At 73.1% G+C, this 45,447-nt stretch carries 41 protein-coding genes and 1 rRNA gene (1 of these 42 running past the window's edge); 33 read left to right on the top strand and 9 right to left on the bottom strand.

What is annotated here, in order from left to right; all coding sequences use genetic code 11:
- The 3 genes from rrf to AB0J88_RS33880 all read left to right on the top strand — a co-directional run.
- Nucleotides 1–94: ribosomal RNA gene (rrf, locus tag AB0J88_RS33890) — 5S ribosomal RNA — on the top strand; the annotation flags it as partial.
- Between the two features lie 1,578 nt (nt 95–1,672).
- Entirely contained in the window at nt 1,673–2,725 is a 1,053-nt protein-coding gene (locus tag AB0J88_RS33885) for a hypothetical protein (protein ID WP_364361304.1), read from the top strand.
- Nucleotides 2,722–3,723: an HAD-IIA family hydrolase gene (locus AB0J88_RS33880; RefSeq protein ID WP_364361292.1), complete on the top strand. Its 1,002-nt coding sequence runs from the start codon at nt 2,722–2,724 to the stop codon at nt 3,721–3,723. The genes AB0J88_RS33885 and AB0J88_RS33880 overlap by 4 nt, the downstream gene beginning before the upstream one ends.
- Here the strand turns inward: AB0J88_RS33880 and AB0J88_RS33875 are convergent.
- Nucleotides 3,720–4,055 (bottom strand): alkyl sulfatase C-terminal domain-containing protein, encoded by a 336-nt coding sequence (locus AB0J88_RS33875; protein WP_364361290.1) that lies wholly within the window; start codon nt 4,053–4,055, stop codon nt 3,720–3,722. The two genes, AB0J88_RS33880 and AB0J88_RS33875, sit on opposite strands and share 4 nt — an antisense overlap.
- Nucleotides 4,056–4,190: 135 nt before the next feature.
- Between AB0J88_RS33875 and AB0J88_RS33870 the strand changes: the two genes are divergently transcribed.
- From AB0J88_RS33870 to AB0J88_RS33855, 4 genes are read left to right on the top strand one after another with little or no spacing between them, the layout of a single operon-like run.
- Nucleotides 4,191–4,847: a hypothetical protein gene (locus AB0J88_RS33870; RefSeq protein ID WP_364361288.1), complete on the top strand. Its 657-nt coding sequence runs from the start codon at nt 4,191–4,193 to the stop codon at nt 4,845–4,847.
- Between the two features lie 23 nt (nt 4,848–4,870).
- A complete protein-coding gene (locus AB0J88_RS33865) occupies nt 4,871–5,068 on the top strand; it encodes a hypothetical protein (RefSeq protein ID WP_364361302.1) in 198 nt (65 codons plus the stop codon).
- A 12-nt stretch (nt 5,069–5,080) separates the two neighbouring features.
- On the top strand, nt 5,081–5,896 hold the full coding sequence (locus tag AB0J88_RS33860) for a TlyA family RNA methyltransferase (RefSeq protein WP_364361286.1): 816 nt from the start codon (nt 5,081–5,083) through the stop codon (nt 5,894–5,896).
- The gene (locus tag AB0J88_RS33855) at nt 5,893–6,780 is read left to right on the top strand and encodes an NAD kinase (protein WP_364361284.1); all 888 of its coding nucleotides are present in this window, start codon (nt 5,893–5,895) and stop codon (nt 6,778–6,780) included. The genes AB0J88_RS33860 and AB0J88_RS33855 overlap by 4 nt, the downstream gene beginning before the upstream one ends.
- On the opposite strand, the gene AB0J88_RS33850 is transcribed toward AB0J88_RS33855, so the two are convergent.
- Nucleotides 6,777–8,201 (bottom strand): glycosyltransferase, encoded by a 1,425-nt coding sequence (locus tag AB0J88_RS33850; protein ID WP_364361283.1) that lies wholly within the window; start codon nt 8,199–8,201, stop codon nt 6,777–6,779. The two genes, AB0J88_RS33855 and AB0J88_RS33850, sit on opposite strands and share 4 nt — an antisense overlap.
- Nucleotides 8,198–9,238, bottom strand: coding sequence for a glycosyltransferase family 2 protein (locus tag AB0J88_RS33845; protein ID WP_364361281.1), 1,041 nt, complete (start codon nt 9,236–9,238; stop codon nt 8,198–8,200). Before AB0J88_RS33845 ends, AB0J88_RS33850 begins: the two co-directional genes overlap by 4 nt.
- Before the next feature lie 165 nt (nt 9,239–9,403).
- Between AB0J88_RS33845 and recN the strand changes: the two genes are divergently transcribed.
- From recN to AB0J88_RS33735, 22 genes are all read left to right on the top strand, one after another.
- Nucleotides 9,404–11,110 carry a DNA repair protein RecN gene (gene recN / locus AB0J88_RS33840; protein WP_364361279.1) on the top strand — a complete coding sequence of 569 codons (1,707 nt, stop codon included), beginning with the start codon at nt 9,404–9,406 and terminating at the stop codon, nt 11,108–11,110.
- Nucleotides 11,111–11,310: 200 nt separating this feature from the next.
- On the top strand, nt 11,311–12,492 hold the full coding sequence (gene steA / locus AB0J88_RS33835; protein WP_364361277.1) for a putative cytokinetic ring protein SteA: 1,182 nt from the start codon (nt 11,311–11,313) through the stop codon (nt 12,490–12,492).
- A gap of 38 nt (nt 12,493–12,530) precedes the next feature.
- Nucleotides 12,531–13,478, top strand: a complete 948-nt coding sequence (locus AB0J88_RS33830; RefSeq protein ID WP_364361275.1) for a copper transporter — start codon at nt 12,531–12,533, stop codon at nt 13,476–13,478.
- On the top strand, nt 13,475–14,308 hold the full coding sequence (locus AB0J88_RS33825) for a hypothetical protein (RefSeq protein WP_364361273.1): 834 nt from the start codon (nt 13,475–13,477) through the stop codon (nt 14,306–14,308). Before AB0J88_RS33830 ends, AB0J88_RS33825 begins: the two co-directional genes overlap by 4 nt.
- Nucleotides 14,309–14,312: 4 nt before the next feature.
- Nucleotides 14,313–15,929, top strand: coding sequence for a lipid II flippase MurJ (locus AB0J88_RS33820; protein WP_364361271.1), 1,617 nt, complete (start codon nt 14,313–14,315; stop codon nt 15,927–15,929).
- A gap of 202 nt (nt 15,930–16,131) precedes the next feature.
- Complete coding sequence (locus tag AB0J88_RS33815) at nt 16,132–17,244, top strand: glycosyltransferase family 4 protein (RefSeq protein ID WP_364361269.1); 1,113 nt, start codon at nt 16,132–16,134, stop codon at nt 17,242–17,244.
- A complete protein-coding gene (locus tag AB0J88_RS33810; RefSeq protein WP_364361267.1) occupies nt 17,241–19,385 on the top strand; it encodes a hypothetical protein in 2,145 nt (714 codons plus the stop codon). Before AB0J88_RS33815 ends, AB0J88_RS33810 begins: the two co-directional genes overlap by 4 nt.
- A 75-nt stretch (nt 19,386–19,460) precedes the next feature.
- Nucleotides 19,461–21,200: a CTP synthase gene (locus AB0J88_RS33805; protein WP_364361265.1), complete on the top strand. Its 1,740-nt coding sequence runs from the start codon at nt 19,461–19,463 to the stop codon at nt 21,198–21,200.
- Entirely contained in the window at nt 21,191–21,799 is a 609-nt protein-coding gene (locus AB0J88_RS33800; RefSeq protein ID WP_364361300.1) for an NUDIX hydrolase, read from the top strand. The genes AB0J88_RS33805 and AB0J88_RS33800 overlap by 10 nt, the downstream gene beginning before the upstream one ends.
- A 200-nt stretch (nt 21,800–21,999) precedes the next feature.
- Entirely contained in the window at nt 22,000–23,115 is a 1,116-nt protein-coding gene (gene ald / locus AB0J88_RS33795) for an alanine dehydrogenase (protein ID WP_089253215.1), read from the top strand.
- Nucleotides 23,116–23,195: 80 nt separating this feature from the next.
- Entirely contained in the window at nt 23,196–24,110 is a 915-nt protein-coding gene (locus AB0J88_RS33790; RefSeq protein WP_364361298.1) for a site-specific tyrosine recombinase XerD, read from the top strand.
- Between the two features lie 114 nt (nt 24,111–24,224).
- Nucleotides 24,225–25,154: a ParA family protein gene (locus AB0J88_RS33785; protein WP_364361263.1), complete on the top strand. Its 930-nt coding sequence runs from the start codon at nt 24,225–24,227 to the stop codon at nt 25,152–25,154.
- Between the two features lie 148 nt (nt 25,155–25,302).
- Nucleotides 25,303–26,154, top strand: a complete 852-nt coding sequence (locus AB0J88_RS33780; RefSeq protein WP_364361296.1) for a ScpA family protein — start codon at nt 25,303–25,305, stop codon at nt 26,152–26,154.
- The gene (gene scpB, locus AB0J88_RS33775) at nt 26,151–27,125 is read left to right on the top strand and encodes an SMC-Scp complex subunit ScpB (RefSeq protein ID WP_364361261.1); all 975 of its coding nucleotides are present in this window, start codon (nt 26,151–26,153) and stop codon (nt 27,123–27,125) included. The genes AB0J88_RS33780 and scpB overlap by 4 nt, the downstream gene beginning before the upstream one ends.
- Nucleotides 27,112–27,837: a pseudouridine synthase gene (locus AB0J88_RS33770; protein WP_364361259.1), complete on the top strand. Its 726-nt coding sequence runs from the start codon at nt 27,112–27,114 to the stop codon at nt 27,835–27,837. The genes scpB and AB0J88_RS33770 overlap by 14 nt, the downstream gene beginning before the upstream one ends.
- A 45-nt stretch (nt 27,838–27,882) precedes the next feature.
- On the top strand, nt 27,883–28,551 hold the full coding sequence (cmk, locus tag AB0J88_RS33765) for a (d)CMP kinase (RefSeq protein ID WP_364361257.1): 669 nt from the start codon (nt 27,883–27,885) through the stop codon (nt 28,549–28,551).
- Entirely contained in the window at nt 28,548–29,945 is a 1,398-nt protein-coding gene (gene der, locus AB0J88_RS33760) for a ribosome biogenesis GTPase Der (RefSeq protein WP_364361255.1), read from the top strand. The genes cmk and der overlap by 4 nt, the downstream gene beginning before the upstream one ends.
- A gap of 22 nt (nt 29,946–29,967) precedes the next feature.
- On the top strand, nt 29,968–30,381 hold the full coding sequence (locus tag AB0J88_RS33755; RefSeq protein ID WP_364361253.1) for an OsmC family protein: 414 nt from the start codon (nt 29,968–29,970) through the stop codon (nt 30,379–30,381).
- A 25-nt stretch (nt 30,382–30,406) separates the two neighbouring features.
- Nucleotides 30,407–30,934, top strand: coding sequence for an FUSC family protein (locus AB0J88_RS33750; protein WP_364361251.1), 528 nt, complete (start codon nt 30,407–30,409; stop codon nt 30,932–30,934).
- A gap of 70 nt (nt 30,935–31,004) precedes the next feature.
- Nucleotides 31,005–32,585: a Na+/H+ antiporter gene (locus AB0J88_RS33745; RefSeq protein WP_364361249.1), complete on the top strand. Its 1,581-nt coding sequence runs from the start codon at nt 31,005–31,007 to the stop codon at nt 32,583–32,585.
- Between the two features lie 26 nt (nt 32,586–32,611).
- Entirely contained in the window at nt 32,612–33,964 is a 1,353-nt protein-coding gene (locus tag AB0J88_RS33740; protein ID WP_364361247.1) for an FAD-dependent oxidoreductase, read from the top strand.
- Nucleotides 33,965–34,095: 131 nt separating this feature from the next.
- Complete coding sequence (locus AB0J88_RS33735) at nt 34,096–35,307, top strand: alcohol dehydrogenase catalytic domain-containing protein (protein ID WP_364361245.1); 1,212 nt, start codon at nt 34,096–34,098, stop codon at nt 35,305–35,307.
- Between the two features lie 61 nt (nt 35,308–35,368).
- Here AB0J88_RS33735 and AB0J88_RS33730 read toward each other — a convergent pair whose 3' ends face one another.
- The 3 genes from AB0J88_RS33730 to AB0J88_RS33720 all read right to left on the bottom strand — a co-directional run bounded on the left by AB0J88_RS33730 (nt 35,369) and on the right by AB0J88_RS33720 (nt 39,291).
- Complete coding sequence (locus AB0J88_RS33730) at nt 35,369–37,309, bottom strand: hypothetical protein (RefSeq protein ID WP_364361243.1); 1,941 nt, start codon at nt 37,307–37,309, stop codon at nt 35,369–35,371.
- A 149-nt stretch (nt 37,310–37,458) separates the two neighbouring features.
- Nucleotides 37,459–37,599: a hypothetical protein gene (locus tag AB0J88_RS33725; protein ID WP_364361241.1), complete on the bottom strand. Its 141-nt coding sequence runs from the start codon at nt 37,597–37,599 to the stop codon at nt 37,459–37,461.
- Between the two features lie 420 nt (nt 37,600–38,019).
- Nucleotides 38,020–39,291, bottom strand: coding sequence for a DMT family transporter (locus AB0J88_RS33720; RefSeq protein WP_364361239.1), 1,272 nt, complete (start codon nt 39,289–39,291; stop codon nt 38,020–38,022).
- A 203-nt stretch (nt 39,292–39,494) separates the two neighbouring features.
- Here AB0J88_RS33720 and AB0J88_RS33715 point away from each other — a divergent pair, with 203 nt between their 5' ends.
- Entirely contained in the window at nt 39,495–40,040 is a 546-nt protein-coding gene (locus AB0J88_RS33715) for a hypothetical protein (protein ID WP_364361237.1), read from the top strand.
- Between the two features lie 2 nt (nt 40,041–40,042).
- Here AB0J88_RS33715 and AB0J88_RS33710 read toward each other — a convergent pair whose 3' ends face one another.
- Entirely contained in the window at nt 40,043–40,414 is a 372-nt protein-coding gene (locus AB0J88_RS33710; protein WP_364738116.1) for a hypothetical protein, read from the bottom strand.
- Between the two features lie 113 nt (nt 40,415–40,527).
- Nucleotides 40,528–40,713: a hypothetical protein gene (locus tag AB0J88_RS33705; protein WP_364361233.1), complete on the bottom strand. Its 186-nt coding sequence runs from the start codon at nt 40,711–40,713 to the stop codon at nt 40,528–40,530.
- Nucleotides 40,714–40,799: 86 nt separating this feature from the next.
- On the opposite strand from AB0J88_RS33705, the gene AB0J88_RS33700 reads away from it, so the two are divergent.
- From AB0J88_RS33700 to AB0J88_RS33690, 3 genes are read left to right on the top strand one after another with little or no spacing between them, the layout of a single operon-like run.
- Nucleotides 40,800–41,204, top strand: coding sequence for a nitroreductase/quinone reductase family protein (locus AB0J88_RS33700; RefSeq protein WP_364361231.1), 405 nt, complete (start codon nt 40,800–40,802; stop codon nt 41,202–41,204).
- A 54-nt stretch (nt 41,205–41,258) separates the two neighbouring features.
- Nucleotides 41,259–42,929 (top strand): ABC transporter ATP-binding protein, encoded by a 1,671-nt coding sequence (locus tag AB0J88_RS33695; RefSeq protein WP_364361229.1) that lies wholly within the window; start codon nt 41,259–41,261, stop codon nt 42,927–42,929.
- Nucleotides 42,926–44,671, top strand: a complete 1,746-nt coding sequence (locus AB0J88_RS33690) for an ABC transporter ATP-binding protein (protein ID WP_364361227.1) — start codon at nt 42,926–42,928, stop codon at nt 44,669–44,671. The genes AB0J88_RS33695 and AB0J88_RS33690 overlap by 4 nt, the downstream gene beginning before the upstream one ends.
- A gap of 129 nt (nt 44,672–44,800) precedes the next feature.
- Here the strand turns inward: AB0J88_RS33690 and AB0J88_RS33685 are convergent, their stop codons facing one another.
- Nucleotides 44,801–45,447: the 3' portion of an ABC transporter ATP-binding protein gene (locus AB0J88_RS33685; protein ID WP_364361225.1), read on the bottom strand. 127 nt of this gene lie beyond the right edge of the window; the window shows 647 of its 774 coding nt (coding positions 128–774); the start codon falls outside the window, past its right edge; it ends in the stop codon at nt 44,801–44,803.

Here is a 45,447-nt window from a genome sequence, read left to right as displayed (position 1 = left end):
AACGCCCGGTCACATTCCGAACCCGGAAGCTAAGCCCTCCAGCGCCGATGGTACTGCACCCGGGAGGGTGTGGGAGAGTAGGACACCGCCGGACAATCATTCCAGTCAAGGGCCGACCCATAGGGGCGGCCCTTGACTGCATGTGCCGGCCAATCCGGCATCAGGAAGGATGTACCCCGTGAGTGCAGACCAGGGCGGCGACGCCCCTCGCGACCGCCGCGACGACGACCGCGGCGGCGAGGGCCGTTCCCGTGACCACGGCGACCGGGGTAACCGCGACGACCGCGGTTCGCGTCCGCGCCGTGACGGAGACCGGCCGCAGGGTGACCGGGGCGGCTACCGCGGTGGATCCCGCGACGGCGGCTCCGGACGCGGCGGCTACGGCGATCGAGGTGGCTCCGGCGACCGGGGCGCCGGCGGGGGCCGTGGCTACGGCAGCCGTGACGACCGTGGCGGTGACCGTGGTGGCTTCCGCTCGGGTCCTCCGCGAGACGACCGTGGCGGTTTCCGTTCTGGTTCGCGTGACGACCGCGGTGGTGACCGGGGCGGCTACCGCTCTGGCCCGCCGCGTGACGGGGACCGGCCCTACCGCGACCGCGACGACCGTGGCGGCTTCCGCTCGGGTCCGCGTGACGACCGTGGCGGTGACCGCGGTGGCTTCCGGTCCGGACCGCGTGACGACCGCGGTGGCTTCCGCCCCCGCGACGACCGTGGCGGCTTCCGCTCGGGTCCGCGTGACGACCGCGGTGGTGACCGTGGTGGCTACCGGTCTGGCCCGCCGCGTGACGGGGACCGGCCCTACCGCGACCGCGACGACCGTGGCGGCTTCCGGTCCGGTCCGCGTGACGACCGTGGCGGCTTCCGCTCGGGTCCGCGTGACGACCGTGGCGGTGACCGTGGTGGCTTCCGCCCGCGCGACGACCGCGGCGGCGACCGTGGTGGCTTCCGCTCGGGTCCTCCGCGTGACGGTGACCGCGGCGGCTTCCGCCCCCGCGACGACCGGGGTGGCGACCGTCCGTCGTACCGCGACCGCGACGACCGCGGCGGCGACCGTGGCGGGTTCCGTTCCGGCCCGCGTGAGGGCGACCGGGGCGGCTACCGCTCGGGTCCGCCGCGCGAGGGTGACCGGGGTGGCCGTTCCTACGGCGACCGCGACAACCGTGGCTTCCGCCCGCGGGACGACCGTGGTGGCGACCGTCCGTCGTACCGCGACCGTGACGACCGTGGCGGCGACCGCCCGTTCCGTGGCCGCGACGAGGGCTTCCGGCCCGGCCAGCGGGGCGACCGGGACGACCGGGGTGGCTTCCGCTCCGGCCCTGGTCAGCGCGGCGGTGACCGCCCCTCCTACCGGGATCGCGACGACCGTGGCGGCTTCCGCTCGGGTCCGCGCGACGACCGGGGTGGTGACCGGGGTGGCTTCCGCCCCCGCGAGGACCGAGGCGGCTTCCGGGACCGCGACGACCGCGGCTTCCGCAGCGACCGTGGATCCCGCGACGACCGTGGACCCCGCGACGACCGTGGACCCCGGGACGACCGTGGACCGCGCGACGAGGCACGCGACGAGCGGCCGTCGACGGCCGGCCCGTCGATCCCCGAGGACATCACCTCGGCGGACCTCGACAAGGACGTTCGCGCCGAGCTGCTCGGGCTCAACCGCCCGGTGGCCGAGGTCGTGGCCCGGCACCTGGTGGCGACCGGCCGGCTGATCGACGAGGACCCGGAGGAGGCGCTGGCGCACGCGCTGGCCGCCCGCCGGCTCGCCTCGCGGATCGCGGCGGTGCGCGAGGCGGTCGGACTGGCCGCGTACCACGCCGGTGAGTGGCAGACCGCGATCGGTGAGCTGCGTACGTACCACCGGATGACCGGGCGTCAGGACCACCTGGCCGTGCTCGCGGACTGCGAGCGCGCGCTCGGCCGTCCGGAGCGGGCGATCGACCTTTACCGGGGTGCCGACCGGTCCGCGCTGGCCGCGGCCGACGCCGTCGAGCTGCTCATCGTGGCGGCCGGCGCGCGCGGCGACCTCGGCCAGAAGGACGCCGCCGTCGCGATGCTCCAGGTTCGCGAGCTCACCAGCGGTTCGGAGGAGCCGTGGGCCGGGCGCCTGCGGTACGCCTACGCCGACGCGCTGCTGGCCGCCGACCGGCGGGACGAGGCACGCGAGTGGTTCGCCCGTGCCGCCGAAGTCGACCAGGACAGCGAGACCGACGCGGCCGAGCGCCTGCTGGAGCTCGACGGCGTCACGATCGAGGGCGACGAGCAGGACGACGACGAACCCGACGCCGCCCTCGCCGACGACGACGCCGCGGACGAGGACGCGATCCTCGACGACGGCGACGCGGAGGACGCCGCGGACGAGGACGACGAGGACGACGAGGACCAGGACGACGACCTCGAGCTCGACTCAGAAGGCCTCGCCGCCGACGACGCCGCGGTGGACTCCGACGTCGACGTCGACGACGAGGACGAGGACGACGACGACCTCCCCGCGACGGTCGCCGGCGACCAGTCGGTCGGCTCGGTTTCCGGCGGCCTGCCGCAGGAGACAGCGGACGACGACGTGCCGGGCGACGAGGACGAGGACGAGACCGTCGAGGTCGACGCCGAGGGCCAGCCGGACGAGGAGGTCCCCGTCGACGCCGAGATCGACGCGGACCCGGACGCCGACCTCGACGCCGACGACCGCAAGGTCCTTCCCGAGATCGACGACACCGACGACAAGCGATGACCTTGTCGCCGCCGGCGTCGGGCCGGCTCGCGGACGCGTACGACCTCGTGATCTTTGATCTCGACGGGGTCATCTACCTGTCCGACAAGGCCGTGCCCGGCGCGGTGGACGCGGTGCGGCGCCTGCACGAGCAGGGCCGGTCGATCGCGTACGCGACGAACAACGCCAGCCGGCGCGCGCGCGAGGTTGCCGACCTGCTCCGTGGCCTGGGCGTCCCGGCCGAGGCCGAAGAGGTGCTGACCTCGGCCGCGGCCGCCGCCCGGCGCCTGGCGGATCGGCTCGACAGCGGGGCGCGCGTGCTGGTCGTGGGGGCCGAGGCGCTCCGCCAGGAGGTCTTCGACTGTGGCCTGACGCCGGTCAGCAGTGCCGACGACCAGCCGGTGGCGGTGGTACAGGGCTACGGCCGGGAGGTCGGCTGGGTGATCCTGGCCGAGGCCGCCCTGGCCGTACGCGCCGGCGCGCTCTGGATCGCGACCAACACCGACCGCACGCTGCCCAGCCCGCGTGGCCCGCTGCCCGGCAACGGCTCACTGGTGGCCGTGCTGCGCACCGCGCTCGACCGCGAGCCCGACGAGGTGATCGGCAAGCCCGAGGCGGTGCTCTTCGAGGAGGCCGTCAAGCGCGAGGCCGCCAGCCGTCCGGTGGTGGTCGGCGACCGGCTCGACACCGACATCGAGGGCGCGGTCCGGGCCGGGCTGGACAGCCTGCTCGTGCTCACCGGCGTCAGCCAGCCGCGCGACCTGGTCGCGGCGCCGCCGGAGCGCCGGCCCACGTACGTCGCCACGGACCTGGCCGGGCTCTTCGACGACGTGGAGACGCTGGCGATCACCGGCGAGGGCACCGGCTGGCGGGTCACGGACGGCCGGCTGGAGGGCCACGGCGATTCGATGGCCGCTTTGCGCACCATCTGCGCGGCCGCCTGGGCCGGCACGGACGTCACCGGGCTCCAAGGTGCGACCGACGAGGCCGCCGCGAAGCTGCGAGAGCTGGGGCTCTAGAGGAGCTTGCGCAGCTTGAGCAGGTCGAACGGATTGGCCTTGATGCGCATCTGACCGCCGGCCAGGGCGCGGGCGAAGTCGAGGTCGCCGCGGACCAGCGCCAGGAAGTCGTCGCTCTTCAGCGTCAGCGCGATCTTCGCCTTGGGGTCGTCGCCGTCGGTGATGTCGACCAGCAGCCCGTTGTGCAGCCGGCCGTGGAACGCGGCGCCCAGGTCGGTCAGCCGACAGGCCACGGTGCGCTCGAGATCCAGCCGGCTCTGCGCGTCGGCATTGCCGGCGAGCCTTGCCGCGAGCTCGTGCATCGCGTCCCGACATTCGTCAACGGTGGCCAAACCCCTGCTCCCCTCGCGCCACGTGATCTCCGGGCACGGTACCGCACAAGGCCGACATAGGCGCCCGGTAGCGTGGAGCCGAAGCCTGGTGATTTCCAGCTGGGCACAGACCCCGAGCCGGAGAGGACGCAGACGATGCAGGACGCGTGGCGGGCATACCTGGAGCTGGCCCTGGGCGCTACGGAGACGTCGCGCAAGAAGGCCGAGAAGGTCGCCCGCAAGCTCGTCGGCAAGGGCGGCGCCACCGCGGCACAGCTGACCGCCATCGCCGAGGAGATGGTCACCACCAGCGCGGCCAACCGCGAGGCGCTCGTCAAGTTGATCCGCTTCGAGATCGACAAGACGCTCGGCCGGGTGGGCCTGGCCACGGCGGAGGAGGTCGCCGACCTCAACACGCGGGTACGCGACCTCGAGGTCGAGCTCCGCGCCGAGCGCGCCCGTGCCGACGCCGCCGAGGCGATCGCCGACGCGCCGGCCCCGGCGAAGAGCGCCCCGGCCAAGAGCGCCCCGGCCAAGGCAGCCCCGACCAAGATCGCCCCAAGCAAGAAGGCGGCGGTCACGGCGCCCGCGAAGGCCGCGGCCGCGAAGAAGACAGCCGCCAAGAAGGTCGCGGCCAAGAAGACCGCCGCGACGACGAACGACGCGACCACTGACACCGCGACGACCGACACCGCGACGGCGAACGCGACGGACACCTCGGCCAAGAAGACCACGGCGAAGAAGGCCGTCGCGAAGAAGACCGCGGCGAAGAAGACGACCGCGCCGGCCAAGAAGGCGGGTGGTGCCTCGTGACCGCTCCCGTGCCGAACCCCGGGATGTTCGCCCGGGTCGCCCCGCCGCAGCCGGTCGAGCTCACGCCGCCGGCCGACGGCATGTCGGGTCACCCGGCCGTCGACGCCGCGATCCGGTCGATGACCAACGCGGCCGAGCTGTCGCCGGCCGACCAGATCGCCGAGTACGAGGCGGCCTACCGCACCCTGCGGGAGACCCTCGCCACCATCGACCAGGCCTGAGCCACACTGGCCATGGCCCGTCGAAACCGACTCGACACCGAGCTGGTCCGGCGCAAGCTGGCCCGCTCCCGGGAGCAGGCCGCCGAGCTGGTCGAGGCCGGCCGGGTGAAGGTCCGCGGTGTGGTCGCGCACAAGGCCGCCGCGATGGTCGACCCGGCCGACGCGGTGCTGGTCACCGGCGACGACCCGACCTACGTGTCCCGCGGCGCGCACAAGCTGCTCGGCGCGCTGGCCGGCTTCAGCGGCCTCACCGTCAGCGGCCGGCGGTGCCTCGACGCCGGCGCGTCGACCGGCGGCTTCACCGAGGTGCTGCTGCGCGCCGGTGCGGCCGAGGTGGTGGCGGTCGACGTCGGCTACGGCCAGCTCGCCTGGTCGCTACGCACCGACGAGCGGGTGCGGGTCTTCGAGCGCACCAACGTACGTACCCTCGAACCCGACCAGATCGGTGGTCCGGTGTCGTTGACCGTCGCGGACCTCTCGTTCATCTCGTTGCGGCTGGTGCTGCCGGCCCTGGCGGCCTGCACTGAGCCCGACGGCGACCTGGCGCTGATGGTCAAGCCGCAGTTCGAGGTCGGCAAGGAGCGGGTCGGCGCCGGCGGCGTGGTCCGCGAGCCGGAGCTACGGGCCGAAGCGGTGCTCGACGTGGCCGCGGCCGCCGCCGGGCTCGGCCTGGGCGTGGCCGGCGTGGTCGCCAGCCCGCTGCCCGGCCCGAGCGGCAACGTCGAGTTCTTCGTCTGGTTCCGGCGCGACGCGCCACCCGCCGTCCCGGACGAGGTGCGTGCGATCGTCGCCGCCGGTCCGACGGCAGTCCGCGAGGAGACAGCATGAGCCGGGTTGCGCTCCTGGTGACCCACACCGGGCGGCGGCGGAGCACCGAGCACGCCCGTACGGTGGCCAATGACCTGATCCGGGCCGGCTTCGAGGTGCGGGTGGTCGCCGACGAGGTCGACGACCTCGAGGTGCCGGGTGTGGTGCCGCGCAGCGACATCGACGCCGCCGACGGCGCCGAGATCGTGTTCGCGCTCGGCGGCGACGGCACGTTCCTGCGCGCCGCGGAGCTCGCCCGCCCGGCGAAGGCACCGCTGCTGGGCATCAACCTCGGCAAGGTCGGCTTCCTGGCCGAGGCCGAGATCGACGACATCGACCAGGCGGTACGCGACGTCGTCAACCGTGACTACACGGTGGACGAGCGGCTCACCCTCGACGTGCGGGCGGAGCTCACGCCCGGCGGCCAGGTGGTCGAGTCGTGGGCGCTCAACGAGATCAGCGTCGAGAAGGGGCAACGGGCGCAGATGCTCGAGCTGCTGGTCGACGTCGACGGCCGGCCGCTGTCCCGCTACGGCTGCGACGGCGTGGTCTGTGCGACGCCCACGGGCTCGACCGCGTACGCGTTCTCCGCCGGTGGCCCGGTCGTCTGGCCCGAGGTCGAGGCCCTGCTGCTGGTGCCGATCAGCGCCCACGCCCTGTTCAGCAAGCCGCTGGTGACGGCGCCCACGTCGACGTTCACCATCACCGTCGACCCGTTCACCAACCTCGCGGTGCTGTGCTGCGACGGCCGTCGCGTCTACGACCTGCCGCCCGGCGCCCAGATCAGCGTCCAGCGGGGCACGCTGCCGGTGCGCATCGTCCGGCTGCGCCCGCGCCCGTTCACGGACCGCCTGGTGGCCAAGTTCGGCCTGCCCGTCGACGGCTGGCGCGGCGCGAAGATCTAGGCGAGGGCGTCCGGCGGGATGGCCGGCCAGGTGGTCGACGCGTTGCGCAGGAAGTAGTCCTCGCCCGGATCCCAGGTGTGCCCGGTGGCCCGCCGGTGGTAGACGTAGCCGAGCGGGTGCGTGCGGTAGATGGTGCCGCCCGCCCGGACCAGCCGCTGGATCAGGCCGAGGTCGACCGAGCGCGGCACCGGCCGCCAGCCGCCGACCGCCTCGAGGTCGCCCTTGGCCATCAGCATCGTGCCGCCGGAGACCATCTCGCCGAACGCCTCCGGCACGCCCGAGCGACGGCGCAGAACGGTCCCGCGGTCCTCCAGGAAGACGAGCTCGCTGCCCTTGCCCACTAGCGTCGCGCCGGAGTAGTGCCGGGCCAGCACCAGATCCCAGACGTGCTCGGGGCCGTAGGTGTCGTCGTCGTCCACTTTGGTCACCAGCGTGCCGGCGGCGCGCGCGGTGGCCAGCCCGAGGACCGTGCCGAAGCTGGTCTCGCCAGGCACCTCCAGGATCTGGTGGGGCCGCCCGGCCAGGGCCTCGGACAGGTCCGCCGGCGCGGGCACGCCGTGCAGGCAGACCACGATCTCGAGCCGGGGGTACGTCTGAGCGGCGAGCATCGCGAGCACCGGCCCGAGCAGCTCGGGGCGGCGGGTGGCGAGGATGGCGGTGACGGCCGGTGGCTCGCCCAGCCCGGCCGCGTGGTGGCGCAGGGCCGCCCGGCGCTGCCGCACGCTGCGCGCCTCGACCGCGAGGGCGTCCGGCGCCGGCGGCGGCTCGTCGAGGACGGCGAGCAGCTCGGGTGCCAGCGCGGCCCGGACCGGCACGGGCACGGCGGACGCGTCGACCAGCACGCCGGTCGCGCACAGCGCGGCGAGCGCGGCCGGCCCGATGCGTGCCCCGACGCCGGCCGCGCCGGCGCCGCGCAGCCGCGCGAGGGTCCGGGCGTCGAAGGTGGGGGAGTCGAGCACCAGCCGGGGCGCTTCGGGCCGGTAGGCGGCCGGACGCCGGCCACGGGGGTTGATCCGGGTGGCGTCGAACCGCACCGGATCGGCGACCACCGGGGCCGACCGGGGCCACGGGTCGTTCGGTGCGAGCGCGGTCAGCGCGGTGCGGATCGCGTCACCGATCGGCACCGGCCGGGCGTAGCGCAGCGAGACGACCGCCGAGCCGCGGCGCAGGTGCGGCCGGGCGACCCGGTGCCGGACGAGGTGCCGGGCCGGGGCCACCGGTGCCGACCACGGTGTGTGCCGCCAGTACGCGACCAGCACGCGGACCCGGGTGGCGGGTTCGGCGGCGAACGGGCCGGCCGCGATGTCGCGGAGCTGGTCGACGGAGCCGGCGACGACGAGGGCGGTGGTGCCGAGCCGGACCACCCGGGCGCCGACGGCGTCGGCGAGCCGTAATGCGGAGCTCCGCGCCGCGGAGATCAACCGGCGATCCGGGCGCGCTGCGGTGGCGCGGACGCGACGGGCGCGGGCCGGCGGTTGCCGGAGAGCCGCTTGCGCACGTTCCAGGCGGCCATCAGGCCCTCGTAGAGGTTGTAGGCACCCGCGGCGACCAGACGCTGCTTGACGCCCTCGTTGCCGCCCGGCATCGGGACGCCGGTGGCCGGCTCGTGCCGGCGGTACTGGGCGCTCACCCGTAGAAAATACGCCCGCCGGCGGCTGCGCGCGATTCTTTGCTCATGTCCGAGGACCTGGAGGCAGTGCCAGATCATCCGGCGGAAGACGGCGGGGCGGGCGGCGGCGTACCGGTCGGGGTCCGCGTCCATGAACGCGAACACCCGGTCCCATTGGAGGAAGACGTCGAAGTGCCGGTCGTCGACGGTGCGGGTGATCTGCCGGTCGCGCTGACGGTAGGCGTAGCAGTCCCGGTCCAGCAGCACGATCCGCTCGGCGGCGAGCAGGGCGGGCAGCACGAACGCGACGTCCTCGTACCAGCCGGTCGGGAAGGTCACCGGCAGCGCCGAGCGGCGGAAGATCTTGGTGCAGGCCAGCCAGAGGTGCTCGACCAGGCGGGGCGCGGTGGCCAGCGTGACGGGGCGGTCGGTGCGCACGTCGGCCTCGACGCCGGGCAGGTGCGTCTCGACGCGGCCGTCGGTGTAGACCCGGCTGTAGCCGAGGACGAGCACGTCCGGGTCGGTGGCGCGCAGCCGCTGGGAGGCGGCCTCGATGCTGCCTGCCGGCAGCCAGTCGTCGCTGTCGACGAACCAGACGAACTCGCCGGTCGCGGCGGCGACGCCGGCGTTGCGGGCGGCGCCCAGCCCGGAGTTCCGGGCCATGGTGACCACGCGCAGGCGGTCGTCGCGGGCCGCGTAGCCGGCGAGGATCGCGGCGCACCCGTCGTCGGAGGCGTCGTCGACGGCGACCACCTCGAGGTCACCGGGCTGCCCGAGCACCGAGTCCAGACAGTCCGCGAGGTAGGCCTCCACCCGGTAGACCGGGATGACGACGCTGATCAGAGCCATAACGACAGAGCATCGGCAACCAGCCCGGCCCAGCCGTGAGCGCCAGACGAACGCCGGGTGACGAACCGGCTGCCAAACGGTTTACCGGCATAGTGTGCTACCACTTTCGGCGACAAGCCGGCGTGGCTGGTCAACTGTCGGACCCCGCTACTACTGTCGTGTCCTGTGCTGGAAGAGTTGCGGATAACCGGGCTCGGGGTCATCGACGACACGACGCTGCCCCTGGCGGGCGGCATGAACGTCATCACCGGCGAGACCGGCGCCGGCAAGACCATGGTGGTCACGGGTCTTGGGCTGCTCTTCGGTGGGCGGGCCGACGCCGGCCGGGTGCGCGCCGACCCAGGACGCGCGCTGGTCGAGGGTCGACTGCGGCTCCGTGGCCAGGTCGCGACCACCGTCCACACCCGCGTCGGTGACGCCGGTGCCGAGCCCGACGACGACGGTTCGCTGCTGCTCAGCCGCACCGTGACCGCCGAGGGCCGCTCGCGTGCCCATGTCGGTGGGCGATCGATGCCCGTGGCCACCCTGTCCGAGATCGGCGAGCAGGTGGTCGCCGTGCACGGCCAGTCCGACCAGCTGCGGCTGCTGCGCCCGGCCGAGCAGCGCGCCGCGCTCGACCGGTTCGCGGGCGCCGACCACGAGAAGCTGCTCGGGCAGATGCGCGAGACCTACACCCGCTGGCGCGCGGTGGCCGACGACCTGGCCGACCGCCGCCGCAACGCCCGCGAGCGCAACCAGGAGGCCGACCTGCTCCGGCTCGGCCTCGACGAGATCACCCGCGTCGACCCGCAGCCGGGCGAGGACGACGACCTCAAGGCCGAGGCGCAGCGGCTCGAGCACGCCGAGGGGCTGCGGGTGGCCGCGATCGCCGCCTACCAGGCGGTCGCCGGCGACGGGGCCGACGAGGCGCCGCACGCCACCGGGCTGCTGGGCGCGGCCAAGCGGTCGCTGGAGGGCCAGGCCGGCGTCGACGCCAAGCTGGGTGACCTCGCGGTGCGGCTCGACGAGGCGGCCACGCTGATCGGTGACGTGACCGCGGAGCTGTCCTCCTATCTCGACAGCCTCGACGCCGACCCCGACCGGCTTCAGACGATCTACGAGCGGCGGGCCGAGCTGCGGGCGCTGACCCGCAAATACGCCGACGACGTCGACGGTGTGATCGCGTGGGCCGACCGCGCCCGGGGCCGGCTGGGCGAGCTGGACACGTCCGACGACCTGCTCGACGAGCTCGACCGCGAGCGGCAGCGCCTCGAAGACGAGGTGACGGCCCTGGCCGGCAAGGTCACCGCCGCCCGCAAGGAGGCCGCCGGCCGGTTCTCCGAGCAGGTCAGCGTCGAGCTGGCCGGCCTCGCGATGCCGCACTCCAGGGTGGAGGTGGCGGTGCTGGAGGCGAGCGCCGTGACCGCCGAGGGCGCCGACGACGTCGAGCTCCGGCTGTTGGCCCACCCCGGCGCGCCCAGCCTGCCGCTGCAGAAGGGCGCCTCCGGCGGTGAGCTGTCCCGGGTGATGCTGGCGATCGAGGTGGTCTTCGCCGGCGCCGGCGGCCCACCCACGCTGGTCTTCGACGAGGTCGACGCGGGGGTCGGCGGGCGGGCCGCGGTCGAGATCGGCCGCCGGCTGGCCCGGCTGGCCCGCACCCACCAGGTGTTGGTCGTGACCCACCTGCCCCAGGTGGCCGCTTTCGCCGACCGGCACCTGGTCGTCGCCAAGGACACCGGCGGGGCCGTGACCACCAGCGGGGTGCGGGTCGTCGAGGACACCGAGCGGGCCAGGGAGCTTGCCCGCATGCTCGCGGGTTTGCCGGACTCCGATCTGGGTATCGCGCACGCGGAGGAACTGCTCGCGGTAGCGGCCCGGGAACGGCGAGGTTAACGCCGGGTCGCACACCATGGGTGGGCGGACACGACCACAGAAGGGCAAGGTGTGACGGGGGCCACCGCCGCGAGTGGCGCCCGCATGGTTCGCTAGAGAGCCGGCACAAGCCTGGTAACACCACGCGTGCCATAGCTAGCACCCCTGCTCAGGCATGTCGCGACCGCTATTCGTTCGCCGGACATGCCAGGATGGTCACGATGCGTCTACCCACCTTGCGCCGGACCCGGAGCGCCGAACCGGGCACAATCACCGGCACCGCGCGCCTCGACCGCCGGACCAAGCGTCTGGTCGGCCGGTTGCGCCCGGGCGATGTCGCCGTGATCGACCACGTCGACCTTGACCGGGTGGCCGCCGACTCGCTGGTCGCGGTCGGAGTCACCGCGGTGCTCAACGCCAAGCCGTCGATCTCTGGCCGTTACCCCAACCTGGGGCCCGAGGTGCTGGTCAAGGCCGGCATACCCCTGGTCGACGACCTCGGTGAGAGCGTCTTCCAGTCGCTGCGCGAGGGCGAGACCGTCCGGATCGACGGCAACACCCTGCTCGTCAACGGCGAGCCGATCGCGCACGGCACCCGCCAGGACACCGAGACCGTCGCCAAGGCCATGGCCGACGCCCGTGAAGGGCTGTCCGTGCAGCTCGAGGCGTTCGCCGCCAACACGATGGAATACCTCAAGCAGGAGCGCGACCTCCTGCTCGACGGCGTCGGGGTTCCCGATGTCGAGACCACCATCGCCGGGCGTCATTGCCTGATCGTGGTGCGGGGCTACGAGTACAAGGACGATCTCGACGTGCTCCGGCCTTACATCCGGGAGTTCAAGCCGGTCCTGATCGGGGTCGACGGCGGCGCCGACGCGCTGGTCGAGGCGGGCTACACCCCCGACATGATCATCGGCGACATGGACTCCGTCACCGACGACGTGCTGCGCTGCGGCGCCGAGGTGATCGTCCACGCCTACCCGGACGGGCGCGCGCCCGGCCTGGCCCGGGTGCACCAGCTCGGGCTCTCCGCGCTGACCTTCCCGGCCGCCGCGACCAGCGAAGACGTCGCGATGCTGCTGGCCGACGAGAAGGGCGCCACGCTCATAGTGGCGGTCGGCACTCACAACAACCTGGTCGAGTTCCTCGACAAGGGGCGCGGCGGGATGGCGTCCACGTTCCTCACCCGCCTCAAGGTCGGTGGCAAGGTGGTCGACGCCAAGGGCGTCAGCCGCCTCTACCGGCAGAGCATCTCCGGCTCCTCGCTGCTGTTGTTGGTGCTCAGCGCCCTTTCCGCCATGGCCTCGGCCGTCGCCGTCTCGACGGTGGGCAAGGCCTATCTCGGTGTGCTTTCCGAGTGGTGGAACAATTTGGTCTTCCAACTGGGACAGCTCTTCAGCTAAGGGCGGGGCGTGCCCGACCGAATCAGAAGGCAAACAGCGTGATCAATTTCCGGTACCACGTGGTGTCACTCACCGCGGTGTTCCTGGCACTGGCCATCGGGCTGGTCGTCGGCACCGCGGCGCTCAACGGCCCGGTGGCCGACTCGCTCAACGAGCGCGTCTCGGGGCTGCGCAAGGACAACACCCAGCTACGGGACCAGGTCTCCAGCCTTCAGGAAGAGCTCAAGAGCGAGGAGGACTTCGCCGCCGAGATGGCGCAGGTCGCCCTCCCGGGCCGGCTGACCGGCCGCAAGGTCCTGATGGTCACCCTCCCCAGCGGCCGCGACCAGGCCGACGCGGTGCGCTCGATGCTGACCACGGCAGGCGCGACGATCACCGGCCGGATCGAGATGCAGGACTCGTTCTTCATCCCCGGCAACGCGGAGGAGCTGCTCTACCTCGCGTCGTCGGCCGCGCAGCCGAACATCTCGACCACCGGCCTGCCGAGCAACAGCGACGGGGTGGAGACCGCGAGCGCGCTGCTGGCCAGCGCCGTCCTCGACCGCACGCAGGGCACGCCGCCGGCCGCCGCCGAGATCACGGCGCTGCTGACCGCGTACGAGAAGGCCAAGTACATCAGCTACGCGGACGCCGGCAAGGACAAGGTGACCGAGCAGGCGCAGGCCGTGGTGATCGTGACCGGGCTGCCCTACGTCGACAAGGATTCGGTGCAGAAGGACCAGGCCGTCGTGACGATGGTCAGCCAGTTCGACAAGCAGGGCTCTGTGGTCGTGGCCGGCAACGGCGCCACCGACGGCAACGTGATCGCCGCGATCCGCGGCGACGGTGCCCTGGTCAAGTCGATCAGCACCATCGACAACACCAACACCACGCAGGGTCAGGTCGTCGCCGCGCTGGCCACCGCCGAGATGATCAACCAGAACAAGGCCGGCCAGTACGGCCTGGGTGCCGGCGCCGCCTCGATGATGCCCCAGCAGCCGCAATGAGCCGCCGCCGTTCGTTGGCCCTGGCCACCGCCGGCGCGCTGATCGCGCGGGCAGCGCTGCGCGGCCTGCGCGGTGCCGAGACACTCCAGCGCACCAACTTCCGCGGTCACACGGTCACCCTGGCCGCCGGCCCGGCGCTCGCCGTGGGTGCCGCGACCAGCGCCGCGGCCGGCGCCGGCAGTGCGCCCGCCGCCGGCGCGGCCCTGGTCGCGGGCCTCGGCTCGGGCGCGGTCGGCTTCTACGACGACCTCGTCGGCGGACGACCCGAGCATCAGGCCAAGGGCTTCAAGGGCCACCTGGGCGCCCTCAAGGAGGGCCGGGTGACGAGCGGCCTGGTCAAGATCGCCGGTGTCGGCGCGGCGGCCCTCGCGGCCAGCGCGCTGCTCGCCGCCGACCGGCGCGGCCGTGGCCGCGGCCGCCTGGGCACGGCGGTCGACGTCGCGCTCGGCGCCGGCGTCATCGCCGGCACCGCCAACCTGTTCAACCTGCTCGACCTGCGCCCCGGCCGGGCGATCAAGGCCGGTGCCGTGGTCGCCGCGCCGCTCGCCGCCGGCCCCGGCCACGGTCTGGTCGCCGGGCCGCTCGGTGCGGCCGCCGGCATCCTCCCGGACGACCTCGGCGAAGAGGTCATGCTCGGCGACGCCGGCGCCAACGCGTTCGGCGCCCTGCTCGGCGTGGCGCTGGCCGCCCGCACCGGTCCGGTCGGCCGCGCGGCGCTGCTCGCCGGCCTGGCCGGGTTGACCGCCGCCAGCGAGCGGGTCAGCTTCACCCAGGTCATTGCCCGCACCCCGGTGCTGCGCGAGCTAGACGCGCTCGGACGGCGCCCCTGACGACGTGAGCGCGTCCACCCCTCCCAGCACCGCCGTACCCCCTCCGGTACCCGGCCCGCGCGTCGCGCGGGCCGCCGGCCTGATCGGCGGGCTCACCGTGCTCAGCCGGGTCGCCGGCTTCGGGCGTACCGCCGTGCTCGGCTGGTTCGTCGGTTCGACCGTGCTCGGCACGGCCTACGTCACCGCGAACACGGTGCCCAACATCATCTTCGAGATCGTCGCGGGCGGCGCGCTCGCGGCCCTGGTCGTGCCCCTGCTGGCCGGGGCGGTCTCGGCCGGCGACCGGCGCACGGAGGCCGGCACGGTCGCGGCGCTGCTCACCTGGACGCTCACGGCGCTCGTGCCGCTGGCGGTCGCGGTCGTGCTGCTGGCCGGCCCGATCATCGACGGGCTGACCGGCGATCTCTCGCCTCCGGCCCGGGACGCCGGCGTGCTGATGCTGCGGATCTTCGCGCCACAGCTTCCGCTGTACGGGATCGGCGTCGTGCTCACCGGCGTGCTCCAGGCACACCGCCGGTTCGCCTGGCCGGTGCTCGCCCCGCTGCTGTCCAGCGTGGTGGTCGCGGCGACCTACGGCCTGTTCGCGGCCGTCGAGGGCGTGCGGGCCGACGTGCCACAGGTCGGCGTCGGTGGCCAGCTCATCCTGGCGGTCGGCACCACGCTCGGCGTCGTGGTGCTCTCGCTCTGCCTGCTGATCCCGGTCCGCGGCCTGGGCCTGTCGTGGCGCCCGACCTGGCGGTTCCCGGCCGGCGCCGGCCGGCACGCGAGCCGGCTCGCCGGCGCCGGGGTGCTGACCGTGGGCCTCCAGCAGGTCGCGGTGGTCGTCACGCTGCGGCTGGCCAACCAAGGCCCCGAGGGCGCCGCGGTGGTGTTCACCGTCGCGCAGGCGGTCTACCTGCTGCCCTGGGCGATCCTGGCGGTCCCCGTGGCGACCGCCGTCTACCCGGCCCTGGCGACCGCGCACAGCACCGGCGACCACCCGGGCTACCGCGACCGGCTCGCCCCGGCCGCCCGCGGTGTGCTGCTGCTGAGCTGCCTCGGCGCCGCCGCCCTGGCCGCCGTCGCCGAGCCGGTCGGCGGGTTCTTCGCGCTGGGCGGATTGCCGGCCGCGGTCGCCGGTTTCGCGCCGGGCCTCGTCGGGTACGGCCTGTTCGCCATCTTCAGCCGCGCCCTCTACGCCCGTGGCCTGCCCAGGCCGGCCGCGATCGCCACCGCCATCGGATGGGTGACGGTCTCGGTCGCGGCGTTCGCGCTGGCGGCCGGGTTCGACAAGGACGACCGGCTGCTGGCCCTGACCCTGGCCAACTCGGTCGGCATGCTCGTGCTGGGAGTCCTGCTGACGCTGGCGGTGCACCGTCGGGCGGGGAGCGCGGCCCTGGCCGGCTTCGGCCGCGCGCTGGTGGTCGGCCTGACGGCCGGCGCGGCGGCGGCGGCCGCGGGCTGGGCGGTGGCCGACGCGCTGAGCGGGGGACAGGCGACGAGCAAGCCGACCGCGCTGTGGCACGGCATCGTCGCGGGCATCGTGGTGGTGCTGGTGTTCGGCGCGGTGGCGTACCCACTGGACCGGCACGACGTGCGCCCGGGGGTGGCGGCGGTCCGGCGCAGACTGGCCCGGCGCTGACGAGGGTCCACGTCGTACCCGGTCATCGGCATCACGGACAATGAACGGCGGGCGGACGACGAATGACCGAAGACCGACAGCGATCGGGTCGTCCCGGCTGCATCGGCACCGGCGACGGCCGCCGTCCCGATAGCATCGCCGCACGAGCCGGGGCGGCCCCGCCGGGCCGGCTCGTGGCGCACACGGGGGAGGGAGTGGGGGCGTGACCGACGCCGAACGGGGGCACCGCTGGACCGGCGCCGTCTGCCTGGTGCTGGCCTCCAGCACCGGCGGCGTGGGCCAGCACGTCACCTCCGTCGTCCGTGGCCTGAGCGCGGCCGGCGCGACCGTGACCGTCGCCGGCCCGGCCGCCACCGAGGAGCAGTTCCGCTTCACCGCCGCCGGAGCCCGGTTCGTCCCCGTCGAGATCCCGCCCAACCCGACGATCAACGACCGCCGGGCGATCGGCGCCCTGCGCGCGGCGCTGGCCGGCGAGGTCGACATCGTCCACGCGCACGGCCTGCGGGCGGGGCTGGTCGCCGTGCTGGCCAAGCCGCGCCAACCGCTGGTGGTCACCTGGCACAACGCGGTCCTGGCCCGCCGGCTGCGCGGCTACGCGTCGCGGTTCGCCGAGCGGGTGGTGGCCCGCAACGCCGACGTCTGCCTCGGCGCCTCCGAGGACCTGGTCGACCGGGCCCGGGCGCTCGGAGCCCGCGACGCCCGGCTCGCCCCGGTCGCCGCTCCCGAGCTTCCCGAGCCGCGTCGCGGCCGGGCGGCCGTCCGCGCCGAGTTCGGCCTGCACCGCGACCAGGCGGTGGTGCTCTCCGTCGGCCGCCTGCACCCGCAGAAGCGCTACGACGTGCTCGTCGAGGCGGCCGCCACCTGGCGCGACATCCGGCCCGTGCCGGCGGTGCTGGTCGCCGGCTCCGGCCCCGCCTACCTGCCGCTGGCGGCCCTCATCTCGGCCACCCACGCCCCGGTCACCCTGCTCGGCCATCGCGGCGACGTCGCCGACCTGCTCGAGGCGGCCGACGTGGCCGTGGTCACCAGCGACTGGGAGGCCCGCCAGCTCTTCGCCCAGGAGGCCCTGCGGGCCGGCGTCCCCCTCGTCGCCACCGCCGTCGGCGGGCTGCCCGACCTGGTCGGCGATGCGGCGGTGCTGGTCCCACCGGGTAACGTCGCGGCCGTGTCGGAAGCCGTCCGGGCCCTGCTGGGTGACGAGACCAGGCGCGCCGAATACCGGGCGCGCGGGTTCCAGCGTGCCAAGACCTGGCCGACCGAGGACGCCACGGTGACCCAGCTCGAGGAGATCTACGCCGAACTCGTGCCGACATGATCCGGCGGCTCGTTCCGTACCTCCTCGTGGTGTTGTCCCTGGCCGGCGGGCTGGCCGCGCTGTCGATCCGGCCGGCCACCGCGGAGGCCAGGCGCTCCGCCGACTACGTGGTGCTGGTGGGCATCCCGGGACTGCGCTGGGAAGACGTCACCGAGCGCGGCACTCCCAACCTGTGGCGGCTGGCCGAGCACGGGTCGATCGGTTCGCTGTCGGTGCGCTCGGCGCTCAAGCCGACGTGCCCGGTCGACGGCTGGCTGACCCTCGGGGCCGGCAACTTCGCCGGCTGGCGCCGCAGCACCAACGTCACCGCGGCCTGCCCGCCGCTCACCGTCGACGTGCAGCGCCCGGACGGCATCGGCGCGTTCCTGCCCGACCTGGACCGGCAGGCGGTGCAGTACAACCAGCGCTCGCAGACCTGGGGCGCCGTGCCGGGCGCGCTGCCCGAGTCGGTGCGCTGCACGGCCGCCGTCGGGCCGGGCGCCGCGGTCGCCGCCGCGCGGCCGTACGGCCGGGTCGACACCTACGAGCCCGTGCTGCCCGACGATCCCCGCAAGCTGCTCAGCGGGTGCACGCTCAGCATGGTCGACCTGGGCGCGGTCAGCGGCGACGACCCGGCGGTGCGGCAGACCGCCGCCGCGCGGGCCGACGCCCTGCTGGCCCGGGTGCTCGCCGCCCGGCCCGAGAACTCGCTCGTGATGGTCGCCGGCCTGGCCGACACCGACCAGTCGAGCCGGCTGCACGTGGCGATCGCCGACGGCCCGGGCTGGGACGGCGGCTGGCTGACCTCGCCGAGCACCGGCCGCGACGGCTACATCCAGCTCGTCGACCTGGCGCCGACCGCGCTGACCACGCTCAACCGGCCGCTGCCCGAGAAGCGGTTCGTCGGCCAGCCCGCGACCTCGGTCGCCGGCCGGCCCGAGCGGCTGCCCGACGCGGTGACCTTCCCCGCCGACGCCGACCGGGAGGCGGGCGCCCAGCGGTCGGTCGCGACCTGGTTCTTCGGCGTGCTCGCCGCGGTGCAGCTGGTGCTGGCGATCATCGTGGTGCCGCTGTTGCGGCGGGCCAGGCGGCACGTCGGTGACGAGCAGTCGGTGCGCAAACCCATCACCGACACCATGGAGATCCTGCTGCTCGCGTCCGCGCTGGCGATCCCCGCGGCCTTGGTCGCGGACCTGGTGCCGTGGTGGCGGGGCGGGCAGCCGGGTTACCTGTTCGCCGCGGTGCTGGTGTTCGTGCTGGCGGTCGGCACCGTCGCGGTCCGGCTGGCGCCGGCCTTCCGACACACGCTGGGGCCGGTCGCGATGGTGGTGACGATCGCCGGCGCGGTGGTCGGCCTCGACCTGCTCACCGGCGCCCGGCTCCAGCTCAACGGTGTGGCCGGCTACTCGGTCCTCGACGGCAACCGCTACGCGGGCGTCGGCACGGTCGGTCTGGGGGTCTTCCTCACCGGCGTCCTGCTCGGCGCCGGCGTGCTCGCCCAGCGCTTCAGCAAGTCGTGGCGGCCGCTCGTGGTGGCCGTGGTCGGCGGCGTGGGCGTCTTCCTCGTGGGCAGCCCCTATCTCGGCTCGGACCCGATCGGCGCCGTGGCGCTGACCGCCGGCGTGTGCATCGCCACCGCGCTCAGCACCGGCGGCTGGCTCACCCTGGGCCGCCTGGCCGGTGCGTCGGTGGCCGGCGTAGCCGTGACCTCGGTGTTCGCCTGGATCGAGGTGCGCGGCCCGGCGGCCGAGCGCGGCAGCCTCGGCCGGTTCGTGGAGGCCCTCGGCGACGGCACCGGCGGCACCACGCTGCAACGCGCGAGCAAGGCCAACCTCGACGCCCTGGCCGGCAGCCCCCTGACCCTGCTGGCCCTGGTGGGCGCCGCGCTGCTCTGGTTGGCCCTCCTGCGCGACTGGGGCGGGCTGCGCCGGGCGTACGGGCTGTATCCGGCCGTCCGGGCCGGAGCGGTCGGCATCGGCGTCGCGGTGGTGCTCGGCGGCCTGCTCGGCGGGACGGCCCTGGACCTGGCCGGAGCGGCCGCGGCGGTGGTCGCTCCGATGGCGGCACTGACCGCCCTACGTGTGCTCGATCACGCGAGCGACTTCACGAGGCCGGCCGAGCCGGCCCTGGAGGTCGACGCGGAGGGTGTCGGCGCGGCATGACCGCGACGACGTGTTACCGTGGAATCCCGTGGATCGCATGATCTCGACCTTGACAAACGACCACGGGAGCAGGCCTTGGCCCCATCAGGACGGCTGACCAAACACATCTTCGTCACCGGGGGTGTCGCCTCCTCGCTCGGCAAGGGCCTCACCGCCTCCAGCCTCGGCAATCTGTTGAGCGCGCGCGGCCTCCGGGTCGTGATGCAGAAGCTGGACCCCTACCTCAACGTCGACCCCGGCACGATGAACCCGTTCCAGCACGGTGAGGTCTTCGTCACCGAGGACGGCGCGGAGACGGACCTCGACGTCGGCCACTACGAGCGCTTCCTCGACCGCGACCTGTCCGGGAAGGCGAACGTCACCACCGGCCAGGTCTACTCGGCGGTGATCGCCAAGGAGCGCCGCGGCGAATACCTGGGCGACACCGTTCAGGTGATCCCCCACATCACCAACGAGATCAAGGCCCGGATCCGGGCCATGGGCGACCCCGACGACGAGGGCCGCACTCCGGACGTGGTGATCACCGAGGTGGGCGGCACGGTCGGCGACATCGAGTCGCTGCCCTTCCTGGAGGCGATCCGGCAGGTCCGCCACGAGGTGGGCCGGGACAACTGCTTCTACCTGCACGTCTCGCTGGTTCCTTACCTGGCGCCGTCGGGCGAGCTGAAGACGAAGCCGACCCAGCACTCGGTCGCGGCGCTGCGCAACATCGGTATCCAGCCCGACGCGCTCGTGTGCCGCTCCGACCGGGAGATCCCGGAGAAGCTCAAGCACAAGCTGTCGCTGTACTGCGACGTCGACCGCGAGGCGGTCATCGCCGCACCGGACGCGCCGAGCATCTACGACATCCCGAAGGTGCTGCACCGCGAGGGTCTCGACGCGTACGTCGTGCGCCGGCTCGGTCTGTCCTTCCGCGACGTCGACTGGGCGGCGTGGGACGACCTCCTGGAGCGGGTGCACCACCCGAAGCACACGGTGACCGTGGCGCTGGTCGGCAAATATGTGGACCTGCCCGACGCCTACCTGTCGGTGACCGAGGCGATCCGGGCGGCCGGCTTCCACCACAGCGCCCGGGTGCAGATCCGCTGGGTGCCCAGCGACGACTGCAAGACCCCGCAGAGCGCCGCCGCCGCCCTCGCCGGTGTCGACGGCATCGTGATCCCGGGCGGCTTCGGCGTCCGGGGCATCGAGGGCAAGATCGGCGCGGCGCACTTCGCCCGCGAGAACGGCATCCCGACCCTGGGCCTGTGCCTCGGTCTCCAGTGCATGACGATCGACGTGGCCCGCAACCTGTCCGGGCTCGCCGACGCCAACTCGCTCGAGTTCGACGAGACCGCCGGCCACCCGGTGATCGCGACGATGGCCGACCAGGAGCAGATCGTGGCCGGCAAGGGTGACCTGGGCGGCACGATGCGGCTGGGCGCGTACCCGGCCAAGCTGACGCCGGGCTCGCTGGTCGCCGAGGCCTACGGCACCACCGAGGTGTCCGAGCGGCACCGGCACCGGTACGAGGTCAACAACGCGTACCGGGACGCGCTCACCAAGGCCGGGCTGTCGATCAGCGGCACTTCGCCGGACGGGCGGCTCGTCGAGTTCGTCGAGCTCGACCGCGAGCTCCACCCGTTCTTCGTGGCCACCCAGGCGCACCCCGAGCTGAAGAGCCGGCCGACCCGGCCGCACCCGCTGTTCGCGGCGTTCGTGAAGGCGGCGGTGACCTACTCGCTGGCCGACCAGCTGCCGGTCGACCAGCTGACCGCCGAGGGCGAGCCGGAGCTGGCCAGCAACGGGCGGGCCAGCGCGACGGCATCGTCGTGACCTCGGCCCACGCGTACGCGGTGCTCGACCGGGTCGAGCGCTTCCACGGCAAGATCTTCAGCGTGGTCACCGACCGGGTCACCATGCCCGGCGGTGGCCAGGCGGACCGCGACTACGTGCGGCACGTCGGCGCGGTGGGCGTGGTGCCGCTCGACGACGAGGGCCGGGTGCTGTTGGTGCGGCAGTACCGCCACCCCGTCGCCAAGATGATGTGGGAACTGCCGGCCGGCCTGGTCGACGTGGCCGGGGAGTCGCCGACCGGCACCGCCGACCGCGAGCTGGCCGAGGAGGCCGACCTGCGCTGCGAGCGGCTCGACCTGCTGGTCGACCTGCACACCTCGCCGGGCTTCTCGGACGAGCTGATCCGGGTCTTCCTCGCCCGTGGCCTGTCCTCGATCCCCGAGGCGGAGCGGTTCCAGCGCTCCGCCGAGGAGGCGGAGCTCACCGCCCGGTGGGTCCCGTTGGACGAGGCGGTCGCGATGGCGCTGCGCGGCGAGATCACCAACGCGGCCGCGGTCGCCGGTGTGCTCGCGGCGGCCCGCGCCCGGGACGACGGCTGGCGCCCGCTGCGCGACCCGTCCACGCCGCTGGTGCGCTGAGTCGCGGAAGGGCCTCCTGTGACGCAGGGGGCCCTTCTTTCGGCCTCCGTGTGGTGATCACCGGCGGCGGGCAATACTGAAGGCGCGTCCGCAGGTGAGCGGGTGTGCTTCCGCGACCCGGGGCGCCCTAGACTCGCCGCCGACGCGGGAGACGACCCTGTCAACGGTGACCGGGCGTACGCGGGAGAGAAGGTGTCAATGTGAAGGTCGGAATCCCACGCGAGGTGAAGAACCACGAGTACCGCGTGGCGATCACGCCGGCAGGCGTGCACGAGTTCGCCCGCGCGGGCCACGAGGTCTTCGTCGAGTCCGGTGCCGGGCTCGGCTCGTCCATCACGGACGACGAGTTCGCCGCTGCCGGCGCCACGATCCTGCCCGGCCCGGACGAGGTCTGGGGCACCGCCGACCTGGTGCTCAAGGTCAAGGAGCCGATCGCCGAGGAACACCACCGGATGCGTCCGGGCCAGGTGCTCTTCACGTACCTGCACCTCGCCGCCTCCAAGGAGTGCACCGACGCGCTGATCGACCGCAAGGTCACCGGCATCGCGTACGAGACCGTCGAGACCGCCGACCGCGCGCTCCCGCTGCTCGCCCCGATGTCCGAGGTCGCGGGCCGGCTCGCACCGCAGGTCGGCGCCTACACGCTGATGCGCCAGGGCGGCGGCCGAGGCATCCTGATGGGCGGCGTCTCCGGCGTGTACGCGGCCAAGGTCGTCGTGATCGGCGCGGGCGTCTCCGGCATGAACGCGGCCGCGATAGCGCTCGGCATGCAGGCCGAGGTGCTGCTGCTCGACCGCAACATCAACAAGCTCCGCCAGGCGGACGCGATCTACCAGGGCCACCTGCAGACCGTCGCCTCCAACGCGTACGAGGTCGAGCGGGCGGTTCTCGACGCCGACATGGTGATCGGCGCGGTGCTGGTGCCGGGGGCCAAGGCCCCGACGCTGATCTCCAACGAGCTGGTCAGCCGGATGAAGCCGGGCAGCGTGCTCGTCGACATCTCCATCGACCAGGGCGGCTGCTTCGAGGACTCGCGCCCGACGACGCACGCGGACCCGACGTACAAGGTCCACGAGTCGATGTTCTACTGCGTGGCCAACATGCCGGGTGCGGTGCCGCACACCAGCACCTACGCGCTGACCAACGTCACGCTGCCGTACGCGCTGGAGCTCGCCAACCGCGGCTGGCGCGACGCGCTCCGCCGCGACCCGGCGCTGGCCCTGGGCCTGAACACCTACGACGGCCAGGTCACCTACGGCCCGGTCGCGGAGGCACACGGCATGAAGCACCTGCCGCTGGCGGAGGCGCTGGCCTGACCGCCACGCCCGCGACGACCGGCGCCGGTGACGCGACTCCGTCACCGGCGCCACCGTCGCGCGCGGAGCCCGCGCCCGCGCTGCGGAAGGCGGTGCGGGTCTACCTCGACCACCTGACCGTCGAGCGTGGGCTGTCCGGGAACACGTTGGCCTCGTACCGGCGTGATCTCGATCGCTATCTCTCGACCTTGGCCGGGCGTGGGGTGACCGACCTCGCGTCCGCTACGCCCGCCGAGATCGCGGGCCACGTCGCCGCTCTGCGGGACGGTGACGCCGAACACCCGCCGTTGTCGGCCGCGTCCGCGGCCCGGGCGACCTCGGCCGTCCGCGGGTTGCACAAGTTCGCGGTGCGCGAGGGGTTGGCCGCCGACGACGTCAGTCGGGACGTGAAGCCGCCGAGTCTGCCGCGGCGGTTGCCCAAGGCGCTCGAAGTCGACGAGGTGTTGCGGCTGCTCGAGTCGGTCCGGGGCGACGGGCCCTTGGAGCTTCGCGACCGGGCCCTGCTGGAGTTTCTCTACGGCACCGGTGCGCGGATCTCCGAGGCCGTCGGCGCCGCGGTCGACGACCTGGATCTCGAGGGCGGGTCGGCCACTTTGCACGGCAAGGGTGGGCGGACGCGGATCGTTCCCGTGGGTGGCTACGCGCGGGCCGCGCTCGACGCCTATCTGGTGCGCGCTCGTCCGGGGCTGGCGGCCAAGGGTCCGGCCGTGTTCCTCAACGCTCGTGGTGGGCCGCTCTCCCGGCAGAGTGCGTGGGCGATCCTGCGCAAGGCCGCGGCCGCCGCCGGGTTGCCGGTGGAGGGCGCTCGGGCCGTGTCACCGCACACGTTGCGGCACTCCTATGCGACTCATCTGCTCGACGGTGGGGCCGACGTGCGAGTGGTGCAGGAACTGCTCGGGCACGCGTCCGTGACCACGACGCAGGTATACACGTTGGTCACGGTGGAGCGGTTGCGCGAGGTCTACGCCACCGCACACCCGCGGGCACATAGCTGACACCCGCTTCTTGGCGTGTCGACACGCCGATATGGTGCACCCGGGGCCGGTGGGACGTGGCGTACAGTCGGGGCTCCGGCGTGGGGACGCTCGTCGGGAGGGGGTAGGCAGGACATGGCTGGCAACGGTGACCGTGCCGAGGCATGGACCTCGCAGCTCCGTGCGCAGCAGTCCGCTCTGGACCTCGGTGCTGAGCTCGGCCCGGCCGATCCGGCCGCCTACACGATGCGCAAGCCGATCCCCGAGCCGATGCCGACCGATCGGCACGGCCCGGCGCGGATCATCGCGTTGGCCAACCAGAAGGGCGGCGTGGGCAAGACCACGTCGACCATCAACCTCGGTGCCGCGCTGGCCGAATACGGCCGCAAGGTGCTGCTCGTCGACTTCGACCCGCAGGGCGCGCTCTCCGTCGGCCTCGGCGTCAACCCGCACAACCTCGACCTGTCGGTCTACAACCTGCTGATGCAGGACGACGTCACGGCCGAGGACGTGCTCATCAAGACCGACGTCGCGGGGCTGCACCTGCTGCCGGCCAACATCGACCTGTCGGCCGCCGAGATCCAGCTCGTCAACGAGGTCGCGCGCGAGATGGCGCTGGCCCGGGTGCTGCGGTCGGTCCGCAAGGAATACGACTACATCCTGATCGACTGCCAGCCGTCGCTCGGCCTGCTCGCGATCAACGCGCTGACCGTCGCGCACGGCGTGCTGATCCCGCTGGAGTGCGAGTTCTTCAGCCTGCGCGGTGTGGCCCTGTTGCTCGACACCATCGACAAGGTGCGCGAGCGGCTCAACTTCGACCTCGAGCTCGAAGGCATCCTGGCCACCATGTACGACAGCCGCACCACCCACTGCCGCCAGGTGCTCCAGCGGGTGGTCGAGGCGTTCGGCGACAAGGTCTACCAGACCGTGATCACCAAGACGGTCAAGTTCCCCGAGTCGACCGTGGCCGGTGCGCCGATCACCACGCTCGACCCGGCGTCGTCCGGTGCCCGCAACTACCGCCAGCTCGCCCGAGAGGTCATCGCCGCCCAAGCTGAGCGCTGATCTTTGGTCCCCACCGGCGGCTGCCGGTGCTGATGGTGCGTGAGGTGTGGGCGTGAGCAGCGCCGTTACAGCGGTGGACTACGGTCGAACGGTGAGTGAACCCGATGCGCCCCCCGTTGTCGTCGAGGGGACGGTCCCGGCTGACGCGTTGACGCCCGACGCGGCTCCGGCGACCGGGTTCACCGTGCGGCTGTCCAACTTCACCGGACCGTTCGACCTGCTGCTCCAGCTCATCGGCAAGCACAAGCTCGACGTGACCGAGGTCGCACTCAGCACGGTCACCGACGAGTTCATCGCCTACATCCGCGCGATGGGCGACGACTGGCCGCTCGACGAGGCCAGCGAGTTCCTGGTCGTCGCGGCGACCCTGCTCGACCTCAAGGCGGCCCGGCTGCTGCCCGCGGCGCAGGTCGAGAACGAAGAGGACCTGGCCCTGCTGGAGGCCCGCGACCTGCTGTTCGCCCGGCTCCTGCAGTACAAGGCGTTCAAGGAGGCGGCCGCCCACATCGCGCTGCTGGAGCAGGAGGGTGCCCGGCGCTATCCGCGGGCGGTCACTCTCGAGCCGCGGTACGCGGAGGCGCTGCCCGAGCTCGTCCTCGGCATCGGTGCCGACCGGCTGCTCAAACTGGCCATCCGGGCGATGACCCCCAAAGCGGCTCCGCCCACGGTGTCGATCGCGCACATCCACGACGTCAAGGTCAGCGTCCGCGAGCACGCGGTGCTGCTGCGCGACCGGATCCGACGCTCCGGCACGGCGACCTTCCAGGTGCTCACGATCGACTGCGAGAGCACGCTCGAGGTGGTCGCCCGGTTCCTGGCGCTGCTGGAGCTCTACCGGGAGAACCTGATCGGCTTCGAGCAGGTGCAGGCCCTGGGCGAGCTAACGGTCCGCTGGATCGGCGGCGACGCGGTCGGCGAGCTCAAGGTCGACGAATACGCCGGGACCCCGGAGAAGTCACCCGCCGAAGAGACAGCAGAACCGAAGGAGCAGGAGCAGTGACCGACCGCGGCGACGCCGATCCGGCACGCGAGGCGTCCCTGGCCGAACAGGCCGCGGCCTGGGTACCCCCATGGGAGCGCAAGCGGCCCGAGCCAACGTCAGACGCGACCGCGGCCGACGAGCCGGAGAGCGCAGCGTCCCTCGAGTCGGACGGTGTGGCTGAGCTCGAGGCTGCGGAGGAGCCCGAGCTGCTCGCTGAGGCCGACACGGTCAGCGCCGCCGAGGCCGTCGGGGACGCCGAGGACCTCAGCGCGCCCGAGGATCGGGACCCGCTGGTCGCGGCCGCGCTGCCAGAGGCGCCGCCGGACGCCGAGTTCGTGGACCTGGCGGAGGAGGCTGACCCTGATGCCGCCACGGACGGCAGTGCGGTCGAGATTGCCACTCCCGCGCCGTCGGGCGTATCCGATGGCGAAGTTACGATCATCGACGAGGACGAGCTGCGCGGTGCGCTAGAAGCGATCATGCTTGTCGTCGACGAGCCGGTCCAGGAGATCGTGCTCGCGCAGGTGCTCGAAATTCCTACCGAGCGGGTGCAGGCGACCCTCGAGTCGATCGCGGCCGGCTACACCGCGGCCGGGCACGGTTTCGAGTTGCGCCGGGCCGCCGGGGGGTGGCGGCTCTACACCCGGCCGCAGTACGCCGGCTACGTCGAGCGGTTCGTCCTCGACGGGCAGTCGGTGCGGCTGACCCAGGCGGCGCTGGAGACGCTCGCGGTGATCGCCTACAAGCAGCCCGTCACCCGTGGCCGGATCTCCGCCATCCGGGGCGTGAACTGCGACGGCGTCGTACGCACACTCACCGCGCGCGGTCTGGTGGAGGAGGCCGGCACGGAGCCGGAGACGGGCGCGTACCTTTACCGGACGACGACGCTGTTCCTGGAGAAGCTCGGACTCGACACGGTCGACCAGCTCCCGGACCTTGCGCCGTTCCTTCCGGACGATGTCGACGAGGTGGCAGATGGCGAACGCTGAGCGCCTGCAGAAGGTGCTGGCCAGCGCCGGTGTGGGGTCCCGCAGGGCCTGTGAGGACCTGATCTTCCGTGGTCGGGTGACCGTGAACGGCAAGGTCGCCCAGCTCGGCGACAAGGTCGACGCGGACACCGCGGAGATCTACGTCGACGGGCAACGGTTGATCGTCGACCAGAACCTGGTCTACCTCGCCTTCAACAAGCCGCGCGGGGTCGTCTCGACCATGGCGGACGAGAAGGGTCGCACCGCGCTCGACGAGTTCCTCAACCGGGTGGACCAGCGGGTCTACCACGTGGGGCGGCTCGACACCGACAGCGAGGGCCTGCTGCTGCTGACCAACGACGGCTCGCTGGCGCACAAGCTGATGCATCCCTCGTTCGGGGTGCCGAAGACCTACGTGCTGGAGGTGCCTGGCCCGCTGCCCCGGGCGGTCGGCCGCGCGCTGCTCAGCGGCGTCGAGCTCGAGGACGGCCCGGCCAAGGTCGACAAGTTCCGGCTGGTCGACGCGTTCGCCCGGTCGGCCCAGATCGAGATCGTGATCCACGAGGGGCGCAACCGGATCGTGCGGCGGATGTTGGACGCCGTCGGCCACCCGGTCAACCGGCTGGTGCGCACCGCGATCGGGCCGATCCGCCTCGGTGACCTCAAACCGGGTCGCACCAGGCGCCTCACGAACGCCGAGGTCGGGGCACTGTTCAAGGCCGTCGGCGAGTGATTCTGCCCGACCAGGCAGAATAGGTGCTGACGGCGAGGAGGAACGGTGGCAGACGAGTTGGCTAACGGTCGGTGTGTGGTGGCCGTTGATGGCCCGTCGGGTTCCGGCAAATCCACCGTTTCCCGGCGGCTGGCGTCCGCGCTCGGCGCCCAGTATCTGGACACGGGCGCGATGTACCGGGCGGTGACCTGGGCGGTGCTCCGCTACGGCGTCGACCTGGCTGACCTGGAAGGGATCACCAAGGTGGCCGGCGAGCTCGACCTGGCGATCGGCACCGACCCGCTGGCCCCGCACGTGCGGGCCGACGGGGTGGACGTCGACGTCGACATCCGCGGCCCGGAGGTGACCGCCGCGGTGTCCGCGGTGGCGGCCGTGCCCGCGGTGCGCCAGCTACTGGTGGGGCAGCAGCGTGCGTTGATCGAGGAGGCCGGCCGGATCGTGGTCGAGGGCCGTGACATCGGCGCGGTGGTGGCGCCCGACGCCGACCTCAAGGTCTACCTGACCGCCTCCGCCGACGCGCGCGCCCGGCGCCGCTCGCTGGAGACCGCCGCGTCCGTCGACGACACCCACGCCGACCTGCTGCGCCGCGACACCCTCGACTCGACCCGCGCGGCCGACCCGCTGCAGCAGGCCGCCGACGCCGTGGTGCTGGACACCACGGAGATGGGCATCGACGAGGCCGTCGCCCGGTTGCGTGCCATGGTGACGGCATGACGTCGCCGTACTCCGAGGTGTCCGATGTGGACGCCGAGGTCACCGAGACCGGTCCGCTGCCGGTGGTCGCCGTGGTCGGCCGGCCCAACGTGGGCAAGTCCACATTGGTCAACCGCATCATCGGCCGCCGCCAGGCCGTCGTGGAGGACACCCCGGGCGTGACCCGCGACCGGGTGCCGTACGACGCCCAGTGGAACGGCCGGCAGTTCACGGTCGTCGACACCGGCGGCTGGGAGCCCGACGCCCGCGACCGGGCCAAGGCCATCGCGATGCAGGCCGAGATCGCGGTGCAGACCGCCGACGTGGTGCTGTTCGTGGTCGACGCGACCGTCGGCTCGACCGACGTCGACGAAGCCGCCGTGAAGATGCTGCGGCGCAGCAACAAGCCGGTGATCCTGGTCGCCAACAAGGCCGACAACAACGCGATCGAGATGGAGGCCGTCTCGCTCTGGGGGCTCGGCCTCGGCGAGCCGCAGGTGGTCTCCGCGCTGCACGGCCGGGGCTCCGGCGACCTGCTCGACCTGATCCTGGCCGCGATGCCGGCGCCGGCACCGCCGATCGACGACGACGCCCCGCGCGGCCCGCGCCGGGTCGCGCTGGTCGGGCGGCCCAACGTCGGCAAGTCCTCGCTGCTCAACAAGCTGGCCAAGGAGGAGCGGGCGGTCGTCGACTCGGTCGCCGGCACCACGGTCGACCCGGTCGACTCGCTGGTCGGCATCGGCGGCGAGACCTGGCAACTGGTCGACACCGCCGGGCTGCGCAAGCGGGTCACCACCGCGAGCGGCACCGAATACTACGCGTCGCTGCGCACGGCCGGTGCGATCGAGGCCGCCGAGGTGGCCGTCGTGCTGCTCGACGCGTCCGAGCCCATCAGCGAGCAGGACCAGCGGATCCTGACGATGGTGGTCGAGGCCGGCCGGGCGCTGGTCATCGCCTTCAACAAGTGGGACCTGGTCGACGACGACCGGCGCTACCAGCTCGAGAAGGAGATCGACCGGGAGCTCAAGCGGATCCCGTGGGCGATCCGGGTCAACATCTCGGCCAAGACCGGCCGCGCTGTCGACAAGCTGGCCCCCGCGCTGCGCAAGGCGCTGGCGTCCTGGGAGACCCGGGTGCCGACCGGCCAGCTCAACCAGTGGCTGGCCGCGCTGGTGCAGGAGACCCCGCACCCGGTGCGTGGCGGGCGGGCGCCCCGGGTGCTCTTCGCCACCCAGGCGGGCACCCGGCCACCGCGCTTCGTGCTGTTCACCACCGGCCCGCTCGACGCCGGCTACCTGCGGTTCGTGGAGCGCAAGCTGCGCGAGGAGTTCGGCTTCGAGGGCAGCCCGGTCTCGGTGACGGTCAAGCCCCGGAAGAAGACCGGTCCGGGCGGACGGGGCCGCGCGCACGGCTGAGCGGCAGTGGCATGATCAAGAGATGGGTTACCACGTAGAGGTCGAGCGCACCGACGACGGCGGTTACGTCGCCCGCAACGGCCGCGGCGCCGAGATCCGCTTCGGGCTGTCGGACGGCTCCGACTTCACCCCCGTCGAGCTGCTGCTCGCGGCGCTCGGCGGGTGCAACATCGTCACCGTCGAGCCGCTGACCGCCCAGCGCGGGCACCGGCTGACCCGGCTCGCCGCGACGCTCGACGCGGAGAAGGTCAAGCCCAACAAGCTCGGATCGATCACCATGACGTACGACGTCACGCTGCCGCCGGACGACCCGGAGGCCGAGCCGGTGTTCCGGTCGGTCGCGGAGCGCGTGCACGAGAAGCACTGCACGGTCAGCACGGCCCTGCGTGAGCAGACCACTGTAGACGTCGAGATCTCGGAAACCCTGAGCTCGTAGGGCTTCGCGGCGGTAGCCTGCGAAAATGGCGCGGCCACCGGTGCGGGTGGCGCTCGTCGAGAGCGCCGTGCTGGGGCTGTCCTGCCTGCTGGCCTTCTGGCTGGCCAGCGAGGTGTTCACCCGCGTCTACATCGACAGCCGCGACAGTGACCTGCTCGGCGGGATGTGGGCGGCGCTCTCGACGATCTTCGTGAACCGGGCCTCGTTCCAGGAGAGCCTCGCGGCCGGGGTCACGCGGATGTCCGCCACCGCGATCAGCTTCGTCATCTGCATCGTCTACCTCGTCTTCCTGCCGTTCCACCTGTGGGCGTTCGCGCTGCTGATCGGCGTCTCCTCGGCGGTCGGGCTGCTGATCGGCCAGCGCGGCGACGCGACCACGGCCGCGATCACCACGGCCGTGGTGCTGGTGGTGGCCGCGATCAGCCCGGTGGACCCGTGGCAGCAGCCCATCCTGCGCCTCGTCGACACGCTGATCGGCGTGATCATCGGCGTGGGCACCGCCTGGCTCTCCCTGAAGCTCGTCCATCCACGCCTCCGACGGGACACGACCTAGATCACACCTGCTCACGGGGCTGTTCGCGGCATGCTGGTGGTGGTCCAGCCGCGAACACGGGGGTGAAGCGGTGCTGGAAGGGCTGCTCGTGGTCGTCGCCCTGAGCGCGACGGTCATCGTCGGCACCACCATCGGACGTCGCTACAGCGTCGCGCCGCCCGTCCTGCTGCTCGTGATCGGCGGCCTGCTGGCGTTCATCCCGCGGCTCTCCGACGTCCGGCTGCCCGCCGAAGCGGTCCTGGTGATCTTCCTGCCGGGCATCCTCTACTGGGAGAGCCTCAACACCAGCCTGCGGGAGATCCGCGCCAACATCCGGGTGATCCTGCTGTCCGCGATCGGGCTGGTCATCGCGACCATGGTCGCCTTGTCGTACTCGTTGCAGGCCATCGGGGTCGCCTCGGCCGCCGCCTGGATCCTGGGGGCTGTGCTGGCGCCCACGGACGCCGCCGCGGTCGCCGGTCTGGCCAAGAAGATGCCCCGCCGCAACCTGACCACCCTGCGTGCGGAGAGCCTGATCAACGACGGCACGGCGCTGGTGCTGTTCGCGGTCGCGGTCGGCATGTTGGTGGACGGCACCTCGCCCTCCCTCCTGGCCATCACCGGTGACCTGCTCTGGTCGATGGTCGGCGGCGTGATCGCCGGCCTGGTCACCGGGGCCTTGTTCATCTGGATCCGGCGGCGGATGGACGATCCGCTGCGCGAGGGCGGCCTGTCGATCCTCACTCCGTTCGCGGCGTTCTTCGTGGGCGACTCCATCCACGCCAGCGGGGTGGTCGCCGTCGTGGTGGTCGGGCTGGTCCACTCGTACGCCGGCCCGCGGGTCATCCGCGCCCGCTCCCGGGTGCAGGCGTTCGCCTTCTGGAACCTCTCGACCTTCATCGTCAACGGCAGCCTCTTCGTGCTGGTCGGCCTGCAGATCCCGGCCGCCGCACGGCGGATCGAGAACGACCAGATGGGCCGGGCGGTGGGCATCGCGTTCGCCGCGGCCGCCATCGTGATCGTGACTCGGATCGTCTGGATCCACCTGGTGACGGCGCTCATCCGGCTGTTGGACCGGCGCGCGGTCCAGCGCACCCGCCGGCTCAACTGGAAGGTCCGCACGGCGTACGGGTGGGCCGGCTTCCGGGGAGCGGTCTCGCTGGCGGCCGCGCTGGCGGTCCCGTCAGTGCTCTCCGACGGCACGCCCTATCCGGATCGGGACATGATCGTCTTCGTCACCTCCGTGGTGATCCTGACGACGATCCTGGTGCAGGGGCTGACCCTGCCGATGGTCGTGCGGTGGGCCGGGCTGTCCGGCGACAGCGCCCGGGTCGACGAGGCCCGGCACGCCCGGATCCGGGCGGCCGAGGCGGGGCTGGCCGCGTTGCCGGCGGTCGCGCGGTCGCTGTCCGCTCCGGCGTACATGATCGACCGCGTGCGGGGCGACTACGAGTTGGCGGTCAAGGAAGCCCGCAGCGGCGACGGGCGCGCCGAGCTCACGAGCGCCGAGCGGCTCGAGCGCCGGTTGCGGCTGGGCGTCCTGGAGCACGAGCGGCTGGCCGTCATCGCGATGCGGGACCGCCGCGAGATCGACGACATCGTGATGCGCGACCTGCAGGCGTCGCTCGACGTCACCGAGATCGGACTGCTCGGCCCACCCGGGGCCGACTGAGTCACACCCAGAAAGGATCGAGCACCATGACTTCCACCCTGGCCGGCAAGATCAACGGACCGGTCCTTCAGCCCGGGGACGAGGGTTTCCCCGCTGCGGTGGCCGGCTTCAACCTCGCCTTCGACCCCCGGCCGGAGCTGGTGGCCACGGCCACCTCGGTCGACGACGTGGTGGCGGCGGTGCGGTACGCCCGCGAGGCCGGCATGCGGATCTCCGTCCAGGGGACCGGGCACGGCGCCGAGCTCGAGATCGCGTCCGGCCTGCTGCTCAACACCTCCCGCCTCGACCACGTCCACGTCGACCCGGAGACCCCCACCGCGGCCATCGGTGCAGGCGTCCGCTGGAAGGCCGTGGTCGAGGCGGCGGCCGCGTACGGCCTGGCCCCGATCACCGGTTCGTCCCCGGTCGTCGGCGCGGCCGGCTACCTGCTCGGCGGCGGCATGGGGCCGCTGGCCCGCAGTCACGGTTTCAGCTCCGACTACGTGATCGGGTTCACGGTCGTCACCGGCGAGGGTGAGGTCGTGGCGGCCGACGAGCACACCAACCCGGACCTGTTCTGGGCGCTGCGCGGCGGCAAGTTCGGCCTCGGCGTGGTCATCGAGGTGCGGGTCAGGCTGGTCGAGCTGACGTCCGTCTACGGCGGATCGTTCTTCGTGGACACCCCCGACATCGACCGCATGCTGCGGGCGTGGGTCGACTGGACGGACGGCGCCGACGACCGGGTCACCACCAGCGTGCAGGCCGTCGCGTTCCCGCCGCTGCCGGAGGTGCCCGAGCCGATGCGCGGCCGGAAGCTGCTGGGCGTGCGGTTCGCCTTCCCGGGCGACCCGGCCGAGGGGGAGCGGCTGGTGGCGCCGCTGCGCGCCGCGGCGCCGGTCTACCTGGACATGCTCGGGGAGATCCCCACCACCGAGATGGGGCGGATCCACAACGACCCGACCGACCCGATCCCGGCGTACGTGCACGGCACGATGATCGATCGGGCCGACCAGGGTCTCGCGACCGCGTTCCTGGAGATGGCGGGTCCGGACGCGGCGGACTCGCCGTTCTTCGCCGCCGAGTGGCGGCACCTCGGCGGCGCCACCAGCCGGGACGTGCCCGGCGGCTCGGCGGTCGGCGGTCGCGAGTCCGAGTACGTGGTCGCCCTGGTCGCCGCGCGGCCGGAGCTCTTCGACACCGTCGTGCCGGCCGCCGCCGCCCGCTGGGACAGCGTAGCCGCGCCCTGGATCTCCGCCGTCAACAACGCGAACGTGCTGGCGCAGCCGATCACGCCGGAGCGGGTCGCCGCGTGCTGGCCGGACGACATCCGCGAGCGGCTGGGCCAGGTGCGCCGCCGCTACGACCCGGACGGCGTCACCCTCGGCTGGTGGATGCCGTGATCCCCGTTCCCGCCTAAACGCCACGGCGTCGCGCGGACCGTGCGATGGTGGGGGAGACGGGTCAGCGCATCGCGCCCGTCGACGTGATGCCGCCGGCCCGCCCCGATTCTCCAATCGAGAGGCGGTCGACGATGAAAGCCGTCGTGTTCCACGGCGTGGGCGACATCCGCCTGGACAACGTGGCCGAACCCAAGCTGGAAACCTCGACCGACGCGGTCGTACGGATCACCACCGCCGCCATCTGCGGCACCGACCTGCACTTCGTCCGCGGCACGGTGCCGGAGATGCGCTCGGGGACGATCCTCGGGCACGAAGGTGTCGGTGTGGTCGAGGAGGTCGGCCAGGGTGTCCGCAACCACGTGGCCGGCGAGCGCGTGCTGCTCTCCGCCGTGCTCGGCTGCGGGTCCTGCGTCTACTGCCGGGCCGGCTACTTCGCCCAGTGCGACGAGATCAACCCAGCCTGCCGGCGTTCCGGGACCGCGTCCTACGGCTCGCCCGCCTCGACCGGGTCGTTCGACGGGACCCAGGCGGAGTACGTACGCGTGCCGTGCGCGCACACCAACATGTTCACGCTGCCGGACGCGGTCTCCGACGACCAGGCGATCGCGCTGTCCGACATCTACCCGACCGGCTACTTCGGAGCGGTGATCGCCAACGTCTCGGACGGCGACGTGGTGGCCGTCTTCGGCTGCGGACCGGTGGGCCAGTTCGCGATCCTGTCGGCCTTCCAGCGCGGCGCGAGCCGGGTGATCGCCGTCGACCACCACCCGGACCGGCTGGAACGCGCCCGCGCCCTCGGCGCCGAGATCGTCGACTTCGACCGCGAGGATCCCATCGAGGCACTGCTGGAGCTGACGCTCGGCACGGGTCCGGACCGGGCGATCGACGCCGTCGGGGTCGACGCGGAGAGTGCGCGGTCCGGTCCCGCCGCGGCCGACGCGCGCTCGCACGACGCCGAGCATCGCGACGAGGTGCGCACCATCGCGCCGGTCACCAACGCGCACGACGGCCAGTGGGAGCCGGGGGACGCGCCGGCGCAGGCGGTCGAGTGGGCGGTGGAGAGCCTCGCCAAGGCCGGCACCCTCGGCATCGTCGGCGTGTACCCGCGGACCGACCGGTTCTTCCCGCTCGGCACTGCGATGAACCGGAACCTGAAGATCAATATGGGCAACGGGAACCATCCCCGCTACATCCCTCGACTCCTGTCCATGGTGGAGCAGGGAGCGGTCGACACCGAGCGGATGCTGACCCAGCACGAGCCGCTGACCGACGTGCTGACCGGCTACCGCGAGTTCGACCGGCGCAGTCCCGGCTGGCTCAAGGTGGCGGTGACCGCGTCCTGACCCCGGACGCACCGCGCCGCCCGCAGCGCCGGACGTGGCTGCGGGCGGCGGGTGGACGGGACTAGCCCGCCGTCTTCGGCTTCGCCGTCTTGGCCTTGGCCGCCTTGGTGGTCTTGGACGTCTTCTTCGCCGGCTTGGCGTCCTTGGTCTCCGCTCCCGCGTCGCCGGGCATCCAGCTCGTGGTCGCGGGACCGGTGCCAGGGTCTTCGGTGGTCGGCTTCGCCACGGTGATGCCCGCGGCTCCCGGACCCCACGGGCCGGCGTCGACCCGGGCCGGCTCCTGCGTGACCGGCTCCTGCGCCGCCGGTTCCTGGGCGATGGGCTCCTGGACGACCGGCTCCCGAGCGATGGGCTCCTGGACGACCGGCTCCTGGACGACCGGCTCCTGGACGACCGGCTCCGGGTCGACCGGCGCCGGCGGGACCGGGTCGACCGCGACCGGCTCGCGCTGCGGAGCCGGGGCGTCCGGCACGTCCTGGTAGGACCGCTGGGGCTCCTGCCACTGCGGCTCACTGTGCTGCGGCGCCGGCTCCTCGTAGTAGTGCTGCTCCGGAGCCGGGTCCTCGTGCTGCTCCGGCTCCTCCGACCACTGCTCGTCCAGCAGCCCGTGCTCGGCCAGCGCGGCCTCGTAACCGGCATCGTACCCGTCGTCGTAGCCGTCGCTGTACGGGTCGGCGGCGGGCGCCTCCTCGGTGGGCGCGCAGGAGTCGGCGGCGGGCGGGACCTCGTCGACCCAGGTGGTGCTCTCGCCGTTGTGCACCGACCCGTCGTGGCTCCACGCGTCGTCCTGCGGCAACCCGGACCAGTCCTCGGCGGTGCCGCTGAAACCGGGCTGCGGTGCGGCCTCTCCGGTCACCGTGGACGGGTCGGCCGGCTCCGCCAGGGCGTACGGGTCGAACGGCGCGGTGCTCGGGGTGACGCCGGGCAGCACCCCGGAGGGCGCGGCCGACGGCTCGGCCAGGGCGGCGTCCGGCGCGGCCGGCGCCAGCCCGGTCGCGGCGTCAGGGGCGGCGACGGCGGGCGCCGCGCTCGGGGTCGGCGTCGGTTCGGAGCCGTCGGTCACCGGGCCGGGCACGTCGGTCGCTTCCGGCGTCGCCGCGGCCAGCGGGTCCGGGGTGAGGGTCGGCGTCGGGTCGAGCGGCACACCCGGCTCGGCCGCGCCGCCACCGGTCCCGCCCGGCAGCGTGTGGGGCTCCTGGGTTCCGGTGGCCTCCGGCTCCACCGTCAGACCCGGCAGCGTGCTCGGGTCGGCGGTTGCCGTCGGCGCGACGAGCGCGTTCGGGTCGACGGGCGCGAGGGGATCGACCAGCGAGGGGTCAGCCAGCGAGGGATCAGCCAGCGTGGTGGGGTCGGCCAGCATGGTGGGGTCGGCCAGCGTGGTGGGGTCCGCCGGCGTGGTGGGGTCCGCCGGCGTGGTGGGGCCGGCGCTCGGGTCGGCCAGCGGGTCGGGGGTGGCGGTGGGTCCCGGGTCGACCGCGGGCGGCTGCGACGGCGGGACCGTCGACGGCACCGTGGCCAGGCCGGGCGCCGACGGCTCGACGCTCGGCGTGGGTCCGGCGACAGCCGGCGGGTCGACCGTCACCCCGGACACCGCCGGCGCCGGAGTGACCTGCGGCGCGGCCGTAGGCAGGTCCGTCGGCCCCGGGGAGGGTGCGACCTGCGGCGCGGCGAGTTCGCCGGTGCCCGCCGGCGCGGGTGTGGCGGTCGGCTGGGCCACCGCCGCCGGTGCTGACGGGTCCGGGCTCGGCGCGACACCGTGCGGCGCGACACCGTGCGGCGCGGCGGCCAGCGGCGGCAACGGCACATCGGTCGGTGCGGGGTCGAGGTAGACCTCGCCGTCGTAGGGCTCGGCCCAGTCGTCCGCAGCCGCGTCGGTGCTCGCGCACATGTCCGTGCCGTAGCCGGTCACATCCGACTGCACCCGGGCGAACGCGGGAACCTGCGCCAGCAGGCCCATCGCGCTCATGACTGCCACGGCACCCAGCCGCGCTCGTTTCTTCATCCTGATCCCCCGTAATCAGCTGCTCGAGTCACTCCGGTCCCGAGCCGGACATGCGGCTCGCGGGTGCCCGTATCGCCGATATTGCCGGAACCAGGGCGCAAAAAGTGAGGATCCGGAGAATCCGTCTCACATCTGCCCAGGCCGCTCGTTCAGGCGACCAGCAGCCGTTGGCGCAGCGCACTCAGCACCTCGGCCAGCCACCGCTCCGCCGCGTCGACCGCCGGCCGCGCGGCGGACTCGCACCAGTAGGGGATGATGCCGTGGCTGAGCACCAGCCATCCATCGGCCATCGTCCACCTCCCTGGCGGCGCCGTACCCGGCGCGCGGACCCTCGATAGTCCGCCGACCGGCGCTGAGCAGCGCGCAGTTTGCCGGGTGCTCAACCGCCGGTCGCCCAGGCATCGGTGTTTGGGCATTCGTCGACCGTTACCCTGCCGCTCATGAGCCTGCTTTCCGTCGCACACCGGGCCGGCAACACGCTGCCTGACCTGCGCGCCGCGCTCGCCGCCGGCGTCGACCTCGTGGAGGCCGACGTGCACCTCTACCGCGGCGCGCTGGAGGTGCGGCACCGCAAGGCCATCGGCCCGCACCTCTACTGGGAGAAATGGCTCGAGGTGCACCGGCGGCGCGACCTGGTCGTGCCGACGCTGCCGGAGGTGCTGGCCGCCGCCGCCGGCGACCCGCGGTTGATGCTCGACCTCAAGGGCCCGTCACTCGCGGTCGCGCCGCTGGTCGCCGAGGCGTTGCGGGGGTACGCGCCGGGCGTACCGGTGGCGGTGTGCACCAAGCAGTGGGCGATGCTCGACGCGTTCGCCGGCGAGCCGCACGTGCGCCGGATCCTGTCCGCCAGCGACCCGTTGCAGTTGGCCCGCCTGCGCGCCCGACTGCGCCGCGGCCGGGTGGACGGGGTGTCGATCCGGCTGCGGCTGCTGACCGCGCCCGTCGTCGAGGAGCTGCGCCGGGCCACCGACACCGTGCTGGCGTGGCCGGTGGACTCGCCGGCCGCGCTGGCGCACGCCCGGCGGGTCGGCGTGACCGGCGTGATCAGCAAGGACCTGCCCATGCTGGCCACCCTCCGGCCGACGCGGCCCGACGTCGAGCTCGCCGCCTGAGGCCGTCGGCGCGCCGGTCAACGGCGATCGGCTCAGCACCCAGGCGCCGGCGACCAGCAGCACAGCCGCGCCGACCAGGGCGGCTCGCGGGCCGGCGCCGTGCGGCAGCGTGGCGTGGAAGGCCAGGACGCCGAGCAGGTAGCTGGCCACCGGGTTCGTCACCGAGCCCGCGGTCACGGCGGCGGCCAGCGAGCCGGACGCGAACGCCTGCTGGCCCAGCACCAGGGCGCCGATGACCGCACCGACCAGGGCGTACACCGGCCAGTGTTGGATCGTCGTCAGCACGCCGCGTTCGGCGACGCTCTCCGAGGTCACCTTGAGCAGCACGGCGGCGAGCGCCGAGCAGAGCGCGCCACCGATGGCGAGCAGGGTCGCGTAGCCGGGCTTCCAGGCCGCCGCCACGGTGACGAGCAGGGCGGCCAGGGCCGCCGTCAGGGCCACCGCGAGCAGCACGCGACCCGGGTCGGAGTGGCCGCCCGCCGGCACCGCGCCGCGGACCGACAGGAACAGCGTGAGCGCACCGACGATGGCGGCCGCGGCCAGCCAGTCGCCGACGCGCGGCCGGCGCCGGGTGCGCCGTGCGCCCAACGGCAACGCGAAGAGCAGTTGGGTGGCCAGCAGCGGCTGCACGAGCGCGACCGAGCCGAGGTGCAGCGCGGCACCCTGCACGCCGGCGCCGAGCGCACCGGCCACCTGGCCGGACAGCCACATCGGCGACCGCAGCAGCCGGTGGGCCACACCGAGCAGCGGCAGCGGCCCGCGCGTGCCCGGCTTCGCGCTGGCCACCCGCTGGGCCGCGTGTTGCTGCAGCGCCGCCGCGACCGAGAGGAGGACGGCGGCCGACAGGCCGAGCAGCACGACGAGAAGCATCCGCACCTCCCGCCGCGAACGATCTCACAGCGGGACCGCCGGGCGGCCGAGCCGGGGCGATCGGTCATCCGAAGTTCATCCACGGCAGGTGACGTGGGCGGGGCGCCGAGCGCTTGACCTACGGAGCGACCGGGGTACGCCCGGCGCCCGTACCGGAAGGTCGTCCATTGTTCGGGGCAAACGGGGTTGTTCGGAGTCTGTTGGTGGCAAGCGTGGCGGTGGCGGCACTCGCCGGTTGCGGGGGCAATGGTTCGGAGACCACCTGGGTCTCGCCGCCGCCGTCGGCCACACCACCCGAGGCGACCGCCCCGGCCCGACTGGAGAAGATCAGCTCCGCGTGCAAGATCCTGCCGGCCAGTGCGGTGGTGAAGGTGCTCGGCTCGTCGTCCGCGACGAAGCTGAAGGCGCGCGAACTCCCGGTCGACAAGTCGGACGGCGAGATCGCCTACACCTGCGCGTACGGGAAGGACGGCCAGGAGCCGTTCGCGTTGACGGTCTCGACCCGCCCGGACAAGGCCGACGCCGCCCGGTCGACGATCGACAACATCGCCGCGGCCAGTGGCGTCAAGACCACCCCGGTCGACGACGTCGGCGAGGCGGGTGTCGGCTACGTCTCGGACTCGTTCCGGATCGTGGCGGTCACGCTACCGTACGAAGCCGATCTGCGCCTGGTCCTGTTCGTCGCTCCGAAGATCGTGCCGCAGGACAAGATGGTCGAGGTGGTCGAGAAGGTCGTGGCGAAGGTCTGAGCTCAGCCCACCGCGTCGGCGTAGTCGCCGTGCAGGCCGGTCGCCTCGTCACCCTGCGGGTCGTAGACGACGAGGCCGTGCTTCTCGGCGAGCTGGAGCACGAGGTCCACGGCGTCGTCGCCGACGGGGGAGTGGACGATCGACATCGCGACGTGGTCGACGCCGACGACGAGCGGTGTGGTCACCCAGGGCGAGTCACCGTCGTACGCCGGATCGTCGCTGAATCCGGCCCGCAGGTCGTCGTAGAACTCCGCGATCCGCGGGTCGGGGTCGCCCTCCACCCGGGGCCGGCCGACGGAGCGATCCGCCATTGCCCGCACATCGTCCAACGTCGCCGCGGTCCCTGCTGCCAGCACTACCAGATCGAAGCTCACCGCCACATGATCCCTCAGTGCCGGGACGTGCGGACGAGTGGGATAGGTGCGGTCCGCCACTCGGGGTCGACTGAACGGTGGACAGGACCGCCCTGTGATCAGGACGTCTGGGGTCAAAAGAAGCGGCGGCGACGCCTCCGCCCGCTGCCGAGCAGGTCGGCGACCTGCCGCATGCTCCTGGTCAGACCGCTGGAGCCACGACGGGCCTCGACGACCTGACTGACCTTGCGAATCCCGGCGGCGGCCAACGGCAGAGCGACCGCCACGACGGCCCAACGCCGAACTGCGGTGGCGAGCATGTGTGTTTCCTCTCCTCGACTGCTGACTCCTCCGCAATACCCCCGTCAGCGGGTGGTTACGCACGAACAAGCGGGTAACCAGGCACATGGGCATCCAGCGCCGCGTCGTCAACCCGCTCGTCCGGCTGGCGTGGGCGCTGCGGCTGCCGATCCCGGGCGACGCGCTGCTGGAGACGACGGGCCGGCACTCGGGCAAACCACGGCGGACGGCCGTGTGCGACGGCCGCGACGGCACCGTGTTCTGGTTGGTCTCCCAACGTGGCCGGGACGCCGAGTGGGTGCGTGACCTGGAAGCCGATCCGCGCGTCCGGGTCAAGGTGAGTCGCGGGCGCTGGCGCACGGGCCTGGCTCGCGTCGTGCTGGACGACGAGCCGGACGACCGCAGCCGGAAGATCGGGCGGAGCGGTCTGGCGCGCCGGCTCTGTGTCGCCACGTCGAGGATGTCGGACACCGACCCCGTGACGGTCCGCATCGACCTGAATTCGGCTTGACTCTTGCCCCCGGCGGCCAGTTAGCCTCTCCTAACTTGTCGTAGGTGGGGTGGAATGGCAGAGGCAGACCCGACCCGCCGGCTGATTGGTGAGATGTTCCGGCGCCAGCGCCGCGGGGTCGCGCTGACTGCTGGTTTCTGGTCGTTGCACCAGGTGTGTGAGGCGCTCGTACCCGTGGCCATCGGTCTGGTCATCGACCAGGCGGTCGGCACCGGCTCGACGTGGGCGATGGTCTGGTCGGTCCTCGGCGTCTTCGCGTTGTTCACCGCGCTCACCATGGGCTGGCGCACCGGGCTCTGGTTCATCTCGCGGGCCGAGCTCGAAGAGGCACACCTCCTGCGCATGCAGGTCGTCCGACGCGTTGTCACCGGACGCGGGATCAGCACCGACCGGCAGAACGGCGAGCTGTTGTCGATCGCGACCTCCGACACCCAGAACGCCGCCGAGCTGCTGGAGATCGGCAGCCGGGTCGCGGCCGCTTCGCTCGGGCTCGTGGTGTCGATCGTCGTCCTGCTGCGGATCGACTGGTCGTTGGGCATCGGGTTGGTGGTCGGCATCCCGATCCTGGTGCTGGCCCTCAACGCGCTCGGCCCCGTGGTCGAGCGGCGCACCTTCGCCCAGCAGGAGTCGCTCGGCCAGGCCGCCGGGACCGCGTCGGACCTGCTCACCGGGTTGCGGCCGCTGCGTGGGTTCGGCGGCGTCGAGGAGGCCGCGCGCCGCTACCGCGCCGCGAGCCGCACCTCGTTGCGGGCCAACATCGGCGCGATCAAGGCCGGCTCGGCGTTCGTCAGCGTCTCCACCTTCACCACCGGTCTGCTGATCGCCGTGGTGGCCGCGCTGGCCGGCTGGTTCGCGCTGCGCGGCCGGATCTCGATCGGTGAGCTGATCACCATTGTCGGGCTGGCCGCGTTCCTCACCGACCCGGTGCTGACCCTCGCCCACTGCGTCTTCCAGCTGGCCACCTCGCGGGCCAGCGCGGCCCGCGTCGCCGAGGTGCTCAACGCGCCCGAGCGGGCCGCCGCTGGCCAGGCGTTCGCGGCGACCGGCCCGGTGGTGCTCGACGACGTGCACACGCCGGGCCTCGACGGCCTCACCCTCAAGATCGAGCCCGGCGCGCTCGTCGGCGTCGTCACCGCGGAGATAGCGGCCGCCGACGCCGTCACCGACCTGCTCGCCGGCGCCCGGACGCCAGAGCGGGGGAGAGTCACGTTGGCCGGCACGGCGCTGGAAGAGCTCGACATCGCGGACCTGCGCCGGGCCATGCTGGTCGAGCCGCACGCGGTCGACCTGTTCGGCGACACCCTGCGCGAGGCGCTGCGGACCGACGACCGCCAGGTGGACGACGCCGCGATGACCAGGGCGATGACGGCGGCCGCCATGACCGACCTGGGCCAGGAGCTCGACCATGCGCTGCTCGACCACGGCTCCAACCTGTCCGGTGGCCAACGGCAGCGGGTCGCGGTCGCCCGGGCGCTGCTCGCGGACCGGCCCGTGACCGTCTTCCGCGACCCGACGACCGCGGTCGACGCGGTGACCGAGCACGCGATCGCGGAAGGGCTGCGCGAGCACCGGGCCGGCCAGACGACCGTGCTGGTCACCACCAGCGCGCCGCTGCTCGACCGGTGCGACCGCGTGGTGTTCGTCGACGGCGGCCGGGTCGCCGGCACGGGACGCCATCGAGATCTTCTGGACCTTCCCGCGTACGCGGACGTGGTGCTCCGATGACCGCCGCCCTCCTGCCGGTCGCCAGCGGCCGCGCCACCGCCGCCGCGTTCGGCCGCAAGCTGCGCCGCTATCCGTTGCTGGGCCTGGTCTCCGTGCTCGTGTCGGCTGCGGCGAGCGGGTCGGCCGTCATGGTGCCGATCCTGCTCGGCCGGCTCGTCGACCTGGTCGCCGACCGCGGCAGCACCCGTGACCTGCTGGGCATCGCCGCCTGGACCCTGGTCGCCGGCCTGTCGGCCGCCGTGCTCACCGGCACCGCCCGGTGGCTGGTCGCCGAATGGGGCGTACGCGCCTGCGCCGACCTCCGCGAAGAGGTGCTCGACCACGCGTTGCGGATGGACGCGGCCCGGCTCGAGGCGGCCGGCTCCGGCGACGTCGCATCGCGGGTCACCGACGACGTGGAGCAGGTCACCGACGCCACGCAGCTCGCCGCCGACGTCTTCGGCGCGATTGTCACCGTGGCCATCACGTTCGCCGGGTTCGCCACCCTCGACTGGCGGATCGCGGTGGCCTTCCTGGTCGTCTTCCCCGTGTACGCGGTCGCCCTGCGCCGCTTCCTGCCACAGGCCGAGGTCCGCTACGCCGCCGAACGACGCGCGGTCGCGGTGCGCACCCAGAGCCTGCTGTCCACTTTCCACGGTGCGCGCACAGTTCACGCGTACGGGATGGAGGACCGCCAGGGCGCCCGCGTCGAGCAGGCGTCCCGCGGTGCGGTCGACGCGCGGCTCAAGGCGGTTCGCGGGTTCCTGTGGTTCGCCAACGTGATGAACTACGCCGAGGCGATCGGCCTGACCGCCGTGCTGCTGGCCGGTTTCCTGCTGGTCCGCGCCGACGCCAGCACGGTCGGCGAGGTGACCGCCGCGGCCCTGCTGTTCCATCGCCTGTTCGGCCCGCTCGGCATGCTGCTGGTCACGTTCAACGACGTCCAGTCGGCCGGCGCCGCGCTGGCCCGCCTGGTCGGCGTGGCCGACCTCGAACCGCCCGCCCGCCGCGGCGGCGACCGGTCCGGGACCCGACCGTCCACCAGCGTGGTCGCGACCGCGGTCCGGCACCACTACCCGGGCGGCCCGACGGTGCTGCACGACGTGTCGGTCGAGATCCCCGCCGGGCAGTCGTTGGCGGTCGTCGGCGAGAGCGGCGCCGGCAAGACCACCCTCGCGGCCATCCTGGGCGGGGTCTTCCCGGCCACCGGCGGCGAGGTGCTTCTCGGCGGCCGGCCGATCCAGGACCTCGCGCCGGACGAGCTGCGCCGCGTCGTCGGCGTCGTCACCCAGGAGGTGCACGTGTTCGCGGGCACCCTCGCCGACGACCTGCGCCTGGCTGTGCCGGACGCGACCGACCAGGACCTGCACGCCGCGCTGAAACTGGCCGGCGCCGACGAGTGGGTGGCCGCGCTGCCCGACGGCCTGGCCACCCGGGTCGGCGACGGCGAGCACAAGCTGACCGCGAGCCAGGCGCAACAGCTCGCCCTGGCCCGGATCGCCCTGGTCGACCCGCCGGTGGTCATCCTCGACGAGGCGAGCGCCGAGGCCGGCAGCGCGGGTGCCCGACAGCTCGACCTGGCCAGCGCCGCCCTCCTGCAGGACCGCACCGCGATCGTGGTGGCGCACCGGCTCACCCAGGCCCAGACCTGCGACCGCATCGCCGTCATGGCCCACGGCCGGATCGTGGAGCTCGGAACGCCCGCGGACCTCATCGCCGCAGGCGGCGCATATGCCACGCTGTGGGCAGCCTGGCACCGATGAGCCGGCGGTGTTGATCACGGGTTAAGGGTGACCGGGCACGGACCTGGCGAACGACGCGTCAGCGAGTGGTCTCCGGCGGGAGCGACGGTCGTGCCCCGGACGGACCCGGGCACATCTTTGCTCGTGTGGTCATGCCGGCACGATCATCGGCGTGCCCGCGACCGGGTCCGGGACCACCAGGCAGCTCAGGCCGAAGACGTCCTCGACCAGGTCCGCGGTGACCACCTCGGTCGGCACGCCTTCGGCCACGATCCGGCCGCCGGACATGGCGATCAGGTGGTCGACGAAGCGGCAGGCCAGGTTGAGGTCGTGCAGCACCACCACGATCGTCTTGCCTGACTCGGCGTTGAGCTGCCGCAGCAGGCGCAGCAGCTCGACCTGGTGGTTGATGTCCAGATAGGTGGTCGGCTCGTCGAGCAGCAGCAGGTCCGTGTCCTGGGCGAGCGCCATCGCGACCCACACCCGTTGCCGTTGCCCGCCGGACAGCGACTTGATCGGCCGGTCGATCAGGTCCGCGGTGCCGGTGGCGGCCAGCGCCCGGCCGACCGCGTCGTGGTCGTTGTCGTTCCAGCGCCGGAACCAGCCCTGGTGCGGATAGCGGCCCCGCGACACCAGGTCGGCGACCGTGATGCCGTCGGGTGCCACCGGCGTCTGCGGCAGGAGGCCCAGAACCTTGGCGACATCCTGGGTACGCTGGTCGGCCAGCGCCTTGCCGTCGAGGTAGACGGCGCCGCCGCGGGGCGTGAGCAGCCGGGCCAGCCCACGCAGCAAGGTGG

Origin of the sequence: Asanoa sp. NPDC049475, assembly GCF_040676915.1 — a bacterium.
Classification (GTDB): Bacteria; Actinomycetota; Actinomycetes; order Mycobacteriales; family Micromonosporaceae; genus Asanoa.
Note: the sequence above shows the minus strand (reverse complement) of the source record. Positions and strands in the feature narration are given on the sequence as shown.

Excerpts from the sequence above, each read along its gene's own strand:
- AB0J88_RS33880 (WP_364361292.1), top strand. The coding sequence starts at position 2,722 with ATGACCTTGTCGCCGCCGGCGTCGGGCCGGCTCGCGGACGCGTACGAC.
- AB0J88_RS33870 (WP_364361288.1), top strand. The coding sequence starts at position 4,191 with ATGCAGGACGCGTGGCGGGCATACCTGGAGCTGGCCCTGGGCGCTACG.
- AB0J88_RS33865 (WP_364361302.1), top strand. The coding sequence starts at position 4,871 with ATGTTCGCCCGGGTCGCCCCGCCGCAGCCGGTCGAGCTCACGCCGCCG.
- AB0J88_RS33860 (WP_364361286.1), top strand. The coding sequence starts at position 5,081 with ATGGCCCGTCGAAACCGACTCGACACCGAGCTGGTCCGGCGCAAGCTG.
- AB0J88_RS33855 (WP_364361284.1), top strand. The coding sequence starts at position 5,893 with ATGAGCCGGGTTGCGCTCCTGGTGACCCACACCGGGCGGCGGCGGAGC.
- AB0J88_RS33845 (WP_364361281.1), bottom strand. The coding sequence starts at position 9,238 with ATGGCTCTGATCAGCGTCGTCATCCCGGTCTACCGGGTGGAGGCCTAC.
- steA (WP_364361277.1), top strand. The coding sequence starts at position 11,311 with ATGCGTCTACCCACCTTGCGCCGGACCCGGAGCGCCGAACCGGGCACA.
- AB0J88_RS33825 (WP_364361273.1), top strand. The coding sequence starts at position 13,475 with ATGAGCCGCCGCCGTTCGTTGGCCCTGGCCACCGCCGGCGCGCTGATC.
- AB0J88_RS33810 (WP_364361267.1), top strand. The coding sequence starts at position 17,241 with ATGATCCGGCGGCTCGTTCCGTACCTCCTCGTGGTGTTGTCCCTGGCC.
- AB0J88_RS33785 (WP_364361263.1), top strand. The coding sequence starts at position 24,225 with ATGGCTGGCAACGGTGACCGTGCCGAGGCATGGACCTCGCAGCTCCGT.
- AB0J88_RS33770 (WP_364361259.1), top strand. The coding sequence starts at position 27,112 with ATGGCGAACGCTGAGCGCCTGCAGAAGGTGCTGGCCAGCGCCGGTGTG.
- der (WP_364361255.1), top strand. The coding sequence starts at position 28,548 with ATGACGTCGCCGTACTCCGAGGTGTCCGATGTGGACGCCGAGGTCACC.
- AB0J88_RS33755 (WP_364361253.1), top strand. The coding sequence starts at position 29,968 with ATGGGTTACCACGTAGAGGTCGAGCGCACCGACGACGGCGGTTACGTC.
- AB0J88_RS33750 (WP_364361251.1), top strand. The coding sequence starts at position 30,407 with ATGGCGCGGCCACCGGTGCGGGTGGCGCTCGTCGAGAGCGCCGTGCTG.
- AB0J88_RS33740 (WP_364361247.1), top strand. The coding sequence starts at position 32,612 with ATGACTTCCACCCTGGCCGGCAAGATCAACGGACCGGTCCTTCAGCCC.
- AB0J88_RS33735 (WP_364361245.1), top strand. The coding sequence starts at position 34,096 with ATGAAAGCCGTCGTGTTCCACGGCGTGGGCGACATCCGCCTGGACAAC.
- AB0J88_RS33730 (WP_364361243.1), bottom strand. The coding sequence starts at position 37,309 with ATGAAGAAACGAGCGCGGCTGGGTGCCGTGGCAGTCATGAGCGCGATG.
- AB0J88_RS33725 (WP_364361241.1), bottom strand. The coding sequence starts at position 37,599 with ATGGCCGATGGATGGCTGGTGCTCAGCCACGGCATCATCCCCTACTGG.
- AB0J88_RS33720 (WP_364361239.1), bottom strand. The coding sequence starts at position 39,291 with ATGCTTCTCGTCGTGCTGCTCGGCCTGTCGGCCGCCGTCCTCCTCTCG.
- AB0J88_RS33705 (WP_364361233.1), bottom strand. The coding sequence starts at position 40,713 with ATGCTCGCCACCGCAGTTCGGCGTTGGGCCGTCGTGGCGGTCGCTCTG.
- AB0J88_RS33700 (WP_364361231.1), top strand. The coding sequence starts at position 40,800 with ATGGGCATCCAGCGCCGCGTCGTCAACCCGCTCGTCCGGCTGGCGTGG.
- AB0J88_RS33695 (WP_364361229.1), top strand. The coding sequence starts at position 41,259 with ATGGCAGAGGCAGACCCGACCCGCCGGCTGATTGGTGAGATGTTCCGG.
- AB0J88_RS33690 (WP_364361227.1), top strand. The coding sequence starts at position 42,926 with ATGACCGCCGCCCTCCTGCCGGTCGCCAGCGGCCGCGCCACCGCCGCC.